The 57671-nt window shown below is 71.0% G+C and carries 47 protein-coding genes and 1 pseudogene (2 of these 48 running past the window's edge); 38 read left to right on the forward strand and 10 right to left on the reverse strand.

Annotated elements, in window-relative coordinates; translation table 11 throughout:
- The 3 genes in view from ABH920_RS20970 to ABH920_RS20980 are tightly spaced (each overlapping or abutting the next) and all read left to right on the forward strand, a layout consistent with a single transcriptional unit that may run on beyond the window.
- Positions 1-836, forward strand: partial view of a sensor histidine kinase gene (locus ABH920_RS20970; RefSeq protein WP_370350742.1) — the 3' portion only. The gene continues 406 nt to the left of window position 1, outside the view; 836 of the gene's 1242 nt are visible here — the last part of the coding sequence; its start codon lies off the left edge, out of view; it ends in the stop codon at positions 834-836.
- On the forward strand, positions 823-1605 hold the full coding sequence (locus ABH920_RS20975) for a MerR family transcriptional regulator (protein ID WP_370350743.1): 783 nt from the start codon (positions 823-825) through the stop codon (positions 1603-1605). Before ABH920_RS20970 ends, ABH920_RS20975 begins: the two co-directional genes overlap by 14 nt.
- Entirely contained in the window at positions 1602-2780 is a 1179-nt protein-coding gene (locus ABH920_RS20980; protein WP_370350744.1) for an FAD-dependent oxidoreductase, read from the forward strand. The genes ABH920_RS20975 and ABH920_RS20980 overlap by 4 nt, the downstream gene beginning before the upstream one ends.
- Before the next feature lie 62 nt (positions 2781-2842).
- Here the strand turns inward: ABH920_RS20980 and ABH920_RS20985 are convergent, their stop codons facing one another.
- On the reverse strand, positions 2843-3709 hold the full coding sequence (locus ABH920_RS20985; RefSeq protein ID WP_370350745.1) for an aldo/keto reductase: 867 nt from the start codon (positions 3707-3709) through the stop codon (positions 2843-2845).
- 215 nt (positions 3710-3924) lie between these two features.
- On the opposite strand from ABH920_RS20985, the gene ABH920_RS20990 reads away from it, so the two are divergent.
- The 4 genes from ABH920_RS20990 to ABH920_RS21005 all read left to right on the forward strand — a co-directional run bounded on the left by ABH920_RS20990 (position 3925) and on the right by ABH920_RS21005 (position 8789).
- On the forward strand, positions 3925-4374 hold the full coding sequence (locus ABH920_RS20990) for a 4-oxalocrotonate tautomerase (protein ID WP_370350746.1): 450 nt from the start codon (positions 3925-3927) through the stop codon (positions 4372-4374).
- Positions 4375-4503: 129 nt separating this feature from the next.
- Entirely contained in the window at positions 4504-5700 is a 1197-nt protein-coding gene (locus ABH920_RS20995) for a hypothetical protein (RefSeq protein WP_370350747.1), read from the forward strand.
- 206 nt (positions 5701-5906) lie between these two features.
- Complete coding sequence (locus ABH920_RS21000) at positions 5907-7937, forward strand: hypothetical protein (protein ID WP_370350748.1); 2031 nt, start codon at positions 5907-5909, stop codon at positions 7935-7937.
- A gap of 81 nt (positions 7938-8018) precedes the next feature.
- Positions 8019-8789 (forward strand): hypothetical protein, encoded by a 771-nt coding sequence (locus ABH920_RS21005; RefSeq protein WP_370350749.1) that lies wholly within the window; start codon positions 8019-8021, stop codon positions 8787-8789.
- Positions 8790-8833: 44 nt separating this feature from the next.
- Here ABH920_RS21005 and ABH920_RS21010 read toward each other — a convergent pair whose 3' ends face one another.
- Complete coding sequence (locus ABH920_RS21010) at positions 8834-10027, reverse strand: alpha/beta hydrolase (RefSeq protein ID WP_370350750.1); 1194 nt, start codon at positions 10025-10027, stop codon at positions 8834-8836.
- A 368-nt stretch (positions 10028-10395) separates the two neighbouring features.
- Here ABH920_RS21010 and ABH920_RS21015 point away from each other — a divergent pair, with 368 nt between their 5' ends.
- The 10 genes from ABH920_RS21015 (at position 10396) to ABH920_RS21060 (ending at position 22644) form a co-directional block, all read left to right on the forward strand.
- Positions 10396-12783 (forward strand): AAA family ATPase, encoded by a 2388-nt coding sequence (locus ABH920_RS21015; protein WP_370350751.1) that lies wholly within the window; start codon positions 10396-10398, stop codon positions 12781-12783.
- 56 nt (positions 12784-12839) lie between these two features.
- Entirely contained in the window at positions 12840-12983 is a 144-nt protein-coding gene (locus ABH920_RS21020; protein WP_370350972.1) for a LuxR C-terminal-related transcriptional regulator, read from the forward strand.
- Positions 12984-13111: 128 nt separating this feature from the next.
- Positions 13112-13777, forward strand: coding sequence for a response regulator (locus ABH920_RS21025; protein ID WP_370350752.1), 666 nt, complete (start codon positions 13112-13114; stop codon positions 13775-13777).
- Between the two features lie 118 nt (positions 13778-13895).
- The gene (locus ABH920_RS21030; protein ID WP_370350973.1) at positions 13896-15044 is read left to right on the forward strand and encodes a sensor histidine kinase; all 1149 of its coding nucleotides are present in this window, start codon (positions 13896-13898) and stop codon (positions 15042-15044) included.
- A gap of 133 nt (positions 15045-15177) precedes the next feature.
- Positions 15178-16755: an NAD(P)-binding domain-containing protein gene (locus tag ABH920_RS21035; protein ID WP_370350974.1), complete on the forward strand. Its 1578-nt coding sequence runs from the start codon at positions 15178-15180 to the stop codon at positions 16753-16755.
- 89 nt (positions 16756-16844) lie between these two features.
- Entirely contained in the window at positions 16845-17927 is a 1083-nt protein-coding gene (locus ABH920_RS21040; protein WP_370350975.1) for an alpha-hydroxy acid oxidase, read from the forward strand.
- Positions 17924-19372 carry a cytochrome P450 gene (locus ABH920_RS21045; RefSeq protein WP_370350753.1) on the forward strand — a complete coding sequence of 483 codons (1449 nt, stop codon included), beginning with the start codon at positions 17924-17926 and terminating at the stop codon, positions 19370-19372. Before ABH920_RS21040 ends, ABH920_RS21045 begins: the two co-directional genes overlap by 4 nt.
- The gene (locus tag ABH920_RS21050; RefSeq protein WP_370350754.1) at positions 19369-20646 is read left to right on the forward strand and encodes a cation:proton antiporter; all 1278 of its coding nucleotides are present in this window, start codon (positions 19369-19371) and stop codon (positions 20644-20646) included. Before ABH920_RS21045 ends, ABH920_RS21050 begins: the two co-directional genes overlap by 4 nt.
- Positions 20647-20743: 97 nt before the next feature.
- Positions 20744-21421, forward strand: coding sequence for a response regulator transcription factor (locus ABH920_RS21055; RefSeq protein ID WP_370350756.1), 678 nt, complete (start codon positions 20744-20746; stop codon positions 21419-21421).
- Positions 21422-21459: 38 nt separating this feature from the next.
- Positions 21460-22644, forward strand: a complete 1185-nt coding sequence (locus ABH920_RS21060) for a sensor histidine kinase (RefSeq protein ID WP_370350757.1) — start codon at positions 21460-21462, stop codon at positions 22642-22644.
- 76 nt (positions 22645-22720) lie between these two features.
- Here ABH920_RS21060 and ABH920_RS21065 read toward each other — a convergent pair whose 3' ends face one another.
- Positions 22721-23632 (reverse strand): restriction endonuclease, encoded by a 912-nt coding sequence (locus tag ABH920_RS21065; RefSeq protein ID WP_370350758.1) that lies wholly within the window; start codon positions 23630-23632, stop codon positions 22721-22723.
- A 344-nt stretch (positions 23633-23976) separates the two neighbouring features.
- On the opposite strand from ABH920_RS21065, the gene ABH920_RS21070 reads away from it, so the two are divergent.
- The 3 genes from ABH920_RS21070 to ABH920_RS21080 all read left to right on the forward strand — a co-directional run bounded on the left by ABH920_RS21070 (position 23977) and on the right by ABH920_RS21080 (position 27543).
- On the forward strand, positions 23977-25845 hold the full coding sequence (locus ABH920_RS21070; protein WP_370350759.1) for an alkaline phosphatase family protein: 1869 nt from the start codon (positions 23977-23979) through the stop codon (positions 25843-25845).
- Between the two features lie 70 nt (positions 25846-25915).
- Positions 25916-26599 carry a TetR/AcrR family transcriptional regulator gene (locus ABH920_RS21075; RefSeq protein ID WP_370350760.1) on the forward strand — a complete coding sequence of 228 codons (684 nt, stop codon included), beginning with the start codon at positions 25916-25918 and terminating at the stop codon, positions 26597-26599.
- 80 nt (positions 26600-26679) lie between these two features.
- Positions 26680-27543: an alpha/beta fold hydrolase gene (locus ABH920_RS21080; RefSeq protein WP_370350761.1), complete on the forward strand. Its 864-nt coding sequence runs from the start codon at positions 26680-26682 to the stop codon at positions 27541-27543.
- Here the strand turns inward: ABH920_RS21080 and ABH920_RS21085 are convergent.
- The gene (locus ABH920_RS21085; protein WP_370350762.1) at positions 27485-28462 is read right to left on the reverse strand and encodes a GlxA family transcriptional regulator; all 978 of its coding nucleotides are present in this window, start codon (positions 28460-28462) and stop codon (positions 27485-27487) included. The two genes, ABH920_RS21080 and ABH920_RS21085, sit on opposite strands and share 59 nt — an antisense overlap.
- A 134-nt stretch (positions 28463-28596) precedes the next feature.
- Here ABH920_RS21085 and ABH920_RS21090 point away from each other — a divergent pair, with 134 nt between their 5' ends.
- The 9 genes from ABH920_RS21090 (at position 28597) to ABH920_RS21130 (ending at position 40585) form a co-directional block, all read left to right on the forward strand.
- Complete coding sequence (locus ABH920_RS21090; protein ID WP_370350763.1) at positions 28597-29490, forward strand: NAD-dependent epimerase/dehydratase family protein; 894 nt, start codon at positions 28597-28599, stop codon at positions 29488-29490.
- A 297-nt stretch (positions 29491-29787) separates the two neighbouring features.
- A complete protein-coding gene (locus ABH920_RS21095) occupies positions 29788-32997 on the forward strand; it encodes a glycoside hydrolase family 3 C-terminal domain-containing protein (protein ID WP_370350764.1) in 3210 nt (1069 codons plus the stop codon).
- A gap of 219 nt (positions 32998-33216) precedes the next feature.
- On the forward strand, positions 33217-34155 hold the full coding sequence (locus ABH920_RS21100; RefSeq protein WP_370350765.1) for an ABC transporter ATP-binding protein: 939 nt from the start codon (positions 33217-33219) through the stop codon (positions 34153-34155).
- Complete coding sequence (locus tag ABH920_RS21105; protein WP_370350766.1) at positions 34152-35054, forward strand: ABC transporter permease; 903 nt, start codon at positions 34152-34154, stop codon at positions 35052-35054. Before ABH920_RS21100 ends, ABH920_RS21105 begins: the two co-directional genes overlap by 4 nt.
- Positions 35054-35839: an ABC transporter permease gene (locus tag ABH920_RS21110; RefSeq protein ID WP_370350767.1), complete on the forward strand. Its 786-nt coding sequence runs from the start codon at positions 35054-35056 to the stop codon at positions 35837-35839. Before ABH920_RS21105 ends, ABH920_RS21110 begins: the two co-directional genes overlap by 1 nt.
- 37 nt (positions 35840-35876) lie before the next feature.
- Complete coding sequence (locus ABH920_RS21115; RefSeq protein ID WP_370350768.1) at positions 35877-37148, forward strand: sensor histidine kinase; 1272 nt, start codon at positions 35877-35879, stop codon at positions 37146-37148.
- The gene (locus ABH920_RS21120; RefSeq protein ID WP_370350769.1) at positions 37145-37813 is read left to right on the forward strand and encodes a response regulator; all 669 of its coding nucleotides are present in this window, start codon (positions 37145-37147) and stop codon (positions 37811-37813) included. The genes ABH920_RS21115 and ABH920_RS21120 overlap by 4 nt, the downstream gene beginning before the upstream one ends.
- A gap of 160 nt (positions 37814-37973) precedes the next feature.
- A complete protein-coding gene (locus ABH920_RS21125; protein ID WP_370350770.1) occupies positions 37974-39002 on the forward strand; it encodes a hypothetical protein in 1029 nt (342 codons plus the stop codon).
- A gap of 128 nt (positions 39003-39130) precedes the next feature.
- On the forward strand, positions 39131-40585 hold the full coding sequence (locus ABH920_RS21130; RefSeq protein ID WP_370350771.1) for a hypothetical protein: 1455 nt from the start codon (positions 39131-39133) through the stop codon (positions 40583-40585).
- 753 nt (positions 40586-41338) lie between these two features.
- Here the strand turns inward: ABH920_RS21130 and ABH920_RS21135 are convergent.
- The 3 genes from ABH920_RS21135 to ABH920_RS21145 form a co-directional block, all read right to left on the reverse strand.
- Positions 41339-41749, reverse strand: coding sequence for a winged helix-turn-helix transcriptional regulator (locus tag ABH920_RS21135; RefSeq protein ID WP_370350773.1), 411 nt, complete (start codon positions 41747-41749; stop codon positions 41339-41341).
- An 85-nt stretch (positions 41750-41834) separates the two neighbouring features.
- Positions 41835-42797 carry a hypothetical protein gene (locus ABH920_RS21140; RefSeq protein ID WP_370350774.1) on the reverse strand — a complete coding sequence of 321 codons (963 nt, stop codon included), beginning with the start codon at positions 42795-42797 and terminating at the stop codon, positions 41835-41837.
- A 77-nt stretch (positions 42798-42874) separates the two neighbouring features.
- Positions 42875-43618 (reverse strand): ABC transporter ATP-binding protein, encoded by a 744-nt coding sequence (locus ABH920_RS21145; RefSeq protein ID WP_370350775.1) that lies wholly within the window; start codon positions 43616-43618, stop codon positions 42875-42877.
- Between the two features lie 143 nt (positions 43619-43761).
- Here ABH920_RS21145 and ABH920_RS21150 point away from each other — a divergent pair, with 143 nt between their 5' ends.
- Both ABH920_RS21150 and ABH920_RS21155 read left to right on the forward strand, forming a co-directional pair.
- On the forward strand, positions 43762-44985 hold the full coding sequence (locus ABH920_RS21150; RefSeq protein WP_370350776.1) for a sensor histidine kinase: 1224 nt from the start codon (positions 43762-43764) through the stop codon (positions 44983-44985).
- Positions 44982-45644, forward strand: coding sequence for a response regulator (locus ABH920_RS21155; RefSeq protein WP_370350777.1), 663 nt, complete (start codon positions 44982-44984; stop codon positions 45642-45644). The genes ABH920_RS21150 and ABH920_RS21155 overlap by 4 nt, the downstream gene beginning before the upstream one ends.
- Positions 45645-45735: 91 nt before the next feature.
- On the opposite strand, the gene ABH920_RS21160 is transcribed toward ABH920_RS21155, so the two are convergent.
- Entirely contained in the window at positions 45736-47376 is a 1641-nt protein-coding gene (locus tag ABH920_RS21160) for a phosphodiester glycosidase family protein (RefSeq protein ID WP_370350778.1), read from the reverse strand.
- A 188-nt stretch (positions 47377-47564) separates the two neighbouring features.
- Here ABH920_RS21160 and ABH920_RS21165 point away from each other — a divergent pair, with 188 nt between their 5' ends.
- The 4 genes and pseudogenes from ABH920_RS21165 to ABH920_RS21180 form a co-directional block, all read left to right on the forward strand.
- A complete protein-coding gene (locus ABH920_RS21165; RefSeq protein WP_370350779.1) occupies positions 47565-50507 on the forward strand; it encodes a BTAD domain-containing putative transcriptional regulator in 2943 nt (980 codons plus the stop codon).
- Between the two features lie 451 nt (positions 50508-50958).
- Entirely contained in the window at positions 50959-51354 is a 396-nt protein-coding gene (locus ABH920_RS21170; protein WP_370350780.1) for a MerR family transcriptional regulator, read from the forward strand.
- 106 nt (positions 51355-51460) lie between these two features.
- Positions 51461-52384: an NADP-dependent oxidoreductase gene (locus ABH920_RS21175; RefSeq protein ID WP_370350781.1), complete on the forward strand. Its 924-nt coding sequence runs from the start codon at positions 51461-51463 to the stop codon at positions 52382-52384.
- Positions 52385-52566: 182 nt separating this feature from the next.
- A pseudogene (locus ABH920_RS21180) lies at positions 52567-53013 on the forward strand (transposase); the annotation flags it as partial.
- Between the two features lie 6 nt (positions 53014-53019).
- Here ABH920_RS21180 and ABH920_RS21185 read toward each other — a convergent pair.
- Positions 53020-53784, reverse strand: coding sequence for a TetR family transcriptional regulator (locus ABH920_RS21185; RefSeq protein ID WP_370350782.1), 765 nt, complete (start codon positions 53782-53784; stop codon positions 53020-53022).
- Between the two features lie 115 nt (positions 53785-53899).
- On the opposite strand from ABH920_RS21185, the gene ABH920_RS21190 reads away from it, so the two are divergent.
- Together ABH920_RS21190 and ABH920_RS21195 are read left to right on the forward strand one after the other, a co-directional pair.
- Positions 53900-54385 carry a nuclear transport factor 2 family protein gene (locus tag ABH920_RS21190; RefSeq protein WP_370350783.1) on the forward strand — a complete coding sequence of 162 codons (486 nt, stop codon included), beginning with the start codon at positions 53900-53902 and terminating at the stop codon, positions 54383-54385.
- Positions 54372-56255, forward strand: a complete 1884-nt coding sequence (locus ABH920_RS21195; protein WP_370350784.1) for a tannase/feruloyl esterase family alpha/beta hydrolase — start codon at positions 54372-54374, stop codon at positions 56253-56255. Before ABH920_RS21190 ends, ABH920_RS21195 begins: the two co-directional genes overlap by 14 nt.
- A 46-nt stretch (positions 56256-56301) precedes the next feature.
- Here ABH920_RS21195 and ABH920_RS21200 read toward each other — a convergent pair whose 3' ends face one another.
- Positions 56302-56937, reverse strand: a complete 636-nt coding sequence (locus ABH920_RS21200) for a GntR family transcriptional regulator (RefSeq protein ID WP_370350786.1) — start codon at positions 56935-56937, stop codon at positions 56302-56304.
- Between the two features lie 268 nt (positions 56938-57205).
- Here ABH920_RS21200 and ABH920_RS21205 point away from each other — a divergent pair, with 268 nt between their 5' ends.
- On the forward strand, positions 57206-57671 hold the 5' end (the start) of the coding sequence (locus ABH920_RS21205; protein WP_370350787.1) for a cutinase family protein. Its footprint extends 2840 nt past the window's final position; the window shows 466 of its 3306 coding nt (coding positions 1-466); its start codon is at positions 57206-57208; the stop codon falls past the right edge of the window.

Genomic DNA, 57671 nt, shown 5'->3' on the forward strand with positions numbered 1-57671 from the left:
CCCGCCGCGCCGGCTCGGGCCGGCTGGACCACCGCATCGCCCTGCCGGGACCGCAGGACGAGCTCAAGGAGCTCTCCGACACCTTCGACGCCATGCTGGCCCGGCTGGAACAGGCCTTCCACGCCCACCAGCGCTTCGCCGCGAACGCCTCCCACGAGCTGCGCACGCCGCTGGCCACCACCCAGGCGGTCCTCGACGTCGCGCTGGCCGATCCGGACGGCCACGACGTGGCCGCGCTGGCGCGCAAACTGCGCGTCGCGAACCGACAGAGCCTGGACACCGTGGACGCCCTGCTCGACTTGGCGGACAGCGCTCAGGGCGTCCTGGACGGCGAGATCGTGGACCTCGCCGAGGCGGTCTGCGAGGCGGTGGCGGCCGTGACCGATGAGGCGCGGACGGCGGGCATCGGGCTTGACGCGGTCCTGAGTCACGCGCTGGTGCAGGCCGATCCGGTGCTTTTGCGCCAACTCCTGGTCAACCTGATGCAGAACGCCGTACGTCACAACACCGCCGGCGGCACCGCCTCCGTCGCCGTCTCAGTCAAGGACGGCTCAGTCACCATCACGGTCAGGAACAGCGGCGAAGTCATCCCGGACGCGGCGATCCCGCTCCTGACCGAGCCCTTCTACCGCCGCGCCGGCCGTACCGCCGACACCAACGGCGGCCCCCGAGGCCGGGGGCTCGGCCTGGCCCTGGCCGCGACGATCGCGGCCGCGCACGGAACACAGCTGGTCCTGATCGCCAACGCGCGCGGCGGTCTGACCGCGTCCGTGACCTTCCCGCTCTTGAACCTGACGTTAGGTGAGGTGACATCCTCGGACGGTGGGGATCGATGAGCGAACCTGGCGTATCGGCGACGTGGCGGCCGCGACCGGCCTGACCGTCCGCGCGCTGCACCACTACGACCAGATCGGCCTGGTCGCCTCCACCGCGCGCACTGCCGCCGGGCACCGCCTCTACACCGACGCGGACCTGCGCAAGCTCTACATGGTCACGGCCTTGCGCCAGCTCGGACTGTCGTTGGAGCAGGTCGGCCGGGTGCTGAGCGCCGACGTCGCGGTGCGCGACGTCATCGACGGGCAGCTCGCGCAGGTCGACCGGCAGATCCGCACGGCTCAGCGGCTCCGCGAGCAGCTACTCGCGGCGCGGGAGGCGGACGCGGTCGGGGCCGCGCCGGGGCTGATGGCCGTGATCAAGATGATGCGGGACGTGCACGGATCGCTGGACCGGGACCAGGACCAGGACCAGGAACAGGTCGAGGCGATGCGCCGGTGGATGGCGGAGCTCGGCGTCGTCGCCGAACACGCCATCGGGGTGGAGATGCCGTCGCTGTATCAGGAAGCGTTGTCGGAGATGCGGGCCGGTACGCCTGCCTCCGACCAGGCGGTCCGGCGGATCGTCGACCGTCTCGACGAGCTTTCGCAGCTGCTGCGGGGCTCGGACCAGGCAGGCGGCGCCACTGCTCGTCGGATGTGGCTCGACTACGGAGAGCGGAACCCCGATATCGACGGTGCCGCCGAGTGGGGTCCGCTCGTGGCCTACCTCGACGAGGCGCGCGCTGCCCGCCGTGCCCCAGCCGCAGACGCCAAGGATGCCGCCCGATGAAGGTCGCAGTGGTTGGAGCGGGCATCGGCGGACTCGCCCTCGCGCAAGGCCTGCTTCGCGCAGGGATCGACGTCACGGTCTACGAGCGCGACACCGCCCTCGACTCGCGCGGCCAGGGCTACCGCATCCACCTCCATGCGCTGGCGGCGCTGGAAGCGTGCCTACCGCCGGACCTCTACGAGCTCTGCGTCGCCACAGCCGGGCAGCCGAGCACGCAGCTCACCGTGATGAGCAGCGGTCTACGTATTCTGCGAAGCACCGAAATGGCTCCGAACGGCCTCGCGACTTCGGTGAACCGGCAGACGCTCCGCGAGATCCTTGCCGCGCGTCTGGAGAACGTCATCGAGTTCGGGCGTACCTGCGTCGGCTTCACGCAGGATCCTGATACCGTCCGCGTCCAGTTCGCCGACGGCACCGAGGCGAGCGCCGACGTCCTGGTCGCGGCCGACGGCGTCGGGTCCCCGATCCGGCGGTGGTATCTTCCGCAGCTGGCGGTGGAGGAGACCGGCGCGCTCTGCATCTACGGCCGGACCCCGCTCACCGACCAGACGCGACCGCTGGTGCCGGCTCCCATCTGGAAGGGCTTCACCGCCATCGTCGGCGGCACGGCGGGCATGGCGACCGGGGTGCTGGACTTCCGCGAGGCGCCGGGCGATGCGGCGCGGCGGATCGCGCCCGATGTGCGGCTCACCGACGTGCCGCCGTACCTGATGTGGGCCCTGACCGCACAGGCCGATGCCTTCCCCGGCGTCCCGGACACCTCGGTCGGACTGCACGCGGTCGCGATGCACGCCATCCGCCGCTGGCACCGCGACATCCGCCGCCTCGTCGAACTCGCCGCCGTCGAGGAGACCGCCCTCATCCCGATCCGGTCGGTCGTCCCGATCGACCCCTGGCCGAGCACCCGCGTGACGCTTCTCGGCGACGCCGTCCACGCCATGAGCCCGGCCCGCGGCTCGGGAGCGAACACCGCGCTTCAGGACGCGGCGCTGCTCGCCTCGAGACTCGCCGACGCCGTGCGCGGCGACCAGGACGTGGTCGCCGCGATCGCCGCCTACGAACGCGAGATGGTCGTCTACGGTTTCGACGCGATGCGCGCCTCCCGCGAGGCCGGGCCCGCAGGAGGAGGCCCGCTTCGCAGTAGCCTGTTTCGGCGCCTGGCGGGGATCCGCTGATCCCGCCTCGCGACTGAGACCTTCAGACCCGCAGCTCTTCAGTCCTTCGTTCCCTCGGCTCCTCAGACCGCCTTTGTCAGGCTCTCGAACTCCTCATCCGTGAGCTCCACAGCCGCCGCGGCGACGTTCTCCTCCAAGTGCGCGACCGAAGAAGTCCCCGGAATCGGCAGCACCACCGGCGACCGCCGCAGCAGCCACGCCAACGCCAGCTGCGACGGCGTGGCGCCGTGTGCCTTGCTGATCGTCGCCAGCGGGCTGTCGGCGGCGGCGAGCCGGCCGGTCGCGATCGGCGACCACGGGATGAAGGCGATGTTCTCCTGCTCGCAGTAGTCCACGACGCTCTCCGCGTCGCGGTCGGCGACGCTGTAGCGGTTCTGGACCGACACGATCTCCGTCGTCTCCCGAGCCTGCTTGATCTGCGCGACCGAGACCTCGGAGAGCCCGATGTGCCGGATCTTGCCCTCCTGCCGCAGCCGCTCCAGCTCGCCGAGCGACTCCGCGACCGGGACCTTCGCGTCGATGCGGTGCAGCTGGTAGAGGTCGATCCGCTCCAGCCCCAGGTTCTGCAGGCTCTTGTCGAGCTGCCCGCGCAGGTACTCCGGACGGCCGTTCGCCACCCAGTTCCCCGGGCCGGGCCGCGTGAACCCGCCCTTGGTGGCGATGACCAGGTCGGCGGGGTAGGGGTGCAGGGCCTGCTTGATCAGGCGCTCGCTGACGTCCGGTCCGTAGGAGTCGGCGGTGTCGATGAACGTCACGCCGAGCTCCAGCGTCCGGTGCAGGACGCGGACCGCCTCGGCGGGATCGCGCGGGTCGCCCCAGATGCCCGGACCGGTGATGCGCATGGCGCCGAATCCGAGGCGGTGCACCGGCAGGTCGCCGCCGATGGGGAACGTGCCGGAGGCCGCTGCCGGGGAAGCGGTGGTGGTCATGGGAGTGCCTTCTTTCCACGCACGGTGAGTTCTCGTCCGAGCTGTCGGCGTTCTCAGCCGATTCAGGGGACAGTTTTATGCCTGGGCCCGCCGCCTGCGTCACCTGTTTAGGTGAGAGAAGCGCGCGAACCGAGCTGGCACGCTGGCGAGGGCAAAGATCCGGGCCGCACCGGAAGCGCCCGAAGCGCCCGAACGCTCACCCAAGGAGCACGGAAATGCCGATGATCGACGTCTACGCCGTCGCCGGGACCTTCGCCGAGCCGAAGAAGCTCACCCGGGACCTGGCCGCCACCCTGATGCGCATCGAGCAGGTGCCGGACATCCCCCTGTTCCGCCAGAACACCGCGGCGTTCGTGCACGACCTGCCCGCCGACCACTTCTCGAACGTCGACGGCGCCGCCGACCACATCCGGGTCCAGGTCCTGACCAACCTCGGCGCCCTGGACCGCGACAAGCAACTCGCCGTCGTACGCCAGCTCACCGACCTTGTGGCGGCAGCCGCTGGCGATCCCGCCGTCGCGGAGCGGACCTGGGTCCTGCTCACCGAAGCCCCCGACGGCGGCTGGGGCCTGGCCGGCCACGCGCACACCAACGCCGAGCTGGTCGCCGCCGCACGGGCGCAGATCGCGGAGATCGCCCAGGCCGCGGCGGCGAAGGGCGAGTAGCGGCCCGCGCCTCGTGAGCGGGTAGCGTCAGCAACCGTCTGGTGAGTCGGCATCACCCGAATATGTGGGACACGGGCTCTCCTGGTGCGATCATGGTTCTGACACCCCGACCGAGACCGGAGACCCGACGTGACCCGTTACGCGATCGACGAACAGCGCGGCGCGCTCATCGCCGCCTGGGCCACCGGCGACGGCGACACCGCCGGCACCGTGGCCGCGCTGCCGCCCGCCACTCCGGCCGACCAGCGCTACGCCGTGGCGCGCACGCTGACGGACCTGTCGGCCGCGCTGTGGCACGCCTACACCCATCCGGCCTCCGCCGCCGAGGACGACCTGGAGGACGGCAGCGAGGGCTGGCGCCGGCAGGCCGAGCGCGACGCCTTCGCCGGGGTGCCGGAGGCGATCGTGGAGCCGAACCTGCCGGAGAACGGCATGATCGTGCAGTCCTACATCGTCGTCGAGGAGGCCGCGCACCGCCTCGGGCGCGCGCTGCACGCGATCGGCGACACCGAGCTGGCCAAGTCCGTCGCCGCCGAGGTCCACATCGAGATCGCCGCGGTCGAGCAGGCCGAGCTCGGCGACCTGTCCGGGCGCGCCCGCCAGGCCGTCGTCCTGTCCCGGGCCGACGCCTCCCCGGTGCAGGTCGCCGAGGCCGACCGCCTGCTGCGCGAGAACCCCTTCGGCCCCGACGAGCTGTTCACCGCCGTCGACCCCACCGCGGCCGCGGTCGCCGCCGCGCACTGGCTGCACGCCGCCGCCAGCGTCGCCGCCGAGGTCACCGGCCAGTCCGTGACCGCCGCCGTCCTGGAGGCCGACGGCATCACCGGGCTGCCGGTCGCCACCTTGTCCATCGTCCTGGACCTGCTGGAGGACGGCGCCAGCCCGCACGAGGCGGTCACCGAGCTGATCCGCGACGCGATGGCCGTGGCCGAGGGCGAGGTCCCGAACCCGGTCGGGCTCGCGGAGGCCGTCGCCGAGGTGCAGCAGGCTGTCCAGCGCGTCGCCCCGGACGACGAGGACGCCCTGGACCACCTGCTCGCCGAGGTCCGCACCACGCCGCTGGACCCGGCCCGGCCGGCGCTGGACCTGCTGGAGGACCTGCTGGTCGGCATCGACGGCTGCGCCGACCTGTTCGCCGAGTACGCCGACGACGGCGGCGTGGACGACGAGCCTGGGGACGACGGTGCCGCGGACGGCGGGGACCGCGGTGATGCCGCGGACGACGCCGCCAATGCGCGCGAGGAAGCGCGGGTCGCCGCCGTCCGCGACGAGTTCATGGCCGCGGTCCGCGCCTGGGCCGCCGCGAACGCCGAACGACTGGTGTGACGCCCCTGACTCAGGGGGCCGCCTCGGTGTAGGTGGCATTCCTCTATTGCTCCGGATATCAATCGATGTCCGGAACTTTCCCATGCACTGCGATACATGCCGGATCGAAACGCCACCTTGCGTCCGCACCGGGCGCTCACTAGCTTCGCGGATGCGTCGACGCGCGTCAGAACCCTGATTCACTCGGTTCATCCGAAGGAGCTCGCGTGACAACGAGGAACACCCGCATGCGTCGCAGGCTCAGGATACTGATATCCCTGGCGGCGGTCATGCTGGCCGGCACCGCGACCACCACCGCGACCGCGGCCGCCCCGCACTCGGCCCCGGTCCCGGCCCAGGCCCAGACCCAACGCCTGTGCTCGGCTGCCAAAGCGCCCGGCCAGATGGCCTGCCTGGCCCTGATCCGCACCGACATCGCCGGCGTGCGTGCCGACGCCCTCAGCCCGGCGGCCAACCCCGCCGGCTACGGCCCCGGCGACCTGCGCTCGGCCTACGAGCTGACCGGCAGCGGCAGCGCGAGCGAGACCGTCGCCATCGTCGACGCCTACGACGACCCGAACGCCGAGAGCGACCTGGCCGGCTACCGCAGTCAGTACGGCCTGGCCGCGTGCACCACGGCCAACGGCTGCTTCCGCAAGGTCAACCAGTCCGGCGGCACCGGCTACCCGCCGCCGAACTCCGGCTGGGCCGGCGAGATCTCGCTGGACCTGGACATGGTCTCGGCGATCGCGCCCGGCGCGCACATCCTGCTGGTCGAGGCCAGCAGTGCGACCATCGGCGACCTCGGCGCGTCGGTGAACGAGGCCGTCGCGCTCGGAGCGAAGTTCGTGTCGAACAGCTACGGCGGCGGCGAGTCCGCGGCGGACACCGGCTACGACGCGGCCTACTTCAACCACCCCGGCGTCGCGATCACCGTCTCCTCCGGCGACAACGGCTACGGCGTGGAGTACCCGGCCGCCTCCCAGTACGTGACCTCGGTCGGCGGCACCTCGCTGACCACCGCCTCCACCGCGCGCGGCTGGAGCGAGTCGGCGTGGTCCGGGGCCGGCTCCGGCTGCTCGGCGTACGACCCGAAGCCCGCCTGGCAAACCGACACCGGCTGCCCGCGCCGCACCGTCGCCGACGTCTCCGCGGTCGCCGACCCGAACACCGGCGTCGCCGTCTACGACTCCTACGGCCAGTCCGGCTGGGTCGTCTTCGGCGGCACCTCCGTCGCCTCCCCGATCATCGCCTCCGTCTACGCGCTGGCCGGCGTCCCGGGCACCGCGGACCGCCCGGCGAAGTACCCGTACCAGCACACGTACGCGCTGTTCGACGTCACCACCGGGTCCAACGGCAGTTGCACTCCGGCGTACCTCTGCACCGCCGGCCCCGGCTACGACGGACCCACCGGCCTCGGCACGCCCAACGGCTTCTCGGCGTTCGCGCCGACGTCGACCGTCTCGGTCATAGCGCTGCGCGCGCACGCCAACGGCGACTACGTCACAGCGGACAACGGGGGCGCCTCGCCGCTGATCGCGAACCGCACGGCCGTCGGCCCCTGGGAGCAGTTCGACCTGATCACCAACCCGGACGGCAGCGTGAGCCTGCGGGCGCACGCGAACGCCGAGGTCGTCACCGCCGACAACGCGGGCGCCTCGCCGTTGATCGCGAACCGGACCGCGATCGGGCCGTGGGAGTCGTTCGACCTCATCAGGAACGCGGACGGCAGCATCAGCTTCCGCGCGCACGCCAACGGCGACATCGTGACGGCGGACAACGCCGGCGCCTCGCCGTTGGTCGCCAACCGCACCGCCATCGGCCCCTGGGAGGAGTTCGACCTGGTCACGCCTGCGGCCCTCCCGGTCGTCAGCCTGCGCGCGCACGCGAACAACGACATCGTGACCGCCGACAACACCGGCACCTCGCCGCTGATCGCGAACCGGACGACGATAGGGCCGTGGGAGTCGTTCGACCTGATCAACAACGCGGACGGGAGCATCAGTTTCCGCGCGCACGCGAACAACGACATCGTCACGGCGGACAACGCGGGCGCCTCGCCGCTGATCGCCAACCGCACGGCCATCGGTCCGTGGGAGGAGTTCGACGCGATCTACAACGCTGACGGGAGCGTGAGCCTGCGGGCGCACGCCAACGGTCAGATCGTGACCGCCGACAACACCGGTGCGTCACCGCTGATCGCGAACCGGTACTCGGTCGGGCCGTGGGAGTCCTTCGACCTGATCTACGACAGCTGACGGGTTCCCAACTCAGCTACTGCGAGCCGCGGGGCCTGACCGGTCCCGCGGCCCGCAGCCCGGCATGGGACGATGCCGACCATGAAGCAGCTCCCGGGGGAGGGATCCCGCGGTGTCGACACGTTCAGTGTCGCGGTGATCGAGGACGTTGCGTCGTTCGACGTGCTCTTGGAGGCGTTCTGGCGGATCGCGGCCGAGCACCGTGGGCAGGGACGCTGCTTTCTGACGCTGGACGACCTGGGTCAGTGCATGTACACCAGCGGCCACGCCCGCTCGATGTACGGCCTCGACGAGGGCGTCGACTACCCCGAGGACGACACCCCGGAAGTGCTCGCCGCGTACGAAGCGGCTCGGTTCCAGGCAGGTCGAGCCGCGTTTCGTGATCCGGCTCGTGCCCTGTCGTGGGAGTCGGTGTGCGGATCCCTGGCCGTGGAGCCCGGCGACGTCGACGCGCTCGTGGAGCTGAACCTGGATCCCGACCTCGTGCGCGACAGCGAGCACGTCGTGCAGTGCCTGCCGACCGAAGACGGTACGGACCTGCTGGCCGGCATCCCGAACGGCTACTTCAGCAGTGACTGGGACCCGTTCCACTGCCATGCCATCGCGCGGCGTCTGAACGAGCGGCACGGCTACGCGCTCTTCGGAATCGGGGCCGCCACGCTCGGGTTCCTGAGCACCATCGACCCTGACGCCCGCGACTGGGACGCGCTTATCGCCGACCTGCAGGAGCTCTACGGGCACCCGGACTCTTCGGCCTGGTCCGAGCTTGCCCTTGCGCTGCGCGAGTCCGTGGTACTGCTGCTCGGGTATTCCGAGGATTTCGCAGCTCTAGTGGAGCAAACCGCTGACTGAAATCCGGCTCGCCGGGCTCGCCGGGTTCTCCGACCTCACCGACCTCACCGAGCAGGCTGCGCGCTGTCCAGATGCTGGCTCAGCCACGTGTACATCTCCGGCAGCCAGCTCCGCCACACCTCGGGGTTGTGCGCCCCGTGCTTGTGCTCGGACACCGACACGATGTCCGGCGCCGCGGCCTGCAGCTGGAAGGCGACCGGCAGCGAGTCGGTGTCCTGGTCGGAGACCGCGGCCAGCAGGCTGACCGGCGTGTCCGGGCCCGGGTGGTGGTGCGTCAGCAGCCACAGGGTGGAGTTCTGGTCGACGACGTCGGCCCCGGCGTGCACCACCTGGTGGCCGTCCGGGGTGGAGTCGCCGGCCATCTGCGCCGCCGAGCGGAAGTACTGCGGGTACTGGACCAGGAGCTTGCCGGCGCACAGGCCGCCGTCGGAGAAGCCCATCAGGCCCCAGCCGGTGCGGTGGTCCGAGACGCGGAAGTTCGCCTCGATCATGGTGCGCACGTCCTCGGCGATGTAGGTGGCCATCTGCGGCCCGCCGGGGATGTTGGTGCAGTTGAGGTTCTGGCCGTTCTGGTTGACGTTCACCGCGACCAGCACGAACGGCGTTGCCTTCTGCTGTGCCAGCATCTGCCCGAGCACCTGGCCGCCGCCCAGCACGCTGAACCAGCCGGCGGGGCTGCCGGGGTAGCCGGGGAACAGCATGATCACCGGGAAGCGCGTGTTGGCGTACGCCGGGTCCTTGTACTGCGGCGGCAGCCAGACGGCGACGTCGCCGCCGTTCCCGCCGACCCCGGACAGCGGCCCGCGGAACGCCGCGACCTGCGTCCCGTGCCCGCCGGGCACGAACGTCGGCTTCGGCACGTTCGGCGGGAGCGGCGGCAGGTGCGCCGAGGAACCCGGCCCCCCGAAGCCGAGCGGCGGCTGCTGCTGGTCCGTCGGCGAACCGCCGGACTGGTTCAGGTCGGTGACCGGTCGCGTGGCCTGGTGCACGGCGACCGGCCCGCCGCCGTCGTTGCCGAGCAGGTCGCTCCACGAGGCGTACAGGCTGTAGTGGTTGTTGACCAGCAGCCCGACCAGGAGCAGCACCGTCACCTGGCACAGCCCGATCAGCCCGAACCGCGACACGGCGCGCACCGGACGCGGCCCGCGGGCCCGGTTCCACAGCAGGTACGTCGCTATCGGCGCGCCGATGGCGAAGCACACCGCGAGGATGAGCAGCGGCGTGCTCGTCAAACTCATGGGAAGGGGCCTTTCGGGACTGGGGGCGCGCGTGGCGATGGAGCACAGTCTCGAGGCCTCGCAACGGTATCATTCGCACTGTTCCATATGAGAAGTTGATGAGACAAATCGATCGGATGCGATCTGGGTCACATCGACTGTCGCCGGGCCGGGATCAAGGGGCTGCCACCGAGCCGTGACCCGGCGCTGCGCGAGCGTCCCGTTGCAGCTGAACAGATCCATCTGCAACCCGGGAGTTCCCCATATTCGGGCCCGGCGTGGCCTCCCGAATCCCGGCTATAAACCAGGTGAGACTGAATCAGGGTTCTTGGTAACTTGAACGGTTCACTCGGGGGAGGGGGAAGCGCGTGGGAACGGAGTCTGCGGGCGTGCGACTGGTGGAGCGGGAGCCCGAACTGGCCGAGTTGGTCCGGTACGCGGCCCAGGCCGCCGGTCCCGCCGGACGCCTGGTCCTGCTGTCCGGCGAGGCCGGAGTCGGCAAGTCGGCGCTGGTGGAGGCGGCACGCCGACAGCTCACGACGGTGCGCTGGTCGTGGAGCGCCTGTGACGGACTGTTCATCCCGCGGCCGCTGGGACCGCTGTTCGACGTGGCCGGGCAGCTCGGCGGCGAGCTGGGGGAGCGCTGCGAGGCCGGCGCCGACCGCGAGGAGCTGTTCCGGGCGCTGCTGAACGAGCTCGGGTCGGCCGCCGTGCCGGACGTCGTCGTGGTCGAGGACCTGCACTGGGCCGACGAGGCGACGTTGGACCTGCTGCGCTTCCTGAGCCGCCGGCTTCGCGACGCGCCGGTGACCGTGATCGTCACCTACCGCGACGACGAGACCGGCGGCGACGCCCTCCGCGTGGCGCTCGGCGACCTGGTCGCGCAGCCGTCGACCCGACGCATCCGCCTGGAACCCCTGTCGGAGCAAGCGGTTCGAGTCCTCGCCGAAGGAAGCGGCTTCGCTCCCGACGACGTGTTCCGCCTGACCGCCGGCAACCCCTTCTACGTCACGGAGCTCCTCCAGGCCGAGACGCACGGAGTCCCTGCGTCAGCGCGAGACGTCGTCCTTGCACGCACCGCACGCCTGACCGCCGGAGCCCGCGCGGTCCTGGAAGTCGCCGCGCTCATCGGCACCAAGGTCGAGCTGCCGCTGGTGGCGGCCCTCAGCGACGCCTCAGGACTCGACGACCTCCTGGCCTCAGGCCTCCTGGTCGCGGACGGGATCTGGCTGCGCTTCCGCCACGAGATCGCGCGCCTCGCGATCGCCGAGGCCGTCCCCGCGCATCGACGTCTCCTGATACACAGGCGCGTCTTGGACGCGCTCCACACCCAACACTGCGACGACGAAGCCCGGCTCGCCTACCACGCCGAGGCGGCAGGCGACGCGAACGCCGTGCTGCGCTACGCCCCGGCCGCGGCACGTCGCGCCGGCCGCCTCGGCGCACACCACGAAGCCGCCGCGCAGTTCGACAGGGCACTGAGGTTCGCCGACCACGCCGGCCCGGCCGCGCGCGCACGGCTGTACGAGGAGCACGCCGACGAGCTGATCCTGCTCGACCGCCTGACCGAAGCCGAGCACGCCGGGAAGCGTGCGCTGTCCCTGCGGCGCGAGATCGGCGACCGGCTGGGGGAGGGGGCGGACCTGGCCCGGCTGTCGCGGATCGCGTGGAGCCTGTGCCGCGGCCAGGACGCCGTCACCGGCGCCTACGCGGCGCTGGCCGTTCTGGAACCGCTCGGTCCCACCGTCGAGCTCGCCGGCGCCTGCGCGACCCTGGCCCATCAGCGCCTGCTCTACGCCGACTACGACACCGCGATCGCCCTGGCCCACCGCGCCCGGCAGCTGGCCGAACAGTTCGGCGCCGACGACGTCCTCAGCGGCGCGCTGAACACCGAGGGCGCCGCGGCCGCCGGACTGGGGCAGGAGTGGACCGGCCTGATGCACCAGGCCCTGAAGACCGCCCTGGTCGGCCGGCACCAGGACCAGGCCGCGCGCGCCTACGCGAACCTGGTCGGCATCAGCGAGGGCCGGCTCCGCTTCGCCGACGCCGAGCGCTACCTGCTGGAGGGCCTGGCGTACTGCGAGGAACACGACGCCACCGCCTACTCCAGCTTCCTGCGCGGCGAGCAGGCGCACGTCTTCGAGCGCACCGGCCGCTGGGACGAGGCCGTCGCCGTGGCCGACCGGGTGCTCAGCGAGGTCGGGCCGTCGCCGGTGAACCGCCAGTGCGCGCTGGTCAGGATCGGCCTGATCCGGGCCCGCCGCGGCGAACCAGGCTTCTGGCCGGGCCTGGACGAGGCCGCCGCGACCGCCTACGAGCAGGGCGAACCGCCGTACCAGGTGGCGGCCCGCCTGGCCCGCACCGAGGCGTACTGGCTCGCCGGCGAGACCGCCCAGGCGCGCCGCGAAGCGGAGTCGGCCGTCGTGCCCGGCGAAGCCTGCACCTCCGCCGAACGCGGCGCGGTCGCGGTCTGGCTGCGCCGCACCGACTCACGCCAGCCGCTCCGCGGCGAGATCGCCGAGCCGTACCGCCAGACCCTCGCCGGCGACGCGGCCGCCGCGGCAGCCCTGTGGACCGACCTGGGCTGCCCCTACGAGGCAGGCCTGGCACTGCTCGACTCGGGCCAGGAGGCGCACTCGCAACAGGCGTACCGCATCTTCACCGACCTCGGCGCCACCGCCGCGGCCCAGGTGGCGCGCCGCGCCCTGCGCAGCCTCGGCGCCCGCTCCATCCCCACCGGCCCCCGCGCCGCCACCAGGCCCACCCCCTGGGGCTGACGCGCCGGCAGCACGACGTCCTGGGCCTGATCGCCGACGGCCACACCAACGCCCAGATCGCCGAACGGCTCTTCATCTCCGCCAAGACCGTCGACCACCACGTCTCGGCGATCCTCGCCAAGTTGCAGGCGCCGGACCGCGCCACCGCCGGCCGGATCGCGCGCTCGGGGCTGATGAGCTGGGCTGCGGGGCCGCTGTGAGGCACCCCCTCCGACCGGCTGGACAGGACACGCCGACCGGCTGCTGATCGCCACGGCGCCGCCGCGCCGCCCGCCCGGGGCCGTAGCCTCGGGGGCGGAAGCTCTTGGCTTGGCAGAAGGGAACAGCGGTGATCCGCGTCGTGGTGGTGGATGACGAGGCGCTCGTGCGGTCCGGGTTCGAGATGATCCTCAACGCCGCCGAGGACATCGAGGTCGTCGGGACCGCGGTCGGCGGCGAGGCGCTGGCCACCGTGCGCGAGGCGCGGCCCGACGTGGTGCTGCTGGACATCCGCATGCCGGACGTCGACGGGCTGACCGTCCTGCGCGGGCTGCAGGCCTTCCCCGACCCGCCGGTGGTGGCCATGCTCACGACGTTCGACACCGACGAGTACGTGGTGACGGCGCTGCGCTCCGGTGCGGCCGGCTTCCTGCTGAAGGACACCGACCCCGCGCAGCTGGCGCAGCTCGTGCGCACGCTCGCGGCCGGCGGCATCGTCATGTCGCCCAGGGCCTCCTACGCCATGCTCCGGACCGTCCCGGCCGCGGACCCCGCCGAGGACGAGGCGTCGGCGCGGATCGGCCTGCTCACCGACCGCGAGCGCGACGTCCTGGTGCTGGTCGCCGAGGGGCTGTCGAACGCGGAGATCGGCGCGCGCGTGCACCTGAGCGTGGGCACGGTCAAGGACCACGTCAGCGCTATCCTCGGCAAGCTGCGCGTGACCAGCCGGGTCCAGGCCGCGCTGCTCGCCCAGCGCGCGGGGATGCTGACGGACGCCGACGGCGACCGCCGGTGAGGCGGACCGCACCGTGACCGGCCCCGCGACGACCGGCCCCACGTCGGGCAACGCGACGACCAACGCGACGACCAACGCGACGACCAACGCGACGACCAACGCGACGACCAACGCGACGATGGGCTCTGCGACGCCCATCCCCACAACCGCGACCCCCCAACCCTGGTGGACCCGCATCCCGCCGGCAGTCGTGGACGCCCTGATCATCCTCGTCGCCGCCTTCGACGCGGCGGCCAACCTCTGGGGCGAGGGCGCCTCCCCGCTCATCTACTCCCTCGCGATCCTGTCCTGCGCCGGCCTGGTGCTCCGCCGCCGCTTCCCCCTGGTCGCGCTGCTCCTCACCCTCCCGGCCAGCTACACCCTCGACGTCCTCTTCGCTCCGTTCGCCGCCCTGTTCACCCTCGCCGAGCAGTCCCGCAACCGCCGCCTGTTGTTCTGGTCCGCCCTGGTGTCGGCGGTGGCGGCGGCGATCCCCTCGCCGATCAAGGCGAACTCCACGGACTCCCCGCGCGTCTGGACCGTCGTCTACTTCGTCTACGCGCTCGCCTCCGTAGCCGCCCCCGTCCTGCTCGGCCAGCTCGTCCAGACCCGCCGCGACCTGCGCCGCCGGCTGGCCGAGATCGAGCAGGCCCGCGAACACGAACAGCTCCTGCACGCGCAGGCCGTCGTCGCCCGCGAACGCGCGCAGCTCGCCCGCGAGATGCACGACGTCGTCTCCCACCAGGTCAGCCTGATCGCGGTCCAGGCCGGCGCACTCCAGGTCGCCGCCCAGGACCCGGCCGGCCGCGAGGGCGCGCAGACCATCCGCTCCCTGGCGGTGAAGACCCTCGACGAACTCCGCCACATGGTCACCCTGCTCCGCGCCTCCGGCGGCCGCGCCACCGAGCTCACGCCGCAGCCGACCCTGGCCGACCTGGAACGCCTCGTGGCCTCCAGCGGGATCGAGGCCGAGCTGACCGGCGACCTCCCGGCCCGCGTCGGCACCCCCGCGCAGCGCACGGTCTACCGCACCGTCCAGGAAGCCCTGACCAACGTCCGCAAACACGCCCCTGGGGCCCGCGCAACCGTGCGCCTGTGGCACGACGCGGGCGCCTACGGCGTGACCATCACCAACACCCCCGCGACCCGCCCCTCGCTCGCGCTGCCCGGATCCCAGCAGGGCCTGATCGGGCTCAGGGAACGTGCCGAACTGCTGGACGGAACCCTGCAAGCCGGGCCCACGGCCGGCGGCGGGTACGAAGTGAAGCTGAGCGTCCCCAGCTTCTGAGGCCGCCGCTGCGTGACGAGGCTGCGACAGTTCTGAAAATGCTCTGATTTTCCCCCGGCATGCTCCCGACCGTACGGGGGCGCAACCGAGCCACACGGAGCATCCGGAGGACAGCAGCGTGACCGAGACGACCATGGTCGACGGCGACGTGTACGACCACCTCGTGATCGGAGCCGGCCCGGCCGGGCTCCAGCTCGCCAGGCACCTGCACGAGGCGGGCAGCCGCTACACCGTACTGGAGGCCGGCAAGGAGCCCGGCACGTTCTTCGCGACGTTCCCGCGGCACCGGACCCTGATCTCCATCAACAAGCCGCACACCGGGACCGACGATCCCGAGCTCAACCTCCGGATGGACTGGAACTCGATCCTCTCCGACGACCCGAAGCTGCTGTTCACCCGCTACACCGAGCGCTACTTCCCGCCGGCGGACGAGCTGCGCCGCTACCTCGCCGACTTCGCCGCCGCCTCCGACCTGAGCGTCCACTACAGCAGCCGGGTCGTGCGGATCGGGCGGCCCGAGCCGACCGGCCCCTTCGTCGTCACCACGCAGGACGGCACTGTCAGCAAGGCGGCGGTCGTCGTCGTGGCGACCGGCGTCTCAAAGCCCTACATCCCGCCGATCAACGGCATCGAGTACGCCGAGCAGTACGTGACGATGCCGACCGACCCGGCCGACTTCACCGACCAGCGCGTGCTGATCCTCGGCAAGGGCAACTCGGCGTTCGAGACCGCGGACAACCTGATCGAGAAGGCCGCGGTGATCCACGTCGCGGGCCCGGACGGGGTGCGGCTGGCCTGGAGGACGCACTACGTCGGCCACCTGCGCGCGGTGAACAACAACTTCCTCGACACCTACCAGCTCAAGTCGCAGAACGCGATCCTGGACGGCACCGTGCTCGACATCGCGCCGCAGCCCGAAGGCGGGTTCCTGGTGCGGTTCTCCTTCGTCCGGGCCGACGAGGTCGTCAAGGAGCTGTACTACGACCGGATCCTGTGCTGCACCGGCTTCCGCCTGGACACCGAGCCGTTCGCGCCCGAGTGCCGGCCCGCACTGGCCGTCAAGGACCGCTTCGCCGATCTGACCTCGGCCTTCGAGTCGGTCAACGTGCCGGGCCTGTACTTCGCCGGAACCCTGATGCAGCAACGCGATTTCAAGAAGGCGACGACCGGCTTCATCCACGGCTTCCGGTACACCGTCAGAGCCCTGAGCCACATCCTGGAAGAGCGCGGGCGCGGCGTGGCCTGGCCGCGCCGGGCGGTGGCCGCGACGCCGGAGGCGCTGGCCGAGGCGACGATCGAGCGCGTCAACCGGAGTTCGGCGCTGTGGCAGCAGTTCGGGGTGATGGCCGACGTCATCCTCCTGCCGGCCGTCGGCAGCGACGAGGCGCAGTACGTCGAAGAGGTGCCGGTGGCGTACGCGCTGGACGGCGGTCTGGCCGATCCGGACGCGGTGTTCGTCGCCGTGACCCTGGAGTACGGACCCGACCACGACAAGGTGGACCGTTTCGACATCACGGTCCGGCGCACGGCCCAGGACGACCCCGAGACCGCGCACGACGCGGCGTATCTGCACCCTGTCATCCGCGTCTATCGCGACCGCAAGGTCCTCGACGAGCACCATCTCGCGGAGAATCTGGAGAACCACTGGGACGGCGAGGCCTCGCACCGTGCCCCGCTCGTGGCCTTCTTCGAGAAGGTGGCGACTCTGTGAGCGTCACCGCGACCGAATCCAACGGCGTTGTGCGTAGCGAGAACCCGGCTCCGGCTCCGACCCCCGATCCCGCGATCGACATCGACTCCCTGCTCACGGTCCGCGAGTTCGAAGCCGTGGCCCAGCAGCTGCTCGACCCGGTCTACTACGACTACGTGGCCGGCGGTTCGCGGGACGAGGTCACCGTGCGCGCCAACGAGGAAGGCTTCGCGCGACTCAGCCTTCTGCCACGCGTCCTGCGCGGCAGCGCCGCCCGCGACCTGTCCGTCACCTTGTTCGGGGCGAAGTCCTCGATGCCGGTGCTGATCGCGCCGACCGCGTTCCACCGCCTGGTCTGCGCCGAGGGCGAGATCGCCACGGCCCGCGCCGCCGCCCGCGCCGACACCGTCATGATCGCCAGCATGGCGAGCACCGTCGCGGTCGGGGAGGTGGCCGCCGCCGCGCGGGCCGCCGCCCCCGACGGCGATCCCACGCTCTGGTTCCAGCTGTATCTGCAGCCTGATCTGGACGACACCACCGCGCTGATCGCCCGCGCGACCGCCGCCGGCTGCCGGGCGCTGGTGGTGACGGTCGACTCGCCGGTGCTCGGCGCCAACGAGCGCAACCGGCGCAACCACTTCCACGACCTGCCGCCCGGGATGGCCTGCGAGAACCTGCGCAACCTGCGCGGCGACGAGCCGGGGAACGTGCGGCAGATCGCCATGTCCCCGGAGCTGTCCTGGGACCACATCGGCTGGCTGCGGGAGCACACGAAGCTGCCGGTCCTGCTCAAGGGCGTCCTGCATCCCGAGGACGCGCGGATCGCGGTCGGCCACGGCGTCGACGGCCTGCTGCTGTCCAACCACGGCGGCCGGCAGCTCGACACCGTGCCGGCGACGATCGATCTGCTCCCGGAGTTCGTCGCGGCTGTCGACGGCAGCATCCCGGTGCTGCTGGACGGCGGCGTCCGGCGCGGCACCGACGTCGTCAAGGCGCTGGCGCTCGGGGCTGCGGCGGTCGGCGTCGGGCGGCCGATCGTGTGGGGACTGGCGACTGCGGGCGAGGACGGCGCCACGCGGGTGCTGGAGCTGTTGCGCGAGGAGCTGGACCACACCGTCGCGCTGTGCGGGGCCCGCGGCCTGGCCGATCTCACCCCCGACCTGGTCCGGCCAGCCGCCGGGAGCCGCTGGTGAGCGCCACGGCCTGGAGCTGGACCGCGATCGCGGTGCTGGCCGTGGCGGTGCTGGCGAGCCTGCCGTACTGGCTGCCGGGCATCGTCGTGGCTCTTCGAGTTCGTATATTCGCCCTCATCAATGGGGCCGAGGGGATTCCGGTACCCGGGAACCTGGTCGGCATCGACGATTTCAAGCGCGTCTACGCCGATCCGGCCGCCAACGGCCGCAGTCGGGGAGCGGCGCTGTCGGACCTGTTCTGGTACTGGCTCGCGCCGGGCCCGCAGGTCCACCAGGAGCATCTGGAGCCCGGGCCCCGGTACGACGACGTCGCTCGGACCACGCGTCGTACGATCGCGCGGCTGCGCAAGGACGACTGGGAAGAACTCGTCGCACGCTGTGCGGTCCGTGAGTTCGATCGTGTCGACAGTCCGGCGCGGCCCGGCCGGGGGCGGGGCTCGCGGGCCCGGGTCGTCCGGCTGCGCGACGCGATGATGCCGTTGTGGGCCGCGGTCTACTACGAGGTCGTGTTCGGCGAGCCCTGCCCGCCGGACGCCCGCGACCTGATCGTCGCCAACGCGAACGATGTCGTCAGTGCCCTGAAATGCACGCGGCTGCGGCACATGGGCCGCCGCGACCGGCTCACCCGCTACCTCCAGGCCAGGATCGCCGCCGGCGCCGTGCCCCACGGCCTGCCCGCCGCGCTCACCGAACAGGAGCAGGCGTTCTACCTTCAGGGCACCTACTTCAACACCGCCGTGGTGCAGATGTCCGAGGGCATGGCGCATCTGCTGCTGGCGATCGCCGCGCGCCCGGAGTTGCAGCAGCGGCTGCGGAAGGAGGCGGCGGCCGCAGATCCTCAGAACTCTGCGTTGCTCGACCGGGTGATCGACGAGACCCTGCGCGTCTACCCGCTGTTCGGCGTCGCGCACCGGATCACCTCGGCGCAGATCGCGCTCGGCGAGACGGTGATTCCGGCCGGTTCGGTGCTGCTGTTCAACTATCCGGAGTACCACCACGCCGGTGCACCCGACGCGGCCGAGTTCGAGCCGGACCGCTGGCTGCGCGACCATCTGGAGCAGGTGAACAACATCCCGTTCGGGATCAGCGCCAACCGGCCTTGTCCGGCGCGCGGTATCGCGCCGCTGACCATGCGCGTCGCGGCGGCCGAGGTGCTGCGGCGTTACGCGCTGTCCACGTCCGTCGGGCACACGCGCTCGCTGCCGAACCGTGGGCCCTGCCTGATGACGCCGCTGGATCCGCCGGGTTCGCCGGAAGCGCTGGATCCGGAGCGGCGGGAGCCGCGCCGGCCGGCCGCGCGGCTGGCGTTGCTGCGGGTGCGGGACCGCTGGGAGGACGTCTGGCGCAGCCTCGTCCAGCTGGTGCTCGGCACGTACATGGTCTGGGACGCGCGCCGCCTTCGCTTGTGCCGTAACTACTTCGCCGCCCAGGAGGCCGAGCGATGAGTGCCACTGCCCTGGCTCCCCGCTTCTTCATCGCCGTCGTCGTGATTCTGTTGTTCTGCCGCCTGGTGGCCTGGGGCATCGGCCGGGTCGGGCAGCCGCCGGTGGTCGGCGAGATGGTCGCCGGCGTACTGCTCGGGCCGTCGCTGCTCGGGGCGATCGCGCCGCGTGTGGAGAGCGAGCTGTTCCCGTCCGCGCTGAAACCGGTCCTCTATATCGCCGGCCAGATCGGCCTGGTCGCGTTCATGTTCCAGGCCGGGCACGAGTTCCGGTCGCATCTGGACCGGACCATCGCGCGGGCGGCGGCCGTGGTCTCCGGCGCCGGGATCCTGGCGCCGCTGGCGCTCGGTGCGCTGCTGACGGTCGGGGCGCACGGCCGCGTCGGCATCTTCGTGCACGGCGTCTCGCCGGTGGTGACAGAGTCCTTCGTCGGCGTCGCGCTGGCGATCACCGCGTTCCCGATGCTCGCGCGCATCATCACCGAACGCGGCCTGACCGGGACGCGGTATGGATCGCTGGCGCTGGCCAGCGGTGCGATCGACGACGTGGTCGCGTGGTGTCTGCTGGCGGGCGTGCTCGCCGTGGCTTCCGGCAGGCCGAAGCCGATCGTCGTCGCCGTCGGCGGAATCGTGCTCTTCGCTCTCTTCGTGCTCTACGCGGCCCGGCCGTTGCTGGCCCGGACCCTGCGGCAGGGCGCGTCGGCGACCGAGAGCCAGGTGCTGATCGTGGTCGCGGTGCTGTTCGCGGCGGCGTGGTTCACCGACGAGATCGGGCTGTACTCGGTCTTCGGCGCGTTCTGCGTGGGCATGGCGATGCCGCGCGGGGCGGCCTCGGAGCGTGCGGTCACGACCATCGGCACCAGCAACCGGATCATCTTCCTGCCGATGTTCTTCGTCTACTCCGGCCTCAACACCCGCTTCGGGCTGCTGGGAAACCGGCCGCTGCTGCTGTTCTCGCTGTTCGCGGTCATCGTGGCCGTGGTCGGCAAGTACGGCGCGTGCTGGATCGCCGCCCGGGCCAGCGGGCAGGACCAGGCCACGGCGCTGCGGCTGGGCGCGTTGATGAACGCCAGGGGCCTGATGCAGCTGATCGCGCTGAACGTCGGCCTGCAGGCCGGGATCATCAACAGCGAGCTGTTCACGGCGCTGGTGCTGGTGGCGCTCGTCACGACGCTGATGGCCTCGCCCGCGCTCACGCTGCTGGACCGCGTGCTGCCGATGCCGGTGCGGCCCGGGGCGTCGGAGCCGGAGGCGGAACTGGCCGTCGCGTCCGGGTGACGCTGCTGGAGAAGCCAGGCTGAAGCCAGGCCGAAGCCGGGTCGGCGCCGAGGTGAAGACAGGGGGCTGAGATCAATGTGTGACACAATCCGGTGTCATGGCAGCGGAGAAGCCGCAGAAGCCCAGACTGCTGATCGTCGAGGACGACACCGAGCTCGCCGCGCTGCTCGGCACCCTCATCGAGGGCGAGGGCTACCAGGTGGACACCGCGCACGACGCGCAGCGCGGTCTGCATCTCGGGCTGGCGCACGAGTACCGGGTCATGGTGATCGACCGGCGGCTGCCCGGGATGGACGGGCTGGAGCTGCTGGCCGGGCTGCGGCGGCGCGCGGTGACGTCCCGGGTGCTGATCCTCACGGCGCTCGGGGCGCACGCCGAGCGGGTCCGCGGCCTCGACGGCGGCGCCGACGACTACCTGACCAAGCCGTTCGACATCGACGAGCTGCTGGCCCGGATCCGCGCGCTGGACCGCCGGTTCGCCGACTCCTCGGACCTGCTCCGCCTCGGCGCCGGCTACCTGGACCGGCAGGCGCGCGACGTCGCCCTTCCGGACGGCACCCGGATCCCGCTCTCGCCGCGCGAGTTCGACCTGCTGCACACCCTGGCCGCGCGGCCGCGCGCGATCCACTCGCGCTCGCAGCTGCGGGCCGAGGTGTTCCCGGACACGGCGGCCGAGTCGGTCGTCGACACGTACGTGTACTACCTGCGCCGTAAGCTCGGCCGGCAGATCGTCCGGACGGCCTACGGCCTCGGCTACCGGATAGGCATGCTGTGATGTTCCGACGGTCCGCACCGCCAGCCCCCGAGCGGCGCATGCTTTCGCGCGCTGCTCGGGGGCTGGCGTGCCGGATCGCCGTCGGGTTCCTGCTCGCGTTGGCGCTGCTCGGATTCTGCGCGTACCGCGTGGTGCTGGACGAGCAGCGTACGCAGGCGCGGCACATGATGAGCACGGCGCTGGAGGCCGGGAGCCCGGACGCGGTGACGCCGTGTCTGTGGCTGTTCGAGATCGACGGCGCGACCGTGCGCCATCCGGCGCAGATCCCGGCCGGGTTCCCGCTGCGCTCCGCACTCGCGGCGGCGCGACCCGGCGCGCCCCCGACACAGACGCAGGTCACGGTCGGCCCGACGGTCTACGACGTCCTGACGGTGCGGCAGGGCGGCGTGACCCGGCAGGCCGTGCTCGACACCTGGTACCAGCAGGCCGACCTGGACCACCTGGTACGCGCGCTGCTGCTGGTCGGCCTGCTCGGCGTGGTGCTGGCCACGGTGGTCGGAGTGGTTCTGGGCCGGCGCTCGATCGCCCCGCTCGGCGACGCCCTGGACCGGCAGCGCCGCTTCGTCGCCGACGCCAGCCACGAACTCCGCACCCCGCTGACCCGCCTGCACACCCGCGCACAGATGCTGCTGCGCTCACAACACGGCGAGCCTTCCGCCCACGCCGAGCAGCTGACCGCGGAACTGACGGCGATCGTCCAGTCGGCCGGCGAACTGAACGACGTGGTCGAAGACCTCCTGATGTCAGCCGGCCTGCGCACCGACCCGAACCGCTGCGAGGAGTTCGACCTGGCGACCCTGGCCGCCGAGGTGATCGAGGCCGAGCGCCTGCGTCTGGGCTCGCGCGAGATGGTGCTGAACACGGTCGGCGAACAGCTGACGATCAAAGGCGCCCGCTCCCCGATCCGCCGCATGATCTCGACCCTGATCGACAACGCCATCAGCCACACCGAGCCGCACGGCCGCATCGAGATCGCGCTGCGCCAGGCGGGCCGAGGCATCATCGAACTCGAAGTCACCGACGACGGCACCGGCTTCGACCCGGCGGACCGGGAACGCATCTTCGAGCGCTTCGCCCAGAGCGGCAGCCCGGGACCGCACCACTTCGGCCTCGGTCTGGCGCTGGCGCGCGAGATCGCCACGGATCACGGCGGGACGATCCGCGCCGTGGGGCGGCTGGGGGCGGGGGCGACTTTCACGGTGCGGCTGCCGGGGACGGTATGAAGGGTGGCGGTGGGACGGGCGACAGCCGAGTGCTGATCACGTATCCGCGGCGCCCGTCCTGCGCATCAGCCCGCTGCTATGGCTCGATCACGTCGAAGCCGTTGCCGTGTTGGTAAACGACTGAGATCTTCAGCCCGGTGCAAAAGTTGATCAGGTCCTGGCGCGGCCGGGTGGGGACCAACACGGCAAGGTCCGGCTCCCGCTCCAGGTGCCTCCGGTAGTCAAGCAATTGACCGATAGCCATTCGGATCGCCTCACGGGTGACGCTGCCCTTGGCTTCGACCAAGGTATTCGTGGTGAGGTCATGGATGTCTGTGAACAACGGCCTGGCCTCGTCGGGCGGGTAGATCCGCTTACGTTTCACAGTGTGACCGGCGCGCTCGAGGTGGCCCTTGTAAGCCTGGACGAGTGCAGCCTCGCGTCGTTCGGATTCATAAGGCTCGCGGGACGGGTCCACCGAAGTGTGTTCAGTATTGTGCTGCTCGACGTCAACGTCTTCCACGTTCAACATCGAGGTCGGCGTGTGCGAGACAACGGCACCGGACGGCGGAAGTGCGTCCTTCGTCCGCACCAGCCGAAACATGATCACTTTACGGTCTGGTCCGCCGTTAGTCTCTGGCGCGTCCTTTTCGTAGGTCGGGTCTTCAGGAGCCAGGACGAACTCGCCGCAGTAGAACGCCTGCCCGACCGACACGATCCGGAACAACCGAAGCGCTCGGCCTTCGGCGACGTGGTTGTAGATCGACAGGTTGCCCTGGACCATCCTCTGGTCGCCGGTCTGCCCCTCCCCGGCGTAGTGGAAGTAGCCGTCCTCGCCCCAGCCGTCGAAGTAGCCGTGCTTGTGGTTCTTCGTGGGGTCGGTGAACAGCATCACGTTCGGACTGACACGGGAGGGTGAGATGCCACCCTGGCGGCGACCACCGTAGGTCTCGTGGATCTTGATGCGGCGATAGGTCTTACCAAGCTCTAGTTCCCAAGGAACGCTCATGGGTTCGAACATACATGCCGTCACTCGAATGGCGCAATCGGGTAAGGCCTGTTTAGGATCCGATTGAGACCTAAATGGATTCCAGCGAGGACTCATGTTCTAGCTTGTTCGAGCCCTGGCATGGCGCCAGCGCTGGCCGAACTGTAAAAACACTGATCACGCCCTGGCTCACTGACTCCATCGGAGCTACGGTGCCAAGTGGCCGAAGTTGGCCAGACAACTATTTGTTGGCTATACAACTTCGATCCGTTCATCGGCCACGGATGCCCCGTCAACCTGGCGTCCCCATAGTCGTGGGGCAGCTCCGTGCCCGTGCCACATTCGTCGAACGGAAAGGATCTCGTATGACTCCTCCGTCCCTGCTCCGCACTGCCAGAGGCGGTCGCACCCTCCTGCTCGCCTCCACCGCCGCGGTGGCGCTGCTGGTCGGCGCGCTCTCCGTGAGCGCCGCCCGGCCCGCGCATGCCGCCGCCTCGGCTGCCGGGGTCAAGGCCGCCGCCACCAGCGCCAACCTCCTCGTCGACGCCGGTGCCGAGAGTGCGGCCCAGTGCTCGTCGGACGGTCTCGACGACATGACGATGCCGGGGTGGACCATCGTCTCCGGCGATCCGAACGCCGTCTGCTACGGCGCCTCCGGCTACCCCGATGCCAGTACGCCCGGGTCGCCGAATCGGGGCAACCAGTTCTTTGCCGGCGGGGGGACCGGGAACTCGGATCTGGCGCAGACCGTTGACGTCTCCGCCGCCGCCTCGGCCATCGACGCCGGGGGAGTGCCCTTCGGCCTGTCCGGGTGGCTCGGCGGCTACGCCGGTCAGAACGACCGCGTCGGCATGACCGCCACCTTCCTCAGCGCCTCCGGCTCCGCGCTCGGCTCCGCCGTCATCGCGCCGGTGACCAACAGCGACCGCGGCAACGTCACCGAGTTCCTGCAGCGCAGTGCCAGCGGCACGCTGCCGGCCGGCACCCGCTCCGTCAAGGTGGACCTGGCCTTCACCTGGACCGCCGGGGACACCACCGACGGCTACGCCGACGACCTGTCCCTCACCGTCGGCGCCGGTGTCCCCGCCCCGGCGCTCACCGCCCCGGCGTCCGCGGTGCCGGGCTACGACCACGTCTTCGTGGTCTACATGGAGAACGAGGACTACTCCGGCATCGTCGGCAACACCTCGCAGGCCCCGTACATCAACAGCCTGCTGTCCAAGGGCACCTCGCTGAGCCAGGCCTACGCCACCACGCACCCCTCGGATCCGAACTACGTCGCCCTCGCCGGCGGCGGCCTCTACGGCCTGCACGACAACAGCATCGCCACCACCACGATCAACGCCCCGCACGTCGGCAACAGCGTCGAGGCCGCCGGCAAGACGTGGAAGACCTACGTCGAGAACGAGAACGGCAACTGCGACTACACCTCGCACGGCTACTACGCCCCCGACGACGTGCCGTTCACCTTCTTCCAGAACTTCAAGTCCGACGAGTCCTCCACCGGCTACTGCGCCCAGCACGACCAGCCGCTCACCCAGATGACCGCCGACCTGAAGTCGGCCGCGACCACCCCGAACTTCGTCTGGTTCGAGCCGGACGACTGCGACGACATGGAGTCCTGCGGCGTCACCGCCGGCGACAACTGGCTCAAGGCCACCCTGCCGACCATCTTCAACTCCCCGGCCTGGACCCAGCAGAAGTCCCTGCTGATCCTCACCTGGGACGAGGGCGCCACCAAGGCCTACGGCCCGAGCTACCCCAACCGCGTCCCGACCCTCCTGCTCGGATCGCAGAACACGGTCAAGGCCGGCTACACCAGCGCCCAGCGCACCGACCAGTACGGCCTGCTGCGCACCGTCGACAAGGCCCTCGGCCTGGCCCCGCTGACCAACAACGACGCCTACGCGGCCACCGTCAACGACGCCTGGAGCGGGACCGCCAGCACCGGCCCGACGCTGACGACCACGACGCCGAGCGTGGCGAACGGCTCGTCGGTGACGTTCTCCTACTCCACGCCGCCGGCCACGAACAGCACCAAGAACTGGGTCGGGATCTACAAGCCCGGCGACACGCCCGGCTCGCAGTCCTCGACCGCCTGGCAGTACACCCCCGGCACCAGCGGTAGCGTCACGTTCACCGCGAACTACGGCCCGGGCACGTACAACGTCTACTACTTCAACAACGACGGGTACTCGATCCTGGCAGGCCCGGTGACGCTGACCCTGAGTTAGCGCCACGCCGCCACGTCGGTCCGGGCTCGTTGTCGAGCTCGGACCGACGTGCATCGGGGAAGCTTGGGGCGTGAACGACGACTCCGACCACGCCGACCACGCCAACAACGCCGGCAGCGGTGCCGCGACCAGCGCCGACAGCGCCGCCCCCGCCGGCTACCGCCGCTCCGCCGGCACCCCCCGAGCCCAGGCCCGCCGCGCCGAACTGCTCGCCCTCGTCACCGACGACCTCGCCGAGCACGGCCTCGTCGACTTCTCGCTGCGCCGCGCGGCCAAGGCGGCAGGCACCACCCACAAGGTGCTGCTCTACCACTTCGCCGGCGCCGAAGACCTGCTCCGCGAGTCCGTCGAGCTGCTGCGGGAGCGCCGCCTGGCCTCGTCCCTGGCCGCCGCGTCCGCGCCGGGTAGCGACCAATCCCTGGCCGGCCGGGTCCGCGCGGTCTGGCCGGTGCTGACTGGCACCGGAGAGGGACAGCGTGCGCTGGACCAGGCGCTCGGCCTGGCGATGTACGACCCCGAACGCCACGGCGCGATCGCCGTGGACGCCGCCGGCCACTTCCTGCCGGCGCTGCGCGACATGTGTCCGCCGCAGTGGAGCGACCAGCGCAAGGACGAGATCGCCGAGCTGGTCTTCGCCGCGCTTCGAGGCTTCCTGGTCCAGCGGCGCACCGGAGGTACGGACGGCGGCAGCGGCGGCGAGGCCGGCTTCGAGGCGCTGCTGCGGATGCTGGAGCGCGAGGAGGCCGCCGACTGACGCGCACACGGTGACGCCCGACCTCCTGCCGGTGCACAGTTGCGAACCATGTGGTTCACTTTACCCAGGAGGTGTCACCCATGCACGAGATCGAGCTCTCCGCGGGCGTCATCGAGTACGAAGACCGCGGCGGCCCCGGCGCCCCGGTCGTCTTCCTGCACGGCCTGCTCATGGACGAGACGCTCTGGACCTCCGTCGCCGACGCCCTGGCCCCGGACCACCGCTGCCTCGTCCCCGTCCTCCCTCTGGGCGCGCATCGCCAAGGCATGCACCAGCAGGCCGACCTGTCGCCCCGGGGCATCGCCGCCCTGGTCGCCGAGTTCCTGGACGCCCTCGACCTCCGCGACGTCACCCTCGTCGGCAACGACACCGGCGGCGCGCTGGTCCAGCTGCTGATGGCCGAGGGTCCGCAGGAGCGGATCAGCCGCGTCGTCCTCGTGTCCTGCGACGCGTTCGACAACTTCCCGCCGGGCCTGACCGGCCGCACGCTCTTCCGCACCGGCAAGCTCCCGCCGACGCTGTTCGGGCTGTTCATGCAGCAGATGCGGCTCAAGCCGGTGCGCCGGCTCCCGCTGGCGTTCGGCTGGCTGACCAAGCGCGGCGACGCCGTCGTCAAACGCTGGATGCGGCCGATCTGGCGGCAGCCGGAGATCCGCCGCGACACGGTCCGCGTCCTGCGCGCCGCCGCGAAGGACCCGAACCTGCTCGTCGACGCCGCCGAGAAGCTGGCCCGCTTCGACCGCCCGACGCTGGTCGTGTGGGCACAAGACGACCGGGTGATGCCTCCGGACCACGGCCGTCGCCTCGTCGAACTCCTTCCCGGCGCCCGCCTGGTCGAGATCGAGGAGTGCTACACCCTGATCCCCCTCGACCAGCCGGCCCGGCTCACGACGGAGCTCCGACGCTTCCTGGACGCCACCGTGTCCGATACGCGCTCGGCGTGACCCCGAGCCGGGTCACGAAGTGGCGCCGCAGCGAGTCCGGGCTCCCCAGCCCGCTGCGGTGAGCGACGCCGTCCATCGTCAGATCCGTGGTCTCCAGCAGCTGCCGCGCCAGATCAATACGCTGATGCAGCAGCCATTGCAGAGGGCTGAGTCCGGTCTCGGCGTGGAAGCGGCGGGTGAGTGTTCGTTCGCTGACATTGGCGTGCGCGGCCAGGTCCCCGAGCCCGATCGGCACGTTTAGCCGTGACTGTGCCCACTTCCTCGTATGAGCCAGGGAACGCTCAGCGTTCGATGCCGGCTGGGCCATGCTCGGCTGTGGCTGATCGGCAGGCCGCGCCGGGCCGGCCACGGCAAGACTGCCCGCGACCGCAGCGGCCGCCGCGCCGTGGTCGCTACGGATCAGGTGCAGACACAGCTCGACGACGGCAGCCGCTCCCGCCGAAGTGAGCACCGGCTCGTCGACGACGTACAAGGCGTCGCGCTCGACCGTGATCCGTGGGAAGTCCCGCGCGAGCTGGTCGAGCAGATGCCAGTGCGTGGTGGCGCGGCGTCCGTCGAGCAATCCGGCCCGCGCCAGCACGAAGACACCCGTGCAGGACCCGACGACGCGCCGCCCCGCCGCAGCAGCCTCGCGCAGAACGGTATAGACACGCTCATCGACGTCCGGCCGAGCCGCACCGCCGACGACGAACACGGTGTCCGCGAGCGCCACCTGCTCCAAACCGTCGCGAATCACCAGGTCCGGCCCCATGACCGTGGCGACCAGCCCGGGATCCGGCGTCGTCACCCGCAGCTCGTACGCGCCGCGCCCCGCCCCGGCCGGTCCGGCCTCGGAGAGCACCGCCTGCGCCATCGACAGATCGTGCGCCATGACCGGTGGCACCGCGACGAACACCACCCGATGCAAGGGCTTGGACATGGCCGGATCCTCCGGTTGCTTGGCCGCCGTGGCACTGCTGCGGACCGGGGCCCGGACCGCACAGTGGGAGCAGCGCCCCGGACACGTTCGCGTGTTCCTGCGGGCGATCCCCCTTTCGAAACCGGAGCACAGCCATGCCTTTCCACGTCGTCATCGGCGCCGGCGCCACCGCGCTGGCCACCGCCGACCTGCTCGCCGCAGCCGGCGAACCGGTCCGCCTGATCAGCCGCCGCGGCACGTCGGCAGACCACGAACTCGTCGAGCCCGTCGCCCTGGACGCCACCGACGCCGAGCCGCTGGCCGAGATCTGCCAGGGCGCCGCTACCGTCTTCAACTGCGCCGTGCCGGCCTACAACGACTGGCCGCAGACCGTCCCGCCGCTGTTCCGGGCGATCCTCGGCGCGGCCGAGCGCGGCGGCGCGCGCTACGTGATGCTCGGCAACCTCTACGCCTACGGACCGGTCACCGGCCCCGTCACCGAAGACCTGCCGCTGCTCGCCACCGGCCCGAAGGGGCGTGTCAGGGCCCAGATGTGGCAGGAAGCCCTGGCGGCGCACGAGGCCGGCCGCGTGCGGGCCACCGAGATACGGGCCGGACAGTTCCTCGGCCCGGGCGCCTTCTCTTCCTTCACCTTCACCGTCACGCCGAACGTCCTCGCCGGACAGCTCGTCCTGACTCCCGCCGCGATCGACACGTCGACCGGCTACACCTCGATCCAGGACGCGGCCCGGGCCCTGGTCACGCTCGCGCGCGAGGACGACGCCTTCGGCCACGCCTGGCACGCCCCGGCCACCAACGCGACCGTGCGCGAGGTCGCGACCGTCCTGGCGAAGCAGGCCGGAGCACCCGCGCCGCGCCTGGAGACGCTGACCGAACGCGACATCGCCCTGCTGTCCCTGACCTCGCCGATCTGGGCCGAGTTCGAGGAGACCTCGCACATGTCGCACCACGACTTCCTCGTCGACTCCAGCCGGATCCGCGAGCGGTTCGGGCTGACCCCGACCCCGCTGGAGGAGGTGCTGGCCTGACGGAGCGGGGCCCGGCGAACCCCTCCGCCGGGCCCCGCCCGAGTTCCGTAACCGCGCGCGGCCGCGCGCCGATCTCCGTGCATAAGCCCTGGTGAAAGCCCCATCGACGCTGATTCACGCACTTGAGCCGGGCATTGACAGCCTGTCGTCACAGGTGTTTCATCCGGGTTACCGCACTGTTTGTTGATGCCGATAACAAACGTGCCCACGGCGATCAAGCCGCCGTTCCACGGCAGCGCTCTCCCTCAGCGCGCCGACTCAGCTCGTCGCACAGCTGTCGCATGCCTGGGAGGCACCATGTCGAGCACTGCAAGACCCCGGCTCCGCCGGGCCCGCGTCACGCTTTCGCTGGCCGCGCTGGCCGCGTCCGCCATCGCGACCTACTCCGCGGCGCCGGGCGTGCGGGCCGCGCCGGTCGCGGCGGCCGCGTCCACGGCGTGTCCGTGGGTGGGGTCGAGCGCGCCGATCCCGCAACGCGTGAGCCAACTCCTGGCGCACATGACGCTGGATCAGAAGGTTCAGCTGATGACCGGATCCGGCGGTTCGAGTTACGTCGGCTTCACGCCGTCGATCGGCGCGCTGTGCATCCCGGCGATGAACCTGGAGGACGGCCCGGCCGGCGTCGCCGACGGCATGAACAACGTCACCCAGCTCCCCGCGCCGGTGGACGTCGCAGCCACCTTCGACACCTCCGCCGAGCAGAGTTTCGGACAGACCATCGGCGCCGAGGAGGCGGCCAAGGGCTCCACGGTGGACCTGGGCCCGACCATCAACATCGTCCGCGATCCGCGCTGGGGCCGGGCCTTCGAGTCCGTCGGCGAGGACCCCTATCTCAATGGCCAGATGGGTGCGGCCGACATCCGCGGCGTGCAGTCCACCGGGACGATGGCGCAGGTCAAACACCTGGCCGCGTACAACCAGGAGACCAACCGCAACACCCCGTCGGACAACGTGATCGCCAGCAACCAGACGTTGCAGGAGATCTACCTTCCGGCGTTCCAGACCTCGGTGCAGCAGGGTGCTGCGTCCTCCGTGATGTGCTCCTACAGCACCATCAACGGCACCTACGCGTGTGAGAACCCCGGCATCCTGAACACGGACCTGCGCCAGCAGTTCGGCTTCAGCGGCTTCGTCACCTCCGACTGGGGCGCGACGCACTCCGGCGCGGCGTCGGTGAACGCGGGCCTGGACCAGGACATGCCCGGCGACAACACGTACTTCGGCAGCTCCCTGATATCCGCGGTCAACTCCGGCCAGGTCGCGCAGTCCGCGATCGACACGTCGGTCTCCCGCATCCTCACCGAGGAATTCGCCTTCGGACTGTTCGACAGGCCGCCCGGGGGTTCACCGGCCGCGACCGCGACCAGTTCCGCGAACCAGGCGACCGGGGAGCACCTGGCCGAGCAGGGCACGGTGCTGTTGAAGAACTCTGGCAACGTGCTGCCGTTCGGCTCCGGGGACAGCTCGATCGCCGTCATCGGCGCCGACGCCTCGACCAGCGTGCAGAGCGCCGGCGGCGGCAGCGCGTCGGTCAACTCCAGTGGCACGGTCACTCCGCTTCAGGGGATCACCAGCGCCGCGCCCGCGGGGACGACCGTGAACTACAACGACGGCAGCAACAGCGGTTCGGCCGCTTCGCTGGCCGCGAGCTCCAGCGTCGCAGTGGTCTTCGTCAGCACCTCCGAGTCCGAGGGCAGCGACCTGTCGGGCATCGACCTGTCGGGTGCGAACAACTCGCTGATCTCGGCGGTCGCGAACGCGAACCCGAACACGATCGTGGTCCTGAACACCGGCTCGGCGGTCACCATGCCGTGGCTGTCCTCGGTCAAGGGCGTGCTGGAGGCCTGGTACCCGGGTCAGAGTGACGGCACCGCGATCGCGAACATCCTGTTCGGCGCGACCAACCCCTCCGGCCACCTGCCGGTGACGTTCCCGACCTCGCTGTCGCAGGTTCCTGCGAACACCAGCGCGCAGTGGCCGGGCGTCAACGGCCAGGTGCAGTACTCCGAGGGCGTCGACGTCGGCTACCGCTGGTACGACAGCAAGGGCCTGACGCCGTTGTTCCCGTTCGGATACGGCCTGTCGTACACCAGCTTCTCGTTCTCGAACCTGCACATCAGCTCCCTGCCACAGGGTGGCGCGGCGACCGTGACGGCGACGGTGACCAACACCGGTTCGCGCGCCGGGGCCGACGTCGCGCAGCTGTACGTGAGCGACCCGGCCGCCTCCGGCCAGCCGCCGCGCCAGCTGGAGGGTTTCGCGCGGGTGAACCTGCAGCCGGGCCAGAGCCAGACGGTCTCCTTCCCGGTGACCGAGCAGAACCTGCGCTACTGGAACGCGAGCACGAACGCCTGGGCCACCAGCACGGGCAACTACGGCATCTCCGTCGGTGACGCCGACTCCGCCAGTGCTCTGACACTGTCCGGCACGCTGTCGGTCGCCGCCAACCAGCTCGGCCAGCCGGTAAGCGTCACCAGCCCCGGGCCGCAGGAGGGCGAGGCCGGGACGGCCGTGTCGGTGCAGGTCGCCGCGAGCGACTCCACCGCCGGCCAGACTCCGGCGTTCACCGCGACCGGGCTGCCGGCCGGCGTGTCGATCTCCTCCTCGGGACAGATCACCGGCACGCCGACCACGGCCGGGACGAGCACGGTCAGCGTCACCGCCACCGACGGCAACGGGGCTCAGGCCACGACGTCGTTCGTGTGGACCGTCACGCCTTCGACGGCCGGTGTCCCGACGACGCCGCTGGTGGGGTACCAGGGGCTGTGCCTGGACGTGTCCTCGGCGAACAACGCCGACGGCACGGCGGTGCAGGTGTACACCTGCAACGGGACCAACTCGCAGCAGTGGACCGAGGAGGCCGACGGGACGGTGCACTCGCTCGGCAAGTGCCTGGACGTCGCCGCCGGCGGCACCGCGAACGGCACGGCCGTGGACCTGTACACGTGCAACAGCAGCGGTGCCCAGCAGTGGCAGCCGCAGTCCGACGGCACGTTGCGCAACCCGGCGTCCGGGCGTTGCCTGGACGACACCGGGTCCGGGTTGTCCGGGACGAAGGCCGAGATCTACGACTGCTCCGGCGCGGCGAACCAGGTGTGGAAGTCCCCGGCGGGGTCGTCCACGGGGACCGGGTCCGGGCAGATCACCGGGTACCAGGGGCTGTGTGTGGACGTGCGGAGCGCCAGTAACGCCGACGGCACGCCGGTGCAGGTGTACACGTGCAACGGGACCAACGCTCAGCAGTGGACCGTGGAGGCCAACGGGACGCTTCAGGCGTTGGGCAAGTGCCTGGACGTGGCCGCCGCCGGTACGGCGAACGGTACGCACGTGCAGCTCTACACCTGCAACAACACCGTCGCGCAGGTGTGGCAGGCGCAGAGCAACGGCGAGCTGGTGAACCCGCACTCCGGCCGGTGCCTGGACGACACCGGGTCCGGCGGCTCCGGCACGCAGTTGCAGATCTGGGACTGCGGGGGCGGCGCGAACCAGAAATGGGTACTGCCGTGATGTCGTAGGCAGCCGATTCTGGCCGGCCCGTGCCTCGCTGTTCAGGGGCGCGGGCCGGCTTGTGTGCTTTGTATGAGCGGGCAACAAGCGTCGCTGCCGCTTCCACTCCCTCCTAAGGAGGAGGTTTCCGGCCGTCCGCCGCCGGATTCCACCTTCCGGACGAGGTGGGGCCGGTCGCCGTCTCCCTACCGTCGAGGTCATGAGCTGCAGGAGGGCCTCATGATCGAGGCGACGGCATTGACCAAGCGCTACGGCGACAAGACCGCGGTGGACGGCATCGACTTCCAGGTACGGCCCGGGCTGGTGACCGGATTCCTCGGCCCGAACGGGGCCGGCAAGTCGACCACCATGCGGATGATCCTCGGGCTGGACCTGCCCACGGCCGGGAGCGTCACCATCGACGGCCGCGACTACCGGGGCAAGGTGTGGCCGCTGCACGACGTCGGGGCGCTGCTGGACGCGCGTGCGGTGCACCCGGGGCGCTCGGCGTACAACCACCTGCACAGCCTGGCCGCCGCCAACGGCATCAGCCGCGGGCGCGTGGACGAGGTGCTGGAGGAGGTCGGGCTGACGTCGGTGGCGCGCAAGCGGGTCGGCGGCTTCTCCCTCGGCATGGCACAACGGCTGGGCATCGCCGCCGCGCTGCTCGGCGACCCGGGCACGCTGCTGTTCGACGAGCCGGTCAACGGCCTGGACCCGGACGGCATCCTGTGGATCCGGACCCTGATGCGCTCGCTGGCCGCCGAGGGCCGCACCGTGCTGGTGTCCAGCCACCTGATGAGCGAGATGGCGCTGACCGCCGACCACCTGCTGGTGATCGGCCGCGGCCGGCTGCTGGCGGACACACCGCTGTCGGAACTGATCGCCCGCCACTCCGCCGAACGCGTCGAGGTCCGCGCCGCCGACCCCCGCCGCCTGACCGCGGACCTGCGCGCGGTCGGCGCGAAGGTCACGATCGAGCCCGACGGCACGCTCGCGGTCTCCGGCCTCGGCTCGGTCGGCATCGGGGAACTGGCCGCGGCGCGTGGGCACGTGCTGCATCAGCTGCATGATGTGACGGCTTCGCTGGAGGAGGCTTACTTCCGGCTCACCGGCGAGAGTGTCGAGTATCGGGTGCCGGGGCCGGCGACGGCGATGGCGGAAGCGGTGTCGGCATGAATGCGCGCATCAGCACAGCCGCACTGGGTCGCAACTCCGGTCGCAACTCCGGTCGCAACTCCGGTCGCAACTCTGGTAGGTCCGGCGGGCCGGCGCCAGATGCCATCTCCACCACCGTTGCGACCCCCGCCGCCACCAGACTCCGCGCCACCGCCGACAGCGAGTGGATCAAGTTCCGCTCCGTCCGCTCCGGCCCCGCCGTCCTGATCGCGACCCTCCTCGCCATGCTCCTCGGCGCCTGGCTGGTCGGCATCGGCTACCGCAGCGGCTACACCGCCGCCGACCGCGCGTCCTTCGACCCCGGCGACGTCACCCTGCGCGGCATCGTCGTCGCGCAGCTCTTGGTCGGCGCGCTCGGCGTCATCACCGTGACCGGGGAGTACACCAGCGGCCTGATCCGCGGCACGTTCATCGCCACCCCGCAGCGGCGGCAGGTGCTGGCGATGAAGGCGCTGATCTTCGGCGGCGTCGTCTGGGTCTGGTGCACCGTGTTGTCCTTCGGCGCGTTCCTCGTCGGCCGGGCGTTCCTCACCGCGCCGGTGCCGCGCGTCGGGCTCGGCGATCCCGGTGTGCTCACGGCCGTTTTCGGCGGCGGCCTCTATCTCACCGGCATCGGCCTGTTCGGCCTGTTCCTCGGCGTGCTGCTGCGCCGCACCGCCGCCTCGCTCGCCGCGCTGGTCGGCGTCATGATGGTGCTGCCGGTGATCCTGGCCCTGCTTCCGGGCAAGACCGGCGAGCTCATCAGCGAGTTCTCGCCGGCCGGGGCCGGCTTCCAGATCTGGCACCTCGACCACGGCGGCCACAACCTCGGCGCCTGGCCGGGCTTCGCCCTCTTCGCCGCCTACGTCGCGGCCACCGCCACGGCGGCGTTCGTCACGATCCGAAGGAGGGACGTCTGATGAGCCCCGCCCGCCGAGCCCAGGCCGTGCTCGCCAGCGAGTGGATCAAGCTCCGCTCGCTCCGGTCGCTGCCGGTCACGCTGCTGGTCGCAGCCGTGTTCTGCATCACCCTGGCCGCCCTGGTCTGCTCCAACTACGCCACGCACTGGAACGACGTCAGCGCCTCCGACCGAGCCACCTTCGACCCGCTCACCGTCAACTTCGGCTTCCTGCGGATCGGCGTGCTCTTCTTCGGCGTCCTCGGCGCCCTGGTCGTCACCAGCGAGTACGGCAACGGCCTGATCCGCACCACCTTCGCCGCCACCCCGCAACGCGTCCTCGTCCTCGCCGCCAAGGCCGTGCTGCTAGGAGCGCTCGCGCTGGCCGCGTCGGCAGTGGTCTGCCTCGCCGCGTTCTTCGTCGGACAAGGCCTGCTCAGCGGGCACGTGCCGACGGTGCACATCGGCGACCCCGGCGTGCTCGGGCACGTCCTGGGCGCGGTGGCGTACCTGACCGGCACCGGCCTGTGCGGCGTCTTCCTCGGCGCCCTGGCCCGAAGCACCGCCGTGGCGATGACCAGCGTCTTCGCCCTCTTCCTGATGCTGCCGGTGATGGTCGACCAGCTGCCGCACACCGGGCTGTGGCGGCACACCGTGCCCTACCTGCCGTCCAACGTCGGCGAGTCCATGTGGCACGCGCACACCGCCGACCTGGTCACCGCGGGCCCGGCCTGGGCCCTGCTCGCCGTCTGGGTCGTCGGCCTCGGGACGCTCGCGGCGCTGGTGCTGCGGCGCCGCGACGCCTGACGGGCCGGCCGGGACCGACGCGGGCATGATGGACCTCGTGAGCACGGGCAGACGACGCCAGGCCGGCCTGGACTGGCTCGTCTGCGCCCTCGCCGCCGCGGCCACCGGCCTGGGCGCCACCGACACGCTGGCCTCCTGGCTGCCGCGCGCGGCGATCCCGGCGCTGGCCGTCGTGCAGGGCCTGCTCCTGCTGGCCCGGCGGCGCGCGCCGGTCGCGGCGCTGGCCGCGACCACGGCCGTGGCCTTCCTCCTGACGGTCGGCGGCTACCCGGCCGGCGGCGCGGGGGTGGGCACGTTCTTCGCCGCCTACGCGGTAGCGGTGTACTGGGACAGCGGCGCGGCTCCCACCGAGGACGCCGAGGACGCCGAAGGCGCCGAGCGCACCGGCCGTGCCCGCTTCCCGGTCGCCGGCGCGGCCATCACGGCAGCCTCCGCCCTCGCGCTCTCCGCCGCGAACCTCGCCCCCGACGCGCGAGGCAACGGCCTCAACAGCGTCGGCCTGGCCGTGGTGTCGGCGTGGATCCTCGGCTACGCGCTGCGCACCCGGCGCGCCTACATCGCCGAGCTGGTCGAGCGCGCGGCCCGGCTGGAGGCCGAGGAAGGCGAGCGCGCGGCGCGCGCCGTGGCCGAGGAGCGGCTGCGGATCGCGCGCGAGCTGCACGACGTCGTCGGCCACTCGATCAGCCTGATCACCGTGCAGGCCGAGGCGGCCACGCGCTCGGCGCGGACGAACCCGGACGCGGTGACGCCGTTCCTGGCGACGATCTCGGCGACCGGCCGGGAGGCGCTGGCGGAGATGCGGCGCGTGTTGGCCGTCCTGCGTCCGGACGCCGAGCCCGAGATGAGCCCGCAGCCGGGGTTGGACGACCTGGCGGAGCTGGTCGCACGCTTCGAGTCCGGCGGGCTGCCGGTCCGCCTGGACGCGCCGCCGGCCGAGCTGCCGCCGGGCGTCGGGCTGGCGGTGTACCGGATCGTGCAGGAGTCGCTGACCAACGTGCTCAAGCACGCCGGCCCTGGCGCGACGGCCGCCGTCACCGTCGAGCCGGGGCGAGGGTCGGTGCGGGTGTCAGTGCTCGATGACGGTCGCGGCCCGAACGGCGCGACCGGCTTGACTGGTTCGACCGGCTCGACTGGCCCGACCGGCTCGGCTGGCCCGACCCGCCCGGCGTCCGGCGCCGCGCACGGCATCGTCGGGATGCGCGAGCGGGTGGCGATCTACAGCGGTACTTTGCGCGCCGGCCCCGGCATCAACGGCGGCGGATTCGAAGTGGAGGCGGTCATCCCGCTCCCCGAGGAGGACTCCCGATGACCATCAGCGTCCTGATCGCCGACGACCAGCACCTGGTCCGCTCCGGCCTGCGTGCGATCATCGAGTCCGAACCGGGCATGGAGGTCGTGGGGGAGGCCGCCGACGGCGCCGAGGCGGTCGAGGCCGTCCGCCGCCTGCGCCCGGACGTCGCGCTGATGGACATCCGCATGCCGCGCCTGGACGGCGTCGCCGCGACGCGGTCACTGTGCTCCGGCCCCGGTCCGCACGCCACCAGGATCCTGATGCTCACCACGTTCCACCTCGACGACTACGTCGCCGACGCCCTGCGTGCCGGTGCATCAGGCTTCTTACTCAAGGACGCCACCGCCGACCAACTCGTGGAGGCGGTCCGCGTCATCGCGGCGGGCGACGCGATCCTCGCACCCCCGGTCACCCGCCGAATGCTGGAGCGCATGGCCGCCGATCAACCCGACCCCTCCGGCGGCGCCGAACTGCGCGCGCTGCTGTCCGCGCGCGAGGTGGACGTGCTGCTGTTGGTCGCGCGCGGACTGTCGAACGTTGAGATCGGCTCCGCGCTGCACCTGGCCGAGTCCACGGTGAAGTCCCACGTGCAGAACATCCTGGCCAAGCTGGGTGTCCGCGACCGGTTGCAGGCCGCGGTGGCCGCGTACGAGTCGGGGTTGGTCCAGCCGCGCGGACGGTAGGGCCAGGCCCGCGGCGGCCACCTCTCAACCGGTGTATAACCCCAGGTCACGCCGCGATTAGGGTGAATCCCCGCATCCGCCGACACCGGCCGGAACTCCTGCTACCTTGACTGCCGATCGGACTCCGCCGGAGCGTCTCGTCGCGAGAGTGGGCACGTCAATGCGCTTCAATGTCCCGCCCGGCTGGCCGACTCCTCCGGAGGGCTGGGTCCCCGATCCGGGCTGGCAGCCGGACCGCAGCTGGCCGCCGGCTCCTCCCGGGTGGCAGTTCTGGGTGGACGTCCCTGCCCCGGCATTTGCCCCGGGCCCGGCCCCGGCCCCGGGGCCGCCGGCGCCACCGCCCTCGGCCACCGGCTCGAAGCTGGACGAGCAGTTGCTGAAGGTCGCCCAGTGGGCCCGCCAGCGGACCGGCAAGCACGACGAACAACTCCCGGCCGTGACGTTCTCCGGCCCCGATCCGGCGGCGAAGTGGTTCGGCCTGGCGGCCAGCGTCGCGAAGTTCGGACCGGTCCACTCGGCCCTGAGCGACGCCCTCACCTCCGCCGTCCCCGGCGGCGACCAGGTCCTGGAGCTGGTCAAGTCGCTCTACGCCATCGAGGACGAGCAGTCGCGGGTCCTGCACAGCATCGACACGAACGTCAAACTCCTGAAAGAGGGCCCCTACCGAGCCGGCCGCCTACTGCTGAGCGAAGCACACCGGCTCGCCGCCCACGCCGAGGAGAGCCACCGCCTCCTGGAAACCGCCAAGGACCGCTTCTACGACGCCCAGCCACTGGCCTCCTCGGTCCAGGAACGCACCATGGTCGAGCTGCACCTGGCGCTCGTCTGGCTCGCCCTCGGCCGCCCCGACGACGCCCGCTACTGGCTGGAGCAGGCCTACCAGTCGGCGCGCATCGTGATCGACTCCCTGACCCAGCAGGCCGGCGACGTCAAGGTCCTGAGATCCAAGTGGGCGACGACCGCCCTGAGCATCTACTACCCGGCCGGCCTGTTCGTGGTCCCGCTCAAGCTCAAACGCCTGATGAACGCCGACCGAGCCAACGCGGCCATGACCGCCTTCCTACCGGTGGCGAACTCCATCGCGGCCTGCCTGAACAGCCTGAACCTGCGCCCGGTCGTCCCCGGCCTCCAGCTCACGACCAACTACGACGGCAGCCGCCTGCTCCAGGAGGTCGGCCTGGCGGGCTAGAAAACAGGCCCTGGTAAAGACCCGTATCGGCTCGATAATATGTGCGACAGGGTCCTGAGGCAGAGGCGCGGCCGCCGGCCGATCGTTCGGGCCTGCCGGGCGTGAGATCCGAATCATGGGGGCTTTGAATGGCCATTTCTCGACGACGCGTGCTGGTCGGCACGGCGGCGGCCGCCGCTGGAGCCGTCGTGGCGCCGAATCTCCTGGCCGGTTCGGTGCAGGCCGCCGCGGTGCCGATGGCGGTTTCGTTCGGCAAGGTGGACATCACCCCCACCGCCGATCTGGCCATGGCGGGGTACGGTGTCGACTCGCCCCGGCTGGCGCAGGGGAGCAACGCGCCGCTGTTCGCGCGCTGCACGATCTTCTGGGACAACGGCTTCCCCAATGTGATCGTCACTGCCGACGTGCTGGCCTTTCCCCGCTCGATGCACCAGGCCATCCGCTCTCGGGTCGTCCCGCTCGGTATCGCCAACTCCGACTTCATCCTGACCGCCACCCACACCCACAACGGGCCGGTGCTGATCGACGAGCTGAACCCGTATATCAGCTACAACATCCAGCCCGGCTCCGACGTGATGAACGCGGTCGAGTCCTACAGCGCGGAGCTGGAGGACACCATCGTGAGCCTGGTGAGCAACACGCTGGGCGCGGTGCAGGTCCCGTGCACGCTGGACTACCAGGTCGCCAACGAGAACTTCGCCTACAACCGGGAAGGCCTGCCGTACGTCGAGGTCGACGTCCCGGTGCTGGTCGCGCGCAGTACCGGCGGCAGCCCGCTGGCGGTGCTGTTCGGCTACGGGTGCCATCCGGTGTCGGCGGGAGGGCAGACGCTGTTCGATCCGGACTATCCGGGGGTGGCCTGCTCCCTGCTGGAGAACGCGACCGGGGCCTTCGCGCAGTTCCTCACCGGCCCGGCGGGGGACCAGGATCCGCCGGTGAACGGCCGCGACTGGCCGTTGTCCCAGAGCCTCGGCAGCGACCTGGGCCAGACGGTGATCAACGCGATCGCCACCCCCGGACGCTCGGTGAGCGGTCCGATCAGCACCGCCTACCAGGAAGTCAGCCTGCCGCTGGACATCACGGACACGCCGGCCAACCTCGCCGCGGTCCGGGCCGACTACGTCGTCCGCCAGACCAGCACAACGGCCGGCTACACGGGCTACTACCAGCGGCACGCCGAGGTGATGATCGGCCAGATCGACGCCCACTCGTTCCAGACCGCCATCCCGCTCCCGCTCCAGACCTGGAACCTCCCCGGCGCCGCCGGCCCCCTCGACATCGCCCTGACCGGCGGCGAACTCGTGTCCGGCTACGGCGTCTACTTCCGCAACCGGCACGGCGGCTCCAACGGCATCTGGGTCGCCGGCTACGCCAACGAGATCCCGACCTACATCCCCTCCGACGAACTACTGGCCTCCGGCGGCGCCCTGCACTACGCCTGCGGCTGGGACGTCGACTTCCCCGGCATCGCCGGCGGCGCCATGTCGATCTACGGCTGGCTCGGCCACTTCTACCGGCCGCCGAGCACGGCCAGTACGAGCCCGGAGCAGATCATCATCGATGCGCTGACGACGATGCTGTGAGTCGGGGCGGCGGCCAGCTTGCCAGCTCGCAGGGCTGGTGCAGTGCGGGCCGGAAGCTGGTGGCGCTGGTGGCGAGCAGCCGACCCAGCGCAATGCCCATGATCCGGGGTTGGCCCTGCACGGGGCGGGGCGAGTCGGAAGCCGATAGCGCCGGCGGCGGGTAGTCGGCCAGCGCGGCGCGTGCGTACTATCCGGAGTTGGCCGTGCGTGGTCCGGGCGAGGCTGCGCGGGCCGGAAGCTGGTGACGCCAGTGGCGCTTAGCTGGCCAAGTGGGACGTGCACGACCTGGGTTGGCCGTGTTCGTTCCGGGCGGGGCCTGCGTGGGCCGTAGGCTGGTGACGCCGGCGGCGCCCGGCCGGCCAAGTGCGACGTGCACGATCCGGGTTGGCCGTGCGCGGTCCGGGCGGGGGCTGCGCGGATCGGAAGCTGGTGACGCCGGCGGCGCTCAGCCGGTCAAGTGCGACGTGCACGATCCGGGTTGGCCGTGTTCGGTCTGGGCGGGGGCTGCGCGGGCCGGAAGCTGGTGGCGCCAGCGGCGCCCAGCCAGCCCAGCGCGTCGCGCACGACTCGGGTTGGCTGTGCGCGGTCCGGGCGAGGCTGCGCGGGCCGGAAGCCAGTGGCGCTGGCGGCGCGCGGCTGGCCTGGCGCGAGGCGCGCGATCCGGGGTCGGCGCGTTCACGAGTATGCGCCGGATACCGCGGGGGCGGCGGCCGGCTCCTCTGTCGTCGCGAGAGGCCTTGCGCTGGCGGCGTGTCAGCCGACCCGACTCGCCCGCCCGTCGTAGTCCTCGCGTGCGGCCAGCACCTCCGTCGTGTGCTCCAGCGACCACTCCGTGAGCGCCTTCACCGGTCCGCGCAGGGTCACGCCCAGGGGCGTCAGCTCGTACTCGACCCGCACCGGTACCTCCGGGTACACCGTGCGCAGGACCAGGCCGTCGCGTTCCAGTGCGCGGAGGGTCTGCGTCAGCATCTTCTCGCTGACGCCTGCCAGGCGCTTGCGCAGGTCGGTGAAGCGGGAGCGACCGTTCTGTCCGAGTGCGCCGAGGACGAGGATCGACCACTTGTCGCCGATCCGGTCGAGCAGGTCCCGCGACGGGCAGCCCTGCGCGAACGGGTCGTATGCGGGTGCCTCGGTCACGGTCGCGACAGACTCCACAGCCCTCACCTCACTTCTTTCCGCTGGGCGGCTACTTTACCGAGGAGCTGCTGCTTCCCGACAGTGAGCTACCGCTCAGCGGAACCATGCGCCGCTACGAAAGCCGCACCCTCCGTATCCACACCACCCCGCCGGCGGCCACCGCGAGTGCTGCACCCAACAGCATCGCCGTCTCGATCCCCTGGAACTCCCAGAACCGGTCCGCCGGCTGATACGTCACCACCTGCCGCAGCCCCAGCGTCCCCAGGCAGTCGTCGGTCTGCGCGATTCCCAGATTCGTGCACTGCGACGTCTGCAGCAGGCTGAACCCACGCCCGTCCGGCGTGACGGTCCGGTCCGTGACGATCCACGCCCCGCGGATGTCGACCGGCACCGTCACCTGCCCCTCGTTCCCGAACTGCGCCGAGCGCAGATCCGAGGCCGTCAGCGCCGGGCCGGTGATCGTGGTCGGCGCGACCAGATGCGGCCGCACCCACGTCGGCACGACGAACTGCACCGCCGCCACGACCACCAGCGTCGCCGCCATCGCCGGCACGGTTCGCCGCACCAGCACCCCGAGCACGACTCCCACCACGAACCCGAGCGCCGCGTACCCCAGCGGCACGACACCCCGCGCGTCGAACACGATCTTCTGGAATCGGCTGATCTGTGTTCCGACGCCCTGTGACCCGCCCCCGACCGGAAAACCGCCCGCCGCATCAATCGGCCCGGCCCACCAACTCAGCGCGAGGCTGGCCAGTCCGGCGAACGCCATACTCGCCAGCCCCAGCACCGCGATCTTCATCACGGCCCAGCGCGTCGGCGTGACGCTCTGATGCCACACGAACCGCAGCGTCCGTCCCTCCACCTCACGCGTGATCATCGGCGTGCCCCAGAACGCACCGATCAGCGCCGGCGCGAGCAGCAGCAGCCCGAGGCCGATGAAATACAGCGCCGGATATACCGCGTCCGCCTTCATCGCCGCGAGAAAGTGGGTCGTCGCCGCCGTGCACGACGCGCCACACGACGTCAGGCCGCTGGCATCGTAGAGCCCTGACAGTCCCGACGCGGTCGCCACAAGCGCGACACCGAACGCGAGGACAACAGCAGCGGCAACGACGGCCGAAACACGGAACTGCCGATAGACAAGCCACATCATCGCTGAGTCTCCACTTCCGAACGCGAGGCGCGGCTCATATGTGCCAGCACCAGGTCTTCCAAGTCGCCAGGTGCGCCCTGCGCAGCCAACAAGTCAGCAACCAACCCCGCCGCCTGAATACGCGACGCGGCGATCACCACCAAGTAGTCGCAGAACCCTTCGAGATCCGAGACCAGGTGCGAGGAGAGCATGACCGTCGTCGCACGCTCCACAACCGCCTCGCGCAGCTCGTCCAGGAACTCGCGCCGGGCCAGCGGATCCAGCGAAGCGACCGGCTCGTCCAGAATCAGCAGCTCGGGACGCTTGGCAATGGCCATCGTCAGCGCCAGCTGCGCACGCTGCCCTCCCGAGAGCCGCCCCGCCTTCCGCCGCGGATCCAGCGCCAGCCGTTTGATCCGCTCCTCGGCATAAGCCCTGTCCCAGCGCGGATTCAGGCGCGCGCCGAGCCGCAGGTGGTCGGCCACGGACAGCCCGAGGTACGTCGGCGTGTCCTGCGCCACGAAGCCGACCTTCGCCAGGTGCCCCGGGCCGCTCCCGGGCCTCCCGCCGAGGACCTGGATCGTCCCGGCGTCCGGGGCCAGGTGGCCGGTGACCAGGTTCAGCAGCGTGGTCTTGCCGGCGCCGTTCGGGCCGACGAGGCCGACGACGCGGCCGGCCGGGATGCTCAGCGTGCAGTCGGTCAGGGCCCAGCGGCTGCGGTAGCGCTTGCCCAGCTGGCGGGTTTCGATGGCGGTGGTCATGGAATCCAAGGTGCCGTGGGCGACGCCGTGAGTCGTCGGACCCTGGCATCGACCTCGGGGCTGACATCTGGCCTGAAGTACGACGGGAGATATCGTCTCTGAGGCCGACGCGCTCGTGAGTGCTGCGCCGGTACCGTCATGGCATGGACGCTTACAGCCCGCCGCTGGTCACCCGCCTGGCGCGACTGCGCCTGCGGCCGTGGCAGTGGGCCACCGTCGACGGCGCGGTCGCGGTTCTGACGGCGGTCGGCGGCAAGGTGCCGTATCTGCGTTACCCGGGATGGCTCGCCGTCGTCATCCTGCTCCTGGCGTCCCTTCCCGTCGCCGTGCGCCGGCTCTGGCCGCGTACCGCCCTCGCGGTCGTCGTGGTCGGCTCGACACTGGCCATCGCCGGCACCGCGAAGAACGCTCCGGTCTACATCCCGCTCGCGGCCTGCTACGCCGCGTCTCTGATCCCGCTGCGGTTCCCGAGGCGAGAGGCGCTGCGGCTGCTCCTGGCGACCGTGCTCGCCGTCGGAGCCGGGTTCGCGGCCTACGCCGCAGGCCCCGGCAACGCCAGCGGCGGCGACATCGGCCGCTTGGCGACGGAGAGCGGCGTCTACGTCGTCGCCGCCTGGCTGGCCGGCTACGCGTTCCAGCAGCAACGTGCTTATACCGCCAAGGCACAGGAACAAGCCGCGCAGGAAGTGCGCGAACAACTCGCCGAGGCCCGCCGCATCGGCAGCGAAGAGCGGCTGCAGATCGCCCGCGAGCTGCACGACGTCGTCGCGCACACCGTCAGCCTGATAGCCGTGCAGGCCGGCGTCGCCAACTACGTCGTGAAGTCGAACCCCGACGAGGCGGCGCGCGCCCTGGCCTCGATCGAGACGACCAGCCGTGGTGCGCTGCGCGAGATGCGAGCGTTGCTGGCGATGCTGCGGGCTGACGAGAGCGGGGACGGTATCGTGCGGTCCGAACCCGGGTTGGTTCCCGTCCCGGGGCTCGCTGACCTGGGTGAACTCGTGGCGCGGGCGGCGGAGGCGGGACTGCGGGTCGAGCTGGAGCTCCGCGGTGAGCAGGCCGAGGTCTCCGGAGGGATCGACCTGGCCGCGTACCGGGTGATCCAGGAGGCGATCACCAACGTGGTCAAGCACGCCGCGACGGACGCCTGCCGGGTGACCGTCGGCTACGAGGAGGAGGCGTTGACCGTGGAGGTGACGGACGACGGCCAGGCCGGAGCTGGCGGCCGGATCTCGGGCCTGGGCCACGGCATCGTCGGCATGCGCGAGCGGATCACCATGTACGGCGGCGACTTCCACGCCGGACCGCTGCCCGGCCGGGGGTTCCGGGTGTCGGCCCGGCTCCCGCTGACGGAGGCCGGATCATGACCGTCCGGGTCCTGGTGGCCGACGACCAGGCGCTGGTGCGTGGCAGCTTCAGCCTGCTCGTGGACTCCGCGCCGGACCTGTCGTCGGTCGGTCAGGCGGCGACCGGGGCCGAGGCGGTCGAGCTCGCCGAGCGCGAACACCCGGACGTCGTCCTGATGGACATCCGGATGCCCGGCATGGACGGCATCGAGGCGACGCGCCGGATCACCGCCGCGGCGCCGAATCCGCCTATCCGGGTCCTGATCCTGACCACCTTCAACATCGACGAGTACGTCTTCACCGCTCTGCGGGCCGGCGCCAGCGGCTTCCTGCTCAAGGACACGCCGCCGGCCGACCTGCTGGCCGCGATCCGCGTCGTCGCGGCCGGTGAGGCACTGCTGTCGCCGAGCGTCACCCGGCGCCTCATCGAGGAGTTCACGCGGCGACCGGAGCCGGCGCGGCGCCCGCTCGGCGTCCTGGAGGACACCACCGACCGCGAACGCGAAGTGCTGACGCTTGTCGGCCTCGGCATGTCGAACGACGAGATCGCGGCGCATCTGCACGTCAGCCTGTCCACAGCCAAAACCCACATCGGCCGGCTGCTGATGAAGCTGGACGCGCGCGACCGGGCGCAGCTGGTGATCGCCGCCTACGACGCCGGCCTGGTCAAGCCTGCTTGAGCTGACTAGGCCGACGACGTCGTGACGGTCCCTGCGGCGGTAACCGCAGCTAAGGCATAGGCATAGGCATCGGCGTCGGCGTCGGCGTCGGTTACGGCAGCACCTGGACCGTGTCCCCGACCGGCCGCTCACCGGTGGCGTCCGACGGGTTGTTGACCAGCTGCCCGTCAACGGCCATCGCCGTGGAGCCGCCGCCGTCGAGGTTCAGCGCCTGCACCGCGCCGAGCGAGCGCATGAACTCGGCCTCCTCGTACAGCGTGAAGCCCTCGCTGCCGGCCGTCTGGCGGCCGTCGACCGTGACCAGGAGCAGGTCGCCCTTGGCGTCGGTGCCGGCCATGGTGCGCGGCTGGCGCGCGTTGGCCCACTGGAAGTTGTAGGACAGGTCCTGCGGCTTGACGACGCCCTCGGCCGCCGCGTCGATGGCGATCCGGCCGTCGTGGATCAGGACCGGGGCGGCGCTGACGATGCTGTCGTTCGCGCACAGGCGCAGGTGGTGGCCGTTCGCGGCGTCGGTCACCGACTCGTCGACCGACAGGCGGTGCCCGACCACCGCGTGCGCGGTCAGCCAGGTGCCGGCGGTGCCGATGCCCTGGAGCACGGTGCCGCCGGCCGGGACCGAGCCGCCGCGCACGCCGACCGAGACGACCGTGCCGGCCCCGTCGAGCACGACCTGGGCCCCGGCGCCGGTCGGCAGCGCGGTCGCGAACTCCGGCGTGAACAGCACCAGGTCGTCGGCCTCGGTGCAGGTGATGTCCTGAACGGGGTGCGTGGTGGGCACCGCGTTGGGGCGGCCGCAGTCGCGCAGGAGGCCGGGCACCCGGTTGATGCCCTGGATCTGCGAGACCGCCGAGCCGGCGCGGACCGAGGCGGTGCTGCTCAGGTTGGCGACCTCGAAGTGCTTGCCGCCGTCCTTGATCACCAGGGCGCCGCGGGATCCGGAGGACAGGGACTCGAGCTCGCCGTCGTAGACGCCGAGCCCGGACTGCGTGCCCTGCACGCCGTCGCTGTTGGAGGTGATGAAGAACCCGCCGTTGACGCCGACCAGCGAGCCCAGCTGCGCGGCGACGGAGGAGGTGGTCAGGCGCTGCGCGACGTTGCCGTCGTGGGTGGCCTCGACCTTGCCGGCGAAGGCGCGCGGGTTGATCACCGCGACGTGGATGTTCTCCACGTCCGCCGGGGTCTGGACGTCGTAGCCGGTCCACTCGGTGAGGGCGGTGAACCCGGCGGCCTTGACCGCGGTCAGCTCGGTGCCGGCGGCAGCCTGCGTCGGGAACTGGCCGACCCGGACCCGGTAGCCCATCAGGCCGTGCGGGGTGTCCGCGTAGTGCGGCCACTGGACGGCCTCGACGCGGGCCTGGAAGCCGTGGGCCTGGAGCTGCGCGGCGGTGGTCTGGGCCCAGGACTGCGCGGCGACCTCGGCGTTGGCGGGGCTGCCGGTGACGGTGCTGGTGACCGGCTGTTCGAGGGTGACGGTCCAGAACGGGGCCACGCCGGGGTTCTTGATGGTCACGGTGCTGACCTGGACGCCGGGCGCGACGGTCTTCGTCGTCCACTGCTCGTGGCCGAGGCTGGTGGCGGATCCCGGGCTGAAGGCGGTGACGGCCTGCGCCTGCGCCGTGGTCGCGCTGTACGCCGCGAGCGGCACGGACAGCGCGAGCACGGCTGCCGCCGTGAGTGCGCCCCGGCGGCGCGCGCCGACCGGCGTGGACGGACGGTGGTGCTGCTTCGACATGTGATCCCCTGACTCGGTGAGCTCAACATCTGAATCGGGCCGGCTGAACGGCTGGTGGAAGCCGTGCGACGAACGAGGTAATAACAGGCCCAAAAATTCCGAACGAATTGTGGAAGAGCGAGGCGTAGCCTGGGTCTGGCCGCCTAGGCTGTAAGGACATTGCTAGACGCACAACGGGAGGCTCGGCCGTGCGTTTCGCCATATTGGGACCCACGACGGTGGACCACGGGGCCGGGCCGGAGGAGCTGCCGCCGGGCATCCCCGAGGCCGTGCTGGTCGTGCTGCTGCTGAGCAGTCCGCGGGCGGTTCAGCTCGACGTGCTGATCGACGCGGTGTGGCCGGAACGGCCGCCGATGGCCGCCGTGGACTCGTTGCGCAACCATCTCAGCCGACTGCGACGGTTCCTGGGGCCGGTGCTGGCCGAGCGGTTGACCACGCGGCCCTCGGGCTACCTGATCGATCTGGACGGGGTCGGTTTCGACGTCGCAGAGTTCTTGGAACTGTCGAGGCAGGGCCGGCGGCTGGCTTCCGGCGGCGTGTGGACCGAGTCGGCGGCGTTGTTGACCGCCGCGCAGGAGCTGTGGCGCGGCGAGCCGCTGGCCGGGCGGATCGTCGGGCTGGACCTGGCCAGCCGGTTGCGGGCGCTGCGGGAGGAGCGGCTGCTGGTGCAGACCGTCCGCATCGACGCGGACCTGCATCTGGGGCGGCACCGGGAGGTGGTCGGGGAGCTGCTGGACCTGACGGCGACGCAGCCCTTGCACGAGCCGGCGTGGCGGCAGCTGAGCCTGGCGCTGTATCGGGCGGGGCGGCAGGCCGACGCGTTGGAGGCGTTCCGGCGGTTGCGGGTTCTGCTGGACGAGCAGTTGGGGGTCGAGCCTTCGGTCGAGCTGCGGGAGCTGTATCAGCGGATGCTGAATCAGGATCCTGCGCTGAATGTCGATGCTGCGGAGGGCTCTGGCTTTGGCCTGGGTGCTCTGGATCCGACGGCCGACCCGGCGCCGAGTCCATCTCCGTCTGCCTCGACATCTGCCTCGACATCTGCCTCGGTATCGGCATCTATATCGCCGGCTGCCGAAGCGATCGGCGTCGCGCAGCTGCCGTCTCTCATCGGCGACTTCACCGGCCGCGACGAGCAGATCCTTTTCCTGCACGACGCGATCACCGTCCGGTCGGGTCGGGCCGGTCAGGTGCCGGTTGCGGTGATCACCGGCGGCGGCGGGCTCGGCAAGACGTCGCTGGCCGTCGCCACGGCGCATCAGGTGGCGGATCAGTTCCCTGACGGGAATCTCTTCGTGGACCTGCACGGCATGGACGCCGCGACGCGGGACCCCGCGGAGGTGCTGCGGCAGTGGCTGGTGGATCTCGGGACTCCGGCGGAGGCGGTGCCGGTGGACGCCGAGGCGCGGCAGGCGCGGTTCCGGAGTTTGACGCACGGCAAGCAGCTGCTGGTCGTGGTCGACAACGCGCGGAACGCCGCGCAGGTGCTGCCTTTGCTGCCGGCGTCGCCGGGCTGCGCTGTTCTCGTCACGAGCCGATCGCGGCTGACCGACCTGCCGGCCACCGCGCGCCTTGACCTGGAGCCGATGTCGGCGGCTGAAGCGCTGAGCATGCTGGCGGAGCTGGTCGGGGCCGAGCGGCTGCGTGCCGAGCCTGAGGCCACTGATGACGTCCTGCGGGTGTGCGCGGGCTTGCCGCTCGCGCTGCGGATCGTCGGGGCGCGGCTTCAGGCTCGGCGTTCGTGGCCGGTGCAGGCTTTGGCGACGCGTCTGGACGACGAGCACCGGCGGCTGGACGAGCTGCGGATCGGGGATTTGGCGGCGCGGGCCAGTTTCGAGGTCAGCTTTCGGGGGCTGCCCGCGGGGGTGCGTCCCAAGTCGTCGCCGGCTCTGGTGTTCACGCTGCTGGGGTTGGCGGGTGGTCCGGATATTTCGGTGGCGGCGGTCGCGGCTTTGGCGGGGGTTCCGGTCGAGGATGCCGAGGACGCCCTTGATGTGCTGCTGGACGCACACCTTGTCGACAGCGTGGTCCCCGGCCGCTACTTCCTGCACGACCTGCTGCGGGACTTCGCTCGCGAACTAGCCGCCGCCGCGCCTGCTCCGGACCGGTCGTCGGCGGTCGGGCGACTCGTCCACTGGTACAGCCACGCCTCTTCCGCCGCCGCCGACCAGCTGGCGCCACGGACGAACACCTGGGATCTGTTGTCCCGGATCTCGGCGCCCGGGGCGGTTCCGAGCTTCGCCGACCGTGACGCGGCCTGGCAGTGGTTCCTGGTCGAGAACGCCAACGTCCGGGCCGCGGTGGTCTCCGCCGAGTCCGACCTGCCGGGGCCGGAGGCTTGGGTACTCGCCTCGCAGCTGGTCCTGTTCTTCACGCAGGGCAGCCGCTGGGCCGAGGCGGCGGAGACGTTCACCGTCGCGCTGCGATCCGCGCAGCGTGACGGCGACCCGCTGGCGCGGGCCCGGATCCTGAGCGTGCAGGCGTACGCGTTCGGCCACCTGGAGCGGCACGCCGAGGCGCTGGACGCGGCGGGCCTCGGCGTCGAGGCCGCCGAGGAGGTCGGCGACCTGCGGCTGCTGGTGATCGCGTACAACGCCTACGGCTGGGTCCTGCTGAAGGCGGGGCACCACCGCGAGGCGGTGGCCAACCAGCAGAAGATGGTCAAGGTCCTGCGGATCATCGACATGCCCGAACGCACGGCGGCGGGCCTCGCCGACCTCGCCGAAGCCCTGACCGCCTGCGGCGACCACACCGCAGCCGCCGAAGCGCTGGAGGAGGCACTGCCCCTGGCGCGCAAGGCGGAGCGGCCCTACATCGAGGCCTACATCCTGAACGCCCTCGGCACAGCCCACACCTCCAACAACAGCGCCGAGGAGGCGATCGCCCTCCTGACCGACGCCGCCAACCTCCGCGCCACCATCGAAGACCGAGCCGGCCACGCCGAAAGCCTCCTCCGCCTCAGCCAGGCCCAAGCCACCCTCGGCCACACCCCCGAAGCCGCCACCACCTGGCGCCGCGCCTCAGCGATGGTCGACGAGATCGGCAGCTCGCGCTTGATCGAGCTGCGGGCGGAGCTTGTGGAGCCGGTGGTGGGGGCGGCGGGAGCGGTGGGGGATGGGGATGGGGATGGCTGAGGGCGCTGCGATCGGGGATCCCGGCTGTGCGATCGCTGCGGACGCCGGTGGTGCATCGCGGATACCGGCGGTGCACCGTGGACGCCGGTGGTGCACCGCAGATACCGGCGGTGCACCGCAGACACGCGACTGGCCGCTGCGCTGATGAGCCTGCTCTGCGCCGCCGAGGCGCGCACCGCCTGGCGATGGCCGAGGCCAGCGCGATTCCCGGGCACTGACCAGCCCGGCTCGGCAGCATCACGCCTGCGCCGCGCGCGCTGCCTTCCCGCTAGGAGCGTGGGTCAGTTACACCAACCTGCTGTCGGCGTGTTGGGAAAAGTGCTCAGCGTACAGATGAATGTGCTCAGTCGTGGGGCCTTGGGGACGGCCCTGCCGACTGTGGCGGTGTCCGCTGGTGTTCATGACTCGCTGGCGGTCTGGACCTGGAGCGTGCGGGCGTAGGCTCTCAGGAATGCGGATCGGCGAGCTGTCAAAGCGCACGGGCGTGAGTCCGCGCTCACTGCGGTACTACGAAGAGCAAGGCTTGCTGGCCAGCTCACGCTCCGATGCGGGGCAGCGTCACTATTCCGATGCCGAGGTCCAGCGCGTGTGGCTCATCCGACGGCTGTTCGACGCGGGTATGTCCAGCCGGGTGATCGCGTCTGTGCTGCCGTGTGTGGACGTCCCCGGTGACCTGGGTATCGCCGAGGAGACGTTCACGGCGATGATGCGCGAGCGCGAGCGGATCGACGCCGATATCGCGCACCTGGTCGAGACCCGGGATGCGCTCGACGTGCTGATCAAGGTCAATAGTCGACACCGGGCGGAGCTGTCCATGACGCCGGAACCGGCGCACGGTCGCCCCTGATGCTGTGACCTGTATCTCAGTGGCTTGCCTTTTACATCGATGTCAGGGGTGAGGATGTCGACAGCGCCCGGAACAACCGGGTCGGTCATCCGGAAGGCGGCACGGTATGGGACAGGCGTGGGGTTTCGGAAAGTATGGCGGGCCCGAGGTGCAGGAGTTCTTCGACCGTCCCGATCCCGTCCCCGGTCGTGGCGAGGTGTTGATCCGGGTTGACGTCGCCGGCGTGAACCCCCTGGACCACCTGCTGCGCTCGGGTCTGGTCCCCGGACTCGACGGCGGGCGTCCGTTTCCCCGCGTGCTGGGCATGGAGGCAGCGGGAACCGTTCTCGCCCGGGGCGAGGACGTCGACGGGCTCGAGGTGGGTGACGCGGTCTTCGGCTTCGCGCTTAGCGGTGGCGGCACCTATGCCGAGACGACGGTGCTGTCCGCGCCCAACACCGCGCGCATTCCGGCGGGCCTGTCCGCGACCGTGGCGGCAACGCTGCCGGTAGCCGGGACGACCGCGGTGGACGCGCTCGACCAGCTCGGCCTGCCCGCTGGTGCCACGGTCCTGGTCAACGGGGTCGGGGGTGGGGTCGGCCTGGCCGTCGCCCGGCTGGCCATCGGGCGCGAGCTGCGTGTGATCGGCACCGGGAGTACCGCCAAGCGCGAGCACGCCGAGGCCATCGGGGTGCGGTTCATCGACTACACCGCCGAGGACGTCGTCGCCGCGGCACGCGAGCTGGTTCCGGACGGCTTCGACGGGATCGTCGACCTGGCCGGAGGCACCTCGCTGCGGACGGTCGCCCCGCTGGCTCGGGAGCCCCGCAACGTCATCGCAGTGGGTGATATGTCCGTACCCGATCTCGGTGGGCGTTTCGTCGAGCGTCGCCTCGACCGCGAGAACCTGGAACGGTCCGCCCAGCTGACCCTCGACGGAGTCCTCGCACCCGTGATCACCGCGGTCCATCCACTCTCCGACGCCCCAGCCGCCCTCGCCACCGTCGAGAACGGTCACAGTGCGGGCAAGGTTGTCATCAAGGTGGCATGAGAAGTTCCCGGCCCAGGCGTACGCCGACACCCACCAGCTATTCGTGATCTTTCATATGGGGAGATCTCGGTATGCCTGGTGGGGATGGCTTGTTCTAGATAGGTCCGGCGGTGGTGGCGGGGCCGAAGGCCGCGCCGGCGGCGCTGGTGAAGAAGACGTTCTGGGCCTTCGCCCAGGATCAGATGCTGTTGCTGCCGTCGCTGGATGAGTAGCTGCCGGAGGGACATCTGGCGGGGTTCGTTGCCGAGTTGGTCGACGGGGTGTTGGACCTGGCCCCGATCCTGGCCTCCTACACCGAGAGCCGCGGGTTCCCGCCGTATGACCCGCGGCTGATGATGCGGCTGCTGATCTACGGCTACACCACCGGGGTGCGCTCCTCGCGGGCGATCGAGCGCAGGTGCGTGGACGATGTGGCGTTCCGCTTCCTGGCGGCGGGGGCAGGCCCTGACTACCGGTCGATATCCCGGTTCCGGGCGCGGCACCTGGACGCCTTGGCCGACATTTTCACTCAGTCCCTGCACCTGGCGCACAAGCTGCGGATGGTGAGGATGGGTCGCGTCGCGCTGGACGGCACCAAGTCGGAGGCGAACGCCTCCAAGCACAAGGCGATGAGCTCGCGGCCCGTGGTGCAACGCTCATGCGGAACGCCTCCGATACGCCCGCTGCCGACACGAAGCCCCGCAGTAGAGCGCGGGACGTCCCGTCGGCGAGGCGTGAAGAGGAGCGCCGCACTCGGCGCACCGGAGACTCGGAAGGTCCGGCGGACTCGAAACGCTCGGAGTTTCGTAACGCGCATCGGCAGCGAGAGGGCTTTCGTCACACAGCAGCGCCTCGGCGACGAGGTCCACCAGACGACCGGACCGCACACCCTCCCGGGCCCGAGACGCCGTAGCCGCGCCGAGTACCAGGGCCCGCACATCCGCCACGTCGAGCTCGGCCCGAATCTGCCCGGCACGCTGTGCCCTGACCAGCAGTAGACCCAACGCCGCCTCGAAGGCCCGGTTCGCCTCGGGATCCGGAATCAGGCGTTGCTGATCCTCCACATCGACGGACTCGCAGACGGCCTTGTTCACGGCGGCTCCGTCCACAAGCTCCCGGAACAGCGTCATGAACGCACGCCCCGGATCCTCGGCGCCCAGCAGCTCAGCGGCACGCTCGGTCATCCGCACCAGCCCGCGACTGAACACGGCACGCAGCAGATCCGCTCGAGTCGGGAAGTGCCGATACACCGTCCCGACCCCGACGCCGGCACGCTGCGCGATGTCGTCGAAGGACACGGAGATCCCCTGCGCGGACAGCATCTCCCGCGCCGTCTCCAGCAGCAGAGCCCGGTTGCGCATCGCGTCGGCGCGCCGGGGGAGGGGAAGCGCGGCGCTCTGCGTCTCGCCGGTCGTCGTCATCACGCGCTCCTTGACATACGGAGAGGACTCTCCATATCGTCCTGTCGGTAACGGAGAGATCTCTCCGTTACCGGGGAGTGTACCAGCGTTGTCTTCAGTAAGTGGAGGGGCTTTCGTGACAGTCACAGGCACAGAGGCAGGCGCGCAGTCGGCAGCGACGACCGCCGAGGTCATCGAGCGACTGCGAGCGGCGATGGAAAGCGGCCAGAACGAGCAGTTCGTCTCCCAGTTCGCCCCGGACGCGGTCTACGAAACCCCGTTCGGCCTCGACGGCCCGAAGCGTTGGGAGGGCTTCGAAGCGATCAGCGAGCACCTGCTGGGCGTCGCCGCGAACTCGGCACGCAGCCTCCTGACGTTCGACAGGGTCACCGTGACCGTCCACCCGGGCGCCGACCCGGAGCAGGCCACGGCCCAGTTCACGATCGAGGGCACGGTCAACGCCACCGGCGAGCCCTTTGTGCTGCCCTCATCGATCGGCGTCATCCGCGTCCGCGATGGGAAGATCACCGGCTACCAGGACTACACCAACACCCTGCGCGGGGCCCAGATAGTCGGCGGACTGCAGCAGTTCGCTGCGATGCTGGGGCATGCACAAGGCTGAACTCGGCAAGACAGCACTGTCCATCGCATCAGCAGCGCTCATGGCCGCCACCGTGGTGTTCGGCATCTCCGGCGCGGCCGCCGAGGCGAAAGTCCCGGCGACCGCGCGGTTCACCCAAGCCGCCGCGAACGCCGCCAAAACCGCCCCCGCCGCTAACGCCAGCACTACCGCTAACGCCGCTAACGCCAGCACTACCGCCAACGCCAGCAACGGCGCCCGCGCCAGCAACGCTGCCCGCGCCGCAAAGCCCACCGCCACCGCCCCCGCCACCACCCCGCTCCTGACCTGCAACCAACTCGCCCACCAAGACTTCGCCACCACCCCCGGCGCCACCACCGAAATCGACTCCGCCACGCCGCTGGCCGCCACCGACAACCCCCAAGGCCCCTGGGACGCCTGCCAGGTCCAGGGCACCATCGCCCCGCAGATCCAGTTCCAACTCCTGCTCCCCACCAAGACCTGGCAGGGCGACTACCTCCAGGACGGATGCGGCGGCTACTGCGGCAGCGTCACCATCGCCACCGATGCCGCAGCCGCCTGCGCCCCGCTCACCAACGGTGCCTTCGCCGTAGCCGGCGACGACGAGGGCCACGCCGCCGGCTCGGTCCTGTCCGCCGCGTTCGGTGCCGACCCGACGCTCCGCGCCGGCTTCGGCTACCAGTCAGAGCACGAACTCGCGCTCGCTGCCAAGGCGATCATCGCCCGCTTCTACGGCGCCGCGCCGCACCACTCCTACTTCGACGGCTGCTCCCAAGGCGGCCACGAAGGCCTCACCGAGGCGCAGCGCTACCCCCGCGACTTCAACGGCGTGATCGCCGGCTCGCCGGCCGGCATCATGACCGAGCTCAACGTCTTCTACCAGGCCTGGAACGTGCAGGCGAACACCGCACCGGACGGCTCGCCGATCCTCACCCCCGCCGACCTGGCCCCCCTGCACCAGGCGGTCGTCGAGGCCTGCGACGCCGCCGACGGCACCCGCGACGGCCTCGTCTCCGACCCGCTCGGCTGCCACTTCGACCCCGCGACTCTGGCGTGCGCTCCCGGCCGCACGTCCACCGCCGCCGCCTTCTGCCTCACCCCGGCGCAGATCACGACCGTCCGCAAGCTCTACCAAGGCCCGCGCGACGCCCACGGCACGCTGCTCTACCCCGGCTGGCAGCTCCCCGGCTCGGAGCTGAACTGGGCCCCCTGGCTGGTCCCCGTCGCGCCCGGCGCCCCGAGCGTCGACCAGACCATCGTCCAGCAGACGCTGCGCTACATGGTCGAACCCGGCGTCGATCCTACGGCCACGTACCAGGACGTGAAGTTCACCGACGCCGAGTTCACCCGCCTTACCCAGGCCAACGACGGCATGTACGACGCGACCGACCCCGACCTCAGCGCCTTCCGCGCCGCCGGCGGCAAGCTCCTGCTCTGGGCCGGCTGGGCGGACCCCGAGATCTCCCCGGTCGGCACCATCGCCTACTACCAGGCGGTCCAGACCGCGATGGGCGGCGAGCACGCCACCGACCAGTTCGCCCGGCTGTTCCTGCTCCCCGGCGTCTCGCACTGCGGCGGCGGCGACGGCCCGGACCAGTTCGACGCCCTGACCGCGATCACCGACTGGGTCACCGCGGGCAAGGCCCCTGACAGCCTGCTCTCCTCCAGCGTCGACGCCAACGGCACGACCACCGCCACCCGGCCGGTGTTCCCGTACCCGCGGATCGCCGTCGACACCACCGGCGGCCCGATCGACCAGGCGGCCAGCTACACCGCGCGGCCCGGAACCAGCCTCGGCCCGGTGACCTGGCTCGGCGCCTTCCGCTCCGGCTACGAGACCGTCAGCGGCTGGGTCGATGGACAGTGGGTCACCCGCCCCGGCAAGAGCTGACCTCAGTGCCCGAAGAAGCAGCGAGGTGGCGGTGGACGAAGCCCCGCTACCTCAGCTTCTGCAGCGTGACGTCCAGCGCTTCGAGCACATGCTGACGCGCGGCGGCGGCAGCCGCGTCGGGATCGCGGTTCGTGATCGCCTCAAGGATCTTCGCGTGCCCGGCGACGGCGGTGGCGGCCTCTTCCCGCGTGTAGAGCCGGGCGATCTCGTGGTTGAAGAAGTGCTGCGAGTTCCGCTCGTTGACCGCCGCCAACCGGGGATTGCCCGAGGCCGCCATGACCGCCTCATGGAACGCCTCGTTCAGCGTCACGAGCTCTTCGCGGGGGCGGTCCACGATGGCGGGATCGTCGGCGCCGATCGCCGCGAGCGCCTGCACCGTGGCGGCGTCGGCCCGTTCGGCGGCCAACCGCGCTGCCATGGCTTCCAGCGCGGCCCGCACCTCGTAGATGTTCTTGATCTCGGCGGCACTGTGTTCGTGCACGACGAAACCCCGGCGCGTCGCCACCACCAGGCCTTCGCTGGCCAGCACCTGCAACGCCTCGCGGACCGGGGTGCGCGAGATGTCCAGGCGCTCGGCGAGCTCACCGGCCACGAGGTGGGTGTTCGGCCGGATGCGGCCCGCGATGATGTCGGAGCGCAGTTGCCGGACGGCTTCTTCGGCGAGGGAGACCGCTGGGGTCATCGGTCCGTGGCTTCCTTCCGGCGCGCTGGGGGGAGCAGCGATCCGAGCATAGTGCATGCGGTTGTGCATGCACTATGCCTCCCGGGTGGTGGGTGTGTCCCTATGGTGGGTCATCACCTACGATGTCTGGAACGCAGCGATGCCCGCGTCTCCAAACAACCCGCGCTTCAACGATCGTTGAAGCATTTGTCCGGCCCGAACGTCAACTCGATGATTCTCTTGCGCGCACCATGACGCGCCTCACTCGCCGTGTGGCTAAGGGGTACACATGCGAATCTTGAGAAGGGTGCCGGCGCTCGTCGCGCTCGTCGGCCTACTTTTGGGAGCGGCGCCGTCGATGGCGCAGGCTGGGCAAAGCCAGCCGACCCGGCCTTCCCACAGCTCTGCCACCGCCAGGCCCGACACCGCCGCCAAGCCCAACGACATCTTCGTGTGCACGACCTACTGGGTGATCGGCGTGCGCGGCTCGGGCGAGGGCTACGACGGCAACAACCGCATGGGTCCGCAGCTGAGCCTCTACGGCGACTACGCCGCCGGCGTCCTGCCGGCCGCCCAGACGACCGTCCAGAGCCTCACCTACGACGCCGTCCCCGTCGGGCTGGACTACTTCCGCTCCGAGGCCCAGGGCGTCAACAACCTGACCGGCCAGATCCGGAGCATCATCGCCAACTGCCCGGACACCACGATCGGGCTGATGGGCTACTCCCAGGGCGCCAACGTGGTCCACGACACCG

It is taken from the genome of Catenulispora sp. EB89 (assembly GCF_041261445.1).
Taxonomy (GTDB): domain Bacteria; phylum Actinomycetota; class Actinomycetes; order Streptomycetales; family Catenulisporaceae; genus Catenulispora.

Excerpts from the sequence above, each read along its gene's own strand:
- ABH920_RS20980 (WP_370350744.1), top strand. The coding sequence starts at position 1,602 with ATGAAGGTCGCAGTGGTTGGAGCGGGCATCGGCGGACTCGCCCTCGCG.
- ABH920_RS20985 (WP_370350745.1), bottom strand. The coding sequence starts at position 3,709 with ATGACCACCACCGCTTCCCCGGCAGCGGCCTCCGGCACGTTCCCCATC.
- ABH920_RS20990 (WP_370350746.1), top strand. The coding sequence starts at position 3,925 with ATGCCGATGATCGACGTCTACGCCGTCGCCGGGACCTTCGCCGAGCCG.
- ABH920_RS21005 (WP_370350749.1), top strand. The coding sequence starts at position 8,019 with ATGAAGCAGCTCCCGGGGGAGGGATCCCGCGGTGTCGACACGTTCAGT.
- ABH920_RS21010 (WP_370350750.1), bottom strand. The coding sequence starts at position 10,027 with ATGAGTTTGACGAGCACGCCGCTGCTCATCCTCGCGGTGTGCTTCGCC.
- ABH920_RS21030 (WP_370350973.1), top strand. The coding sequence starts at position 13,896 with ATGGGCTCTGCGACGCCCATCCCCACAACCGCGACCCCCCAACCCTGG.
- ABH920_RS21035 (WP_370350974.1), top strand. The coding sequence starts at position 15,178 with ATGGTCGACGGCGACGTGTACGACCACCTCGTGATCGGAGCCGGCCCG.
- ABH920_RS21050 (WP_370350754.1), top strand. The coding sequence starts at position 19,369 with ATGAGTGCCACTGCCCTGGCTCCCCGCTTCTTCATCGCCGTCGTCGTG.
- ABH920_RS21055 (WP_370350756.1), top strand. The coding sequence starts at position 20,744 with ATGGCAGCGGAGAAGCCGCAGAAGCCCAGACTGCTGATCGTCGAGGAC.
- ABH920_RS21060 (WP_370350757.1), top strand. The coding sequence starts at position 21,460 with ATGCTTTCGCGCGCTGCTCGGGGGCTGGCGTGCCGGATCGCCGTCGGG.
- ABH920_RS21065 (WP_370350758.1), bottom strand. The coding sequence starts at position 23,632 with ATGAGCGTTCCTTGGGAACTAGAGCTTGGTAAGACCTATCGCCGCATC.
- ABH920_RS21070 (WP_370350759.1), top strand. The coding sequence starts at position 23,977 with ATGACTCCTCCGTCCCTGCTCCGCACTGCCAGAGGCGGTCGCACCCTC.
- ABH920_RS21080 (WP_370350761.1), top strand. The coding sequence starts at position 26,680 with ATGCACGAGATCGAGCTCTCCGCGGGCGTCATCGAGTACGAAGACCGC.
- ABH920_RS21085 (WP_370350762.1), bottom strand. The coding sequence starts at position 28,462 with ATGTCCAAGCCCTTGCATCGGGTGGTGTTCGTCGCGGTGCCACCGGTC.
- ABH920_RS21090 (WP_370350763.1), top strand. The coding sequence starts at position 28,597 with ATGCCTTTCCACGTCGTCATCGGCGCCGGCGCCACCGCGCTGGCCACC.
- ABH920_RS21095 (WP_370350764.1), top strand. The coding sequence starts at position 29,788 with ATGTCGAGCACTGCAAGACCCCGGCTCCGCCGGGCCCGCGTCACGCTT.
- ABH920_RS21100 (WP_370350765.1), top strand. The coding sequence starts at position 33,217 with ATGATCGAGGCGACGGCATTGACCAAGCGCTACGGCGACAAGACCGCG.
- ABH920_RS21105 (WP_370350766.1), top strand. The coding sequence starts at position 34,152 with ATGAATGCGCGCATCAGCACAGCCGCACTGGGTCGCAACTCCGGTCGC.
- ABH920_RS21110 (WP_370350767.1), top strand. The coding sequence starts at position 35,054 with ATGAGCCCCGCCCGCCGAGCCCAGGCCGTGCTCGCCAGCGAGTGGATC.
- ABH920_RS21120 (WP_370350769.1), top strand. The coding sequence starts at position 37,145 with ATGACCATCAGCGTCCTGATCGCCGACGACCAGCACCTGGTCCGCTCC.
- ABH920_RS21125 (WP_370350770.1), top strand. The coding sequence starts at position 37,974 with ATGCGCTTCAATGTCCCGCCCGGCTGGCCGACTCCTCCGGAGGGCTGG.
- ABH920_RS21130 (WP_370350771.1), top strand. The coding sequence starts at position 39,131 with ATGGCCATTTCTCGACGACGCGTGCTGGTCGGCACGGCGGCGGCCGCC.
- ABH920_RS21145 (WP_370350775.1), bottom strand. The coding sequence starts at position 43,618 with ATGACCACCGCCATCGAAACCCGCCAGCTGGGCAAGCGCTACCGCAGC.
- ABH920_RS21150 (WP_370350776.1), top strand. The coding sequence starts at position 43,762 with ATGGACGCTTACAGCCCGCCGCTGGTCACCCGCCTGGCGCGACTGCGC.
- ABH920_RS21155 (WP_370350777.1), top strand. The coding sequence starts at position 44,982 with ATGACCGTCCGGGTCCTGGTGGCCGACGACCAGGCGCTGGTGCGTGGC.
- ABH920_RS21160 (WP_370350778.1), bottom strand. The coding sequence starts at position 47,376 with ATGTCGAAGCAGCACCACCGTCCGTCCACGCCGGTCGGCGCGCGCCGC.
- ABH920_RS21170 (WP_370350780.1), top strand. The coding sequence starts at position 50,959 with ATGCGGATCGGCGAGCTGTCAAAGCGCACGGGCGTGAGTCCGCGCTCA.
- ABH920_RS21175 (WP_370350781.1), top strand. The coding sequence starts at position 51,461 with ATGGGACAGGCGTGGGGTTTCGGAAAGTATGGCGGGCCCGAGGTGCAG.
- ABH920_RS21185 (WP_370350782.1), bottom strand. The coding sequence starts at position 53,784 with ATGACGACGACCGGCGAGACGCAGAGCGCCGCGCTTCCCCTCCCCCGG.
- ABH920_RS21195 (WP_370350784.1), top strand. The coding sequence starts at position 54,372 with ATGCACAAGGCTGAACTCGGCAAGACAGCACTGTCCATCGCATCAGCA.
- ABH920_RS21200 (WP_370350786.1), bottom strand. The coding sequence starts at position 56,937 with ATGACCCCAGCGGTCTCCCTCGCCGAAGAAGCCGTCCGGCAACTGCGC.